The sequence below is a fragment of the Streptomyces sp. NPDC091271 genome (assembly GCF_044757505.1).
Classification (GTDB): domain Bacteria; phylum Actinomycetota; class Actinomycetes; order Streptomycetales; family Streptomycetaceae; genus Streptomyces.
In genome coordinates, this window is sequence record NZ_JBIVVD010000003.1 from 339,169 (window position 1) to 393,976 (window position 54,808).

Annotated in this window: 56 protein-coding genes and 1 tRNA gene (2 of these 57 running past the window's edge); 10 read left to right on the forward strand and 47 right to left on the reverse strand. The window is 70.5% G+C overall.

The features are described from left to right. The 14 genes from ACIQM3_RS13335 to ACIQM3_RS13400 form a co-directional block, all read right to left on the reverse strand. Positions 1 to 251: the 5' portion of a hypothetical protein gene (locus ACIQM3_RS13335; RefSeq protein WP_401623182.1), read on the reverse strand. 202 nt of this gene lie to the left of the window's left edge; only the first 251 of its 453 coding nucleotides appear in the window; the start codon lies at positions 249 to 251; its stop codon lies beyond the left edge, outside the window. Positions 252 to 299: 48 nt separating this feature from the next. Beyond that, on the reverse strand, positions 300 to 704 hold the full coding sequence (locus ACIQM3_RS13340) for a gas vesicle protein K (RefSeq protein WP_401624343.1): 405 nt from the start codon (positions 702 to 704) through the stop codon (positions 300 to 302). 32 nt (positions 705 to 736) lie between these two features. Further along, complete coding sequence (locus ACIQM3_RS13345) at positions 737 to 997, reverse strand: gas vesicle protein (RefSeq protein ID WP_401623185.1); 261 nt, start codon at positions 995 to 997, stop codon at positions 737 to 739. Beyond that, positions 994 to 1,815: a GvpL/GvpF family gas vesicle protein gene (locus tag ACIQM3_RS13350; RefSeq protein WP_401623188.1), complete on the reverse strand. Its 822-nt coding sequence runs from the start codon at positions 1,813 to 1,815 to the stop codon at positions 994 to 996. Before ACIQM3_RS13350 ends, ACIQM3_RS13345 begins: the two co-directional genes overlap by 4 nt. Then, entirely contained in the window at positions 1,812 to 2,273 is a 462-nt protein-coding gene (locus ACIQM3_RS13355) for a gas vesicle protein (protein ID WP_401623191.1), read from the reverse strand. The genes ACIQM3_RS13350 and ACIQM3_RS13355 overlap by 4 nt, the downstream gene beginning before the upstream one ends. 37 nt (positions 2,274 to 2,310) lie before the next feature. After that, complete coding sequence (locus ACIQM3_RS13360) at positions 2,311 to 3,468, reverse strand: SRPBCC family protein (protein ID WP_401623194.1); 1,158 nt, start codon at positions 3,466 to 3,468, stop codon at positions 2,311 to 2,313. After that, positions 3,461 to 4,045, reverse strand: coding sequence for a hypothetical protein (locus tag ACIQM3_RS13365; protein ID WP_401623197.1), 585 nt, complete (start codon positions 4,043 to 4,045; stop codon positions 3,461 to 3,463). Before ACIQM3_RS13365 ends, ACIQM3_RS13360 begins: the two co-directional genes overlap by 8 nt. Positions 4,046 to 4,071: 26 nt before the next feature. After that, positions 4,072 to 4,329 carry a gas vesicle protein GvpG gene (locus tag ACIQM3_RS13370; protein ID WP_104786030.1) on the reverse strand — a complete coding sequence of 86 codons (258 nt, stop codon included), beginning with the start codon at positions 4,327 to 4,329 and terminating at the stop codon, positions 4,072 to 4,074. Between the two features lie 33 nt (positions 4,330 to 4,362). Beyond that, on the reverse strand, positions 4,363 to 5,076 hold the full coding sequence (locus tag ACIQM3_RS13375; protein WP_401623200.1) for a GvpL/GvpF family gas vesicle protein: 714 nt from the start codon (positions 5,074 to 5,076) through the stop codon (positions 4,363 to 4,365). Positions 5,077 to 5,079: 3 nt separating this feature from the next. Next, positions 5,080 to 5,526, reverse strand: a complete 447-nt coding sequence (locus ACIQM3_RS13380) for a gas vesicle structural protein GvpA (protein ID WP_401623203.1) — start codon at positions 5,524 to 5,526, stop codon at positions 5,080 to 5,082. Between the two features lie 60 nt (positions 5,527 to 5,586). Continuing rightward, positions 5,587 to 5,895 (reverse strand): gas vesicle protein, encoded by a 309-nt coding sequence (locus tag ACIQM3_RS13385; protein ID WP_401623206.1) that lies wholly within the window; start codon positions 5,893 to 5,895, stop codon positions 5,587 to 5,589. Positions 5,896 to 6,378: 483 nt separating this feature from the next. Further along, positions 6,379 to 6,451: transfer RNA gene (locus tag ACIQM3_RS13390), tRNA-His, on the reverse strand. Between the two features lie 126 nt (positions 6,452 to 6,577). Beyond that, a complete protein-coding gene (gene orn / locus ACIQM3_RS13395; RefSeq protein ID WP_104786026.1) occupies positions 6,578 to 7,183 on the reverse strand; it encodes an oligoribonuclease in 606 nt (201 codons plus the stop codon). A 10-nt stretch (positions 7,184 to 7,193) separates the two neighbouring features. Beyond that, positions 7,194 to 8,426 carry a helix-turn-helix domain-containing protein gene (locus ACIQM3_RS13400; RefSeq protein ID WP_401623209.1) on the reverse strand — a complete coding sequence of 411 codons (1,233 nt, stop codon included), beginning with the start codon at positions 8,424 to 8,426 and terminating at the stop codon, positions 7,194 to 7,196. A gap of 824 nt (positions 8,427 to 9,250) precedes the next feature. Here ACIQM3_RS13400 and ACIQM3_RS13405 point away from each other — a divergent pair. Beyond that, on the forward strand, positions 9,251 to 9,772 hold the full coding sequence (locus ACIQM3_RS13405; RefSeq protein ID WP_401623212.1) for a universal stress protein: 522 nt from the start codon (positions 9,251 to 9,253) through the stop codon (positions 9,770 to 9,772). Between the two features lie 93 nt (positions 9,773 to 9,865). Here ACIQM3_RS13405 and glmS read toward each other — a convergent pair whose 3' ends face one another. The 14 genes from glmS to ACIQM3_RS13475 form a co-directional block, all read right to left on the reverse strand. Then, complete coding sequence (gene glmS / locus ACIQM3_RS13410) at positions 9,866 to 11,695, reverse strand: glutamine--fructose-6-phosphate transaminase (isomerizing) (protein ID WP_401623215.1); 1,830 nt, start codon at positions 11,693 to 11,695, stop codon at positions 9,866 to 9,868. A 53-nt stretch (positions 11,696 to 11,748) separates the two neighbouring features. Then, positions 11,749 to 12,024 carry a hypothetical protein gene (locus tag ACIQM3_RS13415; protein WP_401623217.1) on the reverse strand — a complete coding sequence of 92 codons (276 nt, stop codon included), beginning with the start codon at positions 12,022 to 12,024 and terminating at the stop codon, positions 11,749 to 11,751. Between the two features lie 118 nt (positions 12,025 to 12,142). Next, positions 12,143 to 13,927: an IucA/IucC family protein gene (locus ACIQM3_RS13420; protein WP_401623220.1), complete on the reverse strand. Its 1,785-nt coding sequence runs from the start codon at positions 13,925 to 13,927 to the stop codon at positions 12,143 to 12,145. Next, the gene (locus ACIQM3_RS13425) at positions 13,924 to 14,499 is read right to left on the reverse strand and encodes a GNAT family N-acetyltransferase (protein WP_401623223.1); all 576 of its coding nucleotides are present in this window, start codon (positions 14,497 to 14,499) and stop codon (positions 13,924 to 13,926) included. Before ACIQM3_RS13425 ends, ACIQM3_RS13420 begins: the two co-directional genes overlap by 4 nt. After that, positions 14,496 to 15,782: a lysine N(6)-hydroxylase/L-ornithine N(5)-oxygenase family protein gene (locus ACIQM3_RS13430; protein ID WP_401623226.1), complete on the reverse strand. Its 1,287-nt coding sequence runs from the start codon at positions 15,780 to 15,782 to the stop codon at positions 14,496 to 14,498. The genes ACIQM3_RS13425 and ACIQM3_RS13430 overlap by 4 nt, the downstream gene beginning before the upstream one ends. Continuing rightward, on the reverse strand, positions 15,766 to 17,214 hold the full coding sequence (locus ACIQM3_RS13435; protein ID WP_401623229.1) for a pyridoxal phosphate-dependent decarboxylase family protein: 1,449 nt from the start codon (positions 17,212 to 17,214) through the stop codon (positions 15,766 to 15,768). The genes ACIQM3_RS13430 and ACIQM3_RS13435 overlap by 17 nt, the downstream gene beginning before the upstream one ends. 161 nt (positions 17,215 to 17,375) lie before the next feature. Continuing rightward, complete coding sequence (locus ACIQM3_RS13440; protein WP_401623232.1) at positions 17,376 to 18,227, reverse strand: siderophore-interacting protein; 852 nt, start codon at positions 18,225 to 18,227, stop codon at positions 17,376 to 17,378. Between the two features lie 70 nt (positions 18,228 to 18,297). Continuing rightward, positions 18,298 to 19,326, reverse strand: coding sequence for an ABC transporter substrate-binding protein (locus ACIQM3_RS13445; protein ID WP_401623235.1), 1,029 nt, complete (start codon positions 19,324 to 19,326; stop codon positions 18,298 to 18,300). A 174-nt stretch (positions 19,327 to 19,500) separates the two neighbouring features. Next, entirely contained in the window at positions 19,501 to 19,911 is a 411-nt protein-coding gene (locus ACIQM3_RS13450; RefSeq protein ID WP_401623238.1) for a PIN domain-containing protein, read from the reverse strand. Continuing rightward, positions 19,908 to 20,126, reverse strand: coding sequence for a type II toxin-antitoxin system VapB family antitoxin (locus tag ACIQM3_RS13455; protein ID WP_401623241.1), 219 nt, complete (start codon positions 20,124 to 20,126; stop codon positions 19,908 to 19,910). The genes ACIQM3_RS13450 and ACIQM3_RS13455 overlap by 4 nt, the downstream gene beginning before the upstream one ends. 65 nt (positions 20,127 to 20,191) lie before the next feature. Next, positions 20,192 to 21,358 (reverse strand): acyl-CoA dehydrogenase family protein, encoded by a 1,167-nt coding sequence (locus ACIQM3_RS13460; protein WP_401623244.1) that lies wholly within the window; start codon positions 21,356 to 21,358, stop codon positions 20,192 to 20,194. 7 nt (positions 21,359 to 21,365) lie between these two features. Next, the gene (locus ACIQM3_RS13465) at positions 21,366 to 22,295 is read right to left on the reverse strand and encodes a hydroxymethylglutaryl-CoA lyase (protein WP_401624345.1); all 930 of its coding nucleotides are present in this window, start codon (positions 22,293 to 22,295) and stop codon (positions 21,366 to 21,368) included. A 17-nt stretch (positions 22,296 to 22,312) separates the two neighbouring features. Next, positions 22,313 to 24,361 carry an acetyl-CoA carboxylase biotin carboxylase subunit gene (locus tag ACIQM3_RS13470; protein WP_401623247.1) on the reverse strand — a complete coding sequence of 683 codons (2,049 nt, stop codon included), beginning with the start codon at positions 24,359 to 24,361 and terminating at the stop codon, positions 22,313 to 22,315. 13 nt (positions 24,362 to 24,374) lie between these two features. Beyond that, positions 24,375 to 25,991, reverse strand: coding sequence for a carboxyl transferase domain-containing protein (locus ACIQM3_RS13475; RefSeq protein WP_401623250.1), 1,617 nt, complete (start codon positions 25,989 to 25,991; stop codon positions 24,375 to 24,377). A 110-nt stretch (positions 25,992 to 26,101) separates the two neighbouring features. On the opposite strand from ACIQM3_RS13475, the gene ACIQM3_RS13480 reads away from it, so the two are divergent. Next, positions 26,102 to 26,716 carry a TetR/AcrR family transcriptional regulator gene (locus ACIQM3_RS13480; RefSeq protein ID WP_362926736.1) on the forward strand — a complete coding sequence of 205 codons (615 nt, stop codon included), beginning with the start codon at positions 26,102 to 26,104 and terminating at the stop codon, positions 26,714 to 26,716. A gap of 12 nt (positions 26,717 to 26,728) precedes the next feature. Here ACIQM3_RS13480 and ACIQM3_RS13485 read toward each other — a convergent pair whose 3' ends face one another. Beyond that, positions 26,729 to 27,226, reverse strand: a complete 498-nt coding sequence (locus ACIQM3_RS13485; RefSeq protein WP_401623254.1) for a MarR family winged helix-turn-helix transcriptional regulator — start codon at positions 27,224 to 27,226, stop codon at positions 26,729 to 26,731. A gap of 102 nt (positions 27,227 to 27,328) precedes the next feature. On the opposite strand from ACIQM3_RS13485, the gene ACIQM3_RS13490 reads away from it, so the two are divergent. Next, positions 27,329 to 27,721, forward strand: coding sequence for an HGxxPAAW family protein (locus ACIQM3_RS13490; RefSeq protein WP_401623257.1), 393 nt, complete (start codon positions 27,329 to 27,331; stop codon positions 27,719 to 27,721). 82 nt (positions 27,722 to 27,803) lie between these two features. Further along, entirely contained in the window at positions 27,804 to 28,601 is a 798-nt protein-coding gene (locus ACIQM3_RS13495; protein WP_401623260.1) for a phosphatase, read from the forward strand. A gap of 77 nt (positions 28,602 to 28,678) precedes the next feature. Here ACIQM3_RS13495 and ACIQM3_RS13500 read toward each other — a convergent pair whose 3' ends face one another. The 9 genes from ACIQM3_RS13500 to ACIQM3_RS13540 all read right to left on the reverse strand — a co-directional run bounded on the left by ACIQM3_RS13500 (position 28,679) and on the right by ACIQM3_RS13540 (position 37,524). Further along, positions 28,679 to 29,902, reverse strand: a complete 1,224-nt coding sequence (locus ACIQM3_RS13500) for a cytochrome P450 (RefSeq protein ID WP_401623263.1) — start codon at positions 29,900 to 29,902, stop codon at positions 28,679 to 28,681. Beyond that, the gene (locus ACIQM3_RS13505; RefSeq protein ID WP_401623266.1) at positions 29,794 to 31,113 is read right to left on the reverse strand and encodes a cytochrome P450; all 1,320 of its coding nucleotides are present in this window, start codon (positions 31,111 to 31,113) and stop codon (positions 29,794 to 29,796) included. Before ACIQM3_RS13505 ends, ACIQM3_RS13500 begins: the two co-directional genes overlap by 109 nt. Next, the gene (locus tag ACIQM3_RS13510) at positions 31,110 to 31,709 is read right to left on the reverse strand and encodes a GTP-binding protein (protein WP_401623269.1); all 600 of its coding nucleotides are present in this window, start codon (positions 31,707 to 31,709) and stop codon (positions 31,110 to 31,112) included. Before ACIQM3_RS13510 ends, ACIQM3_RS13505 begins: the two co-directional genes overlap by 4 nt. After that, entirely contained in the window at positions 31,687 to 32,037 is a 351-nt protein-coding gene (locus ACIQM3_RS13515) for a DUF742 domain-containing protein (protein ID WP_203186385.1), read from the reverse strand. Before ACIQM3_RS13515 ends, ACIQM3_RS13510 begins: the two co-directional genes overlap by 23 nt. Next, positions 32,034 to 32,456: a roadblock/LC7 domain-containing protein gene (locus ACIQM3_RS13520; protein ID WP_103514904.1), complete on the reverse strand. Its 423-nt coding sequence runs from the start codon at positions 32,454 to 32,456 to the stop codon at positions 32,034 to 32,036. Before ACIQM3_RS13520 ends, ACIQM3_RS13515 begins: the two co-directional genes overlap by 4 nt. Next, positions 32,453 to 33,937 carry an ATP-binding protein gene (locus ACIQM3_RS13525; RefSeq protein WP_401623273.1) on the reverse strand — a complete coding sequence of 495 codons (1,485 nt, stop codon included), beginning with the start codon at positions 33,935 to 33,937 and terminating at the stop codon, positions 32,453 to 32,455. Before ACIQM3_RS13525 ends, ACIQM3_RS13520 begins: the two co-directional genes overlap by 4 nt. Before the next feature lie 499 nt (positions 33,938 to 34,436). Continuing rightward, the gene (locus ACIQM3_RS13530; RefSeq protein WP_401623276.1) at positions 34,437 to 35,441 is read right to left on the reverse strand and encodes a cation diffusion facilitator family transporter; all 1,005 of its coding nucleotides are present in this window, start codon (positions 35,439 to 35,441) and stop codon (positions 34,437 to 34,439) included. A gap of 28 nt (positions 35,442 to 35,469) precedes the next feature. Next, a complete protein-coding gene (locus ACIQM3_RS13535) occupies positions 35,470 to 36,345 on the reverse strand; it encodes an acyl-CoA thioesterase (RefSeq protein WP_401623279.1) in 876 nt (291 codons plus the stop codon). A 21-nt stretch (positions 36,346 to 36,366) separates the two neighbouring features. Continuing rightward, a complete protein-coding gene (locus ACIQM3_RS13540; protein ID WP_401623282.1) occupies positions 36,367 to 37,524 on the reverse strand; it encodes an acyl-CoA dehydrogenase family protein in 1,158 nt (385 codons plus the stop codon). Between the two features lie 266 nt (positions 37,525 to 37,790). Between ACIQM3_RS13540 and ACIQM3_RS13545 the strand changes: the two genes are divergently transcribed. Further along, positions 37,791 to 38,252: an Asp23/Gls24 family envelope stress response protein gene (locus tag ACIQM3_RS13545; protein ID WP_401623285.1), complete on the forward strand. Its 462-nt coding sequence runs from the start codon at positions 37,791 to 37,793 to the stop codon at positions 38,250 to 38,252. A 347-nt stretch (positions 38,253 to 38,599) separates the two neighbouring features. On the opposite strand, the gene ACIQM3_RS13550 is transcribed toward ACIQM3_RS13545, so the two are convergent. Beyond that, the gene (locus ACIQM3_RS13550; RefSeq protein ID WP_401623288.1) at positions 38,600 to 39,337 is read right to left on the reverse strand and encodes an SDR family oxidoreductase; all 738 of its coding nucleotides are present in this window, start codon (positions 39,335 to 39,337) and stop codon (positions 38,600 to 38,602) included. Between the two features lie 125 nt (positions 39,338 to 39,462). On the opposite strand from ACIQM3_RS13550, the gene ACIQM3_RS13555 reads away from it, so the two are divergent. After that, the gene (locus tag ACIQM3_RS13555; RefSeq protein WP_401623291.1) at positions 39,463 to 40,026 is read left to right on the forward strand and encodes a TetR/AcrR family transcriptional regulator; all 564 of its coding nucleotides are present in this window, start codon (positions 39,463 to 39,465) and stop codon (positions 40,024 to 40,026) included. 23 nt (positions 40,027 to 40,049) lie between these two features. Here ACIQM3_RS13555 and ACIQM3_RS13560 read toward each other — a convergent pair whose 3' ends face one another. Beyond that, the gene (locus tag ACIQM3_RS13560) at positions 40,050 to 40,844 is read right to left on the reverse strand and encodes an IclR family transcriptional regulator (RefSeq protein ID WP_401623294.1); all 795 of its coding nucleotides are present in this window, start codon (positions 40,842 to 40,844) and stop codon (positions 40,050 to 40,052) included. Positions 40,845 to 40,933: 89 nt separating this feature from the next. Between ACIQM3_RS13560 and ACIQM3_RS13565 the strand changes: the two genes are divergently transcribed. From ACIQM3_RS13565 to ACIQM3_RS13575, 3 genes are all read left to right on the forward strand, one after another. Continuing rightward, on the forward strand, positions 40,934 to 41,914 hold the full coding sequence (locus ACIQM3_RS13565; protein ID WP_401623297.1) for a 5-dehydro-4-deoxyglucarate dehydratase: 981 nt from the start codon (positions 40,934 to 40,936) through the stop codon (positions 41,912 to 41,914). Then, a complete protein-coding gene (locus ACIQM3_RS13570; protein ID WP_401623299.1) occupies positions 41,911 to 43,218 on the forward strand; it encodes a glucarate dehydratase family protein in 1,308 nt (435 codons plus the stop codon). The genes ACIQM3_RS13565 and ACIQM3_RS13570 overlap by 4 nt, the downstream gene beginning before the upstream one ends. Positions 43,219 to 43,389: 171 nt before the next feature. Next, a complete protein-coding gene (locus ACIQM3_RS13575; RefSeq protein WP_401624346.1) occupies positions 43,390 to 44,751 on the forward strand; it encodes an MFS transporter in 1,362 nt (453 codons plus the stop codon). On the opposite strand, the gene ACIQM3_RS13580 is transcribed toward ACIQM3_RS13575, so the two are convergent. From ACIQM3_RS13580 to ACIQM3_RS13605, 6 genes are read right to left on the reverse strand one after another with little or no spacing between them, the layout of a single operon-like run. Beyond that, positions 44,735 to 47,038, reverse strand: coding sequence for a glycoside hydrolase family 3 N-terminal domain-containing protein (locus ACIQM3_RS13580; protein WP_401623302.1), 2,304 nt, complete (start codon positions 47,036 to 47,038; stop codon positions 44,735 to 44,737). The genes ACIQM3_RS13575 and ACIQM3_RS13580 overlap by 17 nt on opposite strands. Positions 47,039 to 47,076: 38 nt before the next feature. Continuing rightward, a complete protein-coding gene (locus tag ACIQM3_RS13585; RefSeq protein ID WP_401623305.1) occupies positions 47,077 to 49,011 on the reverse strand; it encodes a cellulase family glycosylhydrolase in 1,935 nt (644 codons plus the stop codon). A gap of 53 nt (positions 49,012 to 49,064) precedes the next feature. Then, complete coding sequence (locus ACIQM3_RS13590; RefSeq protein ID WP_401623308.1) at positions 49,065 to 50,117, reverse strand: LacI family DNA-binding transcriptional regulator; 1,053 nt, start codon at positions 50,115 to 50,117, stop codon at positions 49,065 to 49,067. Then, complete coding sequence (locus ACIQM3_RS13595; RefSeq protein ID WP_401623311.1) at positions 50,114 to 50,941, reverse strand: carbohydrate ABC transporter permease; 828 nt, start codon at positions 50,939 to 50,941, stop codon at positions 50,114 to 50,116. Before ACIQM3_RS13595 ends, ACIQM3_RS13590 begins: the two co-directional genes overlap by 4 nt. A 14-nt stretch (positions 50,942 to 50,955) precedes the next feature. Next, on the reverse strand, positions 50,956 to 51,897 hold the full coding sequence (locus ACIQM3_RS13600; RefSeq protein ID WP_401623314.1) for a carbohydrate ABC transporter permease: 942 nt from the start codon (positions 51,895 to 51,897) through the stop codon (positions 50,956 to 50,958). A gap of 31 nt (positions 51,898 to 51,928) precedes the next feature. Continuing rightward, the gene (locus tag ACIQM3_RS13605; RefSeq protein ID WP_401623317.1) at positions 51,929 to 53,221 is read right to left on the reverse strand and encodes an ABC transporter substrate-binding protein; all 1,293 of its coding nucleotides are present in this window, start codon (positions 53,219 to 53,221) and stop codon (positions 51,929 to 51,931) included. 196 nt (positions 53,222 to 53,417) lie between these two features. Between ACIQM3_RS13605 and ACIQM3_RS13610 the strand changes: the two genes are divergently transcribed. After that, a complete protein-coding gene (locus ACIQM3_RS13610) occupies positions 53,418 to 54,272 on the forward strand; it encodes an alpha/beta fold hydrolase (protein WP_401623320.1) in 855 nt (284 codons plus the stop codon). Positions 54,273 to 54,312: 40 nt separating this feature from the next. On the opposite strand, the gene ACIQM3_RS13615 is transcribed toward ACIQM3_RS13610, so the two are convergent. Then, positions 54,313 to 54,808: the 3' portion of a hypothetical protein gene (locus tag ACIQM3_RS13615; RefSeq protein ID WP_401623323.1), read on the reverse strand. 143 nt of this gene lie beyond the right edge of the window; only the last 496 of its 639 coding nucleotides appear in the window; its start codon lies off the right edge, out of view; the stop codon is at positions 54,313 to 54,315.

The window sequence follows — 54,808 nt, forward strand, 5'->3', positions numbered from 1 at the left end:
CTCGTGTCCCAGCCGGCGACCGCCGCGCGCTTCGTCGCCAGGCCGGCCGACCGTACACCGGTCTCCGTCGACTCGGCGGCGTCCTGCGCCGATGACTTGGCCTTCGAGGCTGCGACCGCCGAGCCGGACTTGGCGTGGTTGCCGGCTGCCGCAGTGGTCTGTCGCCCCTTGGCGGCGGCCGTCCTGGCACCCGTACCGGCCTTCGCCGCAGAACCGTTTACCTTCTTGGATTCTTCGCTCTCTGCAGTCATGGTGTTCGTGTTACCCCTCGCCGTGGCTCGAAACGGTTCGGTGAAAATTCAGTCGGAATCCCGTGGAAGCAGCGAACCCAGCGGCCCCAGATCGAGGTTGAGGTCCTCCATGGTGAGGTCGTAGCGCTCGCAGAGCTCCGACATCCGGTCCTGGAGGATCATCAGCGTCATGCCGATGCGTTCCTCCTGGTCCTCACGGAGATCGCCCACGTCGACCCGGTGCAGAGCGGTGCGCTCCATGAGCTGGCGCAGTAGTTCGACGATCGTCAGCACCAGTTTGATGAGGTCGCGTTCCACCGTCTCCGGGTCGGTCTCCAGACGCTGGGCCAGTCCGCTGCGCGTGCTCGCCTCGTCGGGCCCCGCGGGCACCAGATCGAAAGCACGGGCCGCCGCCTGTGCGACCTCCTGGAGGGACTGCGTACGCGGCTGCGTTTCCCCGGTCTCCTCGACCATGGACTGCTCCTCGTTCATTCGCCGTACGGTCCTCACCACGGCGCCGGTTCGTCCGACGTGATGGACCGGATCACGGCTCTCAGATTGATGTGCACCAGGTCGACGTCGGCGATGGAGAGGACCAGATCGCCCGTGAGCACCGCTCCTCCGTTCAGCAAGCGGTCCAGCAGGTCGATCAGCGCCACCTGGCGCCCGGCCAGGGACTCGATGGACTCGTCGGGCGGCCCGGAATGCCCGGTGCGGGGTTCGGCGAACCCCGCACCGGGCATGGCGGCGCTCAGTTCGTCATTCATCGCGGGTCACCGCTGTCCGCCGCGGGCGGCGTCGCGAAGGAGTACGGGGCCCAGGGTCCGGTGATCTCCACGCGCACGCCCGGTACGTCGTCGGCGAGCCCTTCGAGGGCCGCTCGGAACGCGTCGGCGTCGGCGCCCTGGACCAGGTAGGCGTCGTTGACGATGTTCTCGCCCGCGGCCTGAGCGAGGTCCCCCTGCTGCGGACGGTGCGTGACGTGCGCCCGGGCGATGCCGGCCACCCGGGCGGGCACCTCGGCGGCCACCGAGCCCGCCGCCCGATAGGTCGCGCGGTGGTTCTGCTGCTGCGCACGCCGCCGCTGAAGGTAGGCCCGCCCCGGTGAGCCCGGCGCCTCCGCCTCCGCTCCGCCGCCCACCGCGACCGCCTCGCGCGGGTCGGCGTAGATCTTGACGCCCAGCTCGACATGGCCTTCGAGACGGGCGAGCAGAGCGGAGAACTCGGCCTCGCGGGCGCCGAGCATGTCCTGGACACGCCCGTCGTCGAGGTACACCGTCACCAGCCGCATCGGCAGTACGGCCGCGTGCTCGTAGGCCGCCTCGACGACCGCGTGGTGGGTGCGGGCCAGCACCTCCAGCCGGCCGAGGTCCTCCATCTGCGCCTTCACACCCTCGGTCCCGTACGACGCGGAGGGGACCGACGAGACCAGGGCGACGAGGTCCCCGGCGCGGACCGTACGCAGAGGAGACCCCTCCAGACCCGGCCGCCCCGCGAGAGCCGCCTCGAGAGGGGCTCCGGCGCGGCTGACGGCGTAGACGTAGGACATCTCCGGGCCCGTCGTCGGGTCCACTTCCGCAGTCACTTCGATTCCTCACCTTCCGCGTTCTCCACGTCGGCACGCCCGGGAAGCGCGTCCTGGCCGGCCCCGGCCGCCGACGAGGCCGGCAGCCCCACGGCGGCCCTCAGCTCGGCTATCTCGGCCCGCAGCCGTGCGTTCTCCGCCTCCACCGCCGTCCCGTCCCGCGATGCGTCCACTGCCTGGGGCCTCTGCGGAGGGCGGGCCCGGGAGGAGAGCGAGGGATCGTGCTCCCACCAGTCGATGCCCATCTCCTTGGCCTTGTCCACGGAAGCGACCAGCAAGCGCAGCTTGATCGTCAGGAGTTCGATGTCGAGCAGGTTGATCTGGATGTCACCCGCGATGACGACGCCCTTGTCCAGGACGCGTTCGAGGATGTCGGCCAGATTCGCGGAGGACTGCTGCTGGCCGTACGGGGACGCTCCCGAAGAGGCCCCCATGCGGCCGGCCAGTGAGTCGGACACGTCGGATCAGTCCCATCCGTGAAGTAGGCGGAGCATGTCAGCTCCGTGCGGAGGCGGTACGGCGCCGGGTGCGCGGAGCCGGCTCCTCTTCTTCCTCGTCCTCGAGAGGCTCCTCCTCCTCTTCCTCGGCGTCCGCGTCCTCGTGCTCGGCCTCGTCCTCGTCCTCGTAGGAGTCGTCCGCACGGGGCTCGTCGGCGGGAGCCTCCTCGTCCTCGTCGGCGAGGTCCTCGTCGTCCTCGTAGGCCTCGTCCTCCGGGGGGAGTTCGCCGTCCTCGTCGTCCGCGAGCTCGTCCTCCTCGCCGTTCTCGGACTCGGGCTCCTCCGCCTCGGAGCCGTTCTCCTCCTCGGCGCGGGCCTCTTCCTCCTCGACGGCCTCGTCGTGCTCCGTGACGACCTCGCCGTCGCGGATCTCACCGCGCCAGCCGTCGGTCGCCTCGCCGCGCATCATGATGAACTTGCGGTAGAGCTTCAGATCGAGGCGGGCCCTGCGGCCCTGAGCGCGCCAGATGTTGCCGGTCTTCTCGAACAGCCCCTTGGGGAAGTACTCGAGAACGAGCAGGACCCGCGTCAGGTTGTCGGTGATGGCGTGGAACGTCACCACCCCCTTGACGGTTCCCTTCGCACCCTCGGTGGTCCAGGTGATCCGCTCGTCCGGAACCTGCTCGGTGACGTTCGCCTTCCAGCTGCGCGTGGACTTGGCGACCTTCACCTTCCAGTTGCTGCTCGTGTCGTCGGACTTCTCGACGCTCACGACACCCTTGGCGAAGGTGCTGAACTCCTGGAACTGCGTCCACTGGTCGTAGGCCTCACGCACCGGCACACCGACGTCGATGTCCTCGGAGATCGTGACGCTCTTCGACTTGCCTCCGCCGCCCTTGCGCCCCTTGCCGAACAGCCCCTTGACCTTGTCCTTGATGGCGTCCTTCACATGGGAAGCGCCGGCGCTGACGGCGGCCTGTGCGGGGGACTTGCGCTCGCTGAGCGCCTTGCCGCCCTTGGCGAGGGTCTTCGCCGCGCCCCCGGGGGCGTCGCCGTCCGCGAGTCTGCTGACCCCCTCGCCCAGCTTGTGGCCGAGACTGGTGACCGCGTGCTGCGCCCGGGCGGTGACGTAGTTCTGCAGTTCTTCCTTGAGGCGGTCGGTGGCGGGATTCTTCGCCACGTCGTCCTTGAGCTTGCTGAAAGCCGAGTCAGCCATTGCTGCCACCCCGCTTCGCGCGGGCCCCGGAGGCGGCCTTGCGGGCGGCCGGAACGGCCTTCTTCCGCGCGCCGCCCGATGCGGTCCGCCGGGCGCCGCCCGCGGACTTGGCCGCAGGCTTGGCCGCCTTCTTGGCCGCTGTCCCGCGGCGCGGGGCCGGCTTCTCCTCCGTGCCCTCGCTGTCCTTGGTCTCGTCGTCCTGCTCGTCACGCGCGTCGAGGTCGTCGTCCTCGGACTCCTCGTCGGCCTCGTCCTCCTCGTCCCGCGCCTTGGCGCCGGACGGGTCCTCGAGTTCGAGCGTGCGCTTGTGCAGGGAGTCGGCGAGGCCCGTGGCCCGCTGTGTGAGGGCATTGGTGGCGGCCGTCTTCGTGGCGCCCACCAGCTCCTTGCGAACCTGGTCGTTCAGGCCGCCCACGAGCGGCGAGTCGGCCAGCATCCTGCCGAGCTGCCTCGGGTCGAGGCTCAGCTTCTTGCCTGCCAGGAACATACCGAAGCCGATCGCCAGCTTGGCCTTCTTGGTACGTCCCAGCAGATAGCCGCCCACCAGGGCCGCACCTATCTTTGCATTGCCGGTCATCTGTCGAACACCTCAATCTCCCATCATCAGGAGTTGCCGTCCGGACGATTCCGGTAGGCCTCGCACTCGGCGAGCCAGTCCAGCAGTTCGTCCTCGCGTCGGTCGAATTCTTCCTCGTCGATCTCGCCGCTCAGCAGTTCTCGTTCCAGCTCGGCCAATTGCGTGCGTACGGCTGCCGGGTCGTAGTGCTCGCGTTCCGCGGCTTGCACCACTTGATCGAGAACCCATGCCGTGCCGCGTACCGGAGCCAGCGGAAGGGTGAGCAGTTGCGTAATGAGGCCCATGAACAGGTGCCTCCCCTCTGCGAGGGGTGTACGTCAGACGAAGCTGTAGGGCGGAAGAGGGCCGTTCAGGGCGAACGTGTAATCGTCACCCCTGCGCTCGGCCTCCTCGTGGACCGCCTGCGAGAAGGCGGCCGCCTCGTCGCGCTTCACGAGGAAGGACACGTTCAGGAAGTGGGTCTTCGTGGGTTCTCCTTCGGAGACCCGTTCCGCGGCGGTCGCCAGCGCGCTCGCCAGTTCCCGTCCCATCGCTTCCTGCCTGGCCTGGACCTCGTGCGACACGAGTTCGCCGAGAGCCATCTTCTGGTCCTGCGCCCCCGGGTTCTGCCGGGTGTGTTCGCTGAGCCGCCGGGCCTCGGGCGATTCCGTGAGAATCTCCCGCAGCAGGCTCTCCTCGTCGCGCGAGACCTTCACGTTGTACTCGAGGCGGCCGTCCAGCTCGGAAAGGCGGTCCGTGTAGCTGTCCTTGCCCTGCTCGAGCGCGGCGCGTACCTGTTCGTCGTCCGGCCCTACGAGACCGAAGCGCATCGGCAGCGCGGCGCCGTCGGCCATCAGCCTCTCCAGCACGCTCTGGTGGGCCACGAGATCACGACGCTTGGCCCGCAGGTCGGCCGGTGTGTCGCTGACCACCGCCCCGAGCGACCCGGTCTTGACGGTGCGCAGCTCCGACGCCGGTTCCCCGACGCCGGACAGGCCGTCCAGCCGCAGCGGGTGGTCGGCCGCGGTGATGGCGTAGATGTAGGTGGGCATGCGTTACTCCTCCCCTCGCTGGGACGTCCGGCGGCTGCTCGACGTGGTCTTGCGCGCCGGCCGCTTCTCCTTCTCCTTCTCGTCGGAGTCGTCACGGCCACTCTGGAAGGAGTCCGTGAAGGCTTCGACCGCGCCGGTCAGTGCCCCTTTCGACTTGCCCTTGGCACCGCTCTCCATCGTGTCCCCGACTATGTCGGTGAGCTGAGCGGGAGCCTTTCGGCCCGACTCCAGGTCCAGCCGGTTGCACGCCTCGGCGAAGCGCAGATACGTATCCACGCTGGCGACGACGACACGTACGTCGATCTTGAGGATCTCGATACCGACGAGCGAGACACGAATGAAGGCATCGATGACGAGCCCCCTGTCGAGAATGAGCTCAAGAACGTCGTAGAGATTTCCGGAACCGCCCCCGCTGCCGCTGGAGGCGTTGCTCTGCTGTACGAGACTCATGGTCGATCTTCCTTCCAATGAGTTGTGTTGCGCGCTACGGCTGCTCGTCGGGTGGTCGGCTCAGCGGTCGACCTGTCCTCGCGAGTACCGTCGAATTCGTTCGTAGCCCATGAGCTGACCCTGGCCGTCGAGCCTGACGCGATAAGAGGCCATCACACTCATGGTGTCCGGGATCTTCTCGATCTCGACGACCTCCACATCCGCCGCCCAACCGTCGTCCGTCGCATTCAGCGAGGACACCGAATCGGGCTGGCGCTGGAGGAGTTCGGCAAGCTGTTCGGCCGCTTTCCGCATCGCTGTGGAAACGCCGATCCGGCCGTTGCCACCACTGCTGCCTTGATCGCTCTTGGAGTTCTCGGTCGTGGCCATGTGTTCACCTGCCGCGCGTCATTGTGGCTTCCTGTCGGCTTCGTTCGGTCAGCCATTCGTTCGGGATGCAGTGCGCGTGCCCATGAGACCCGAACGTATGCATGAACCCTCATCACGCCTTCCACACAGCTGCGGATTTTTGGCACGCAACGGTCCCAGGGCGGTGCCGTCCGGGCGCCGTGACCCTCGCGCGGGCGCGAGAAGGCCCTGCCGCGTCGGGGGACAGCGCGGCAGGGCCCGTGAAGCCGGATGCCCGGTCCGGGGCTCGCCATGCGGTGCGGAGCCGGGTGTGGCGGGTGTCACCCGGCCGGGCCGGCGCCTGAGGGAGCGGGAAGGCCGCCCAGCCGTCGGCGCCGCGCGTCAGGTCGCACCTGGCGGAGGGCCGCGTACGGAGCCGCGGAAGAGATGGGCGCCACATGTTCGGCGTCGGGGAAAAGACTCAGCCCCTGACCTGTTTTCCCAGGTCAGGGGCTGATCGTTCAGGGTGAGTAACGGGACTTGAACCCGCGACATCCTGGACCACAACCAGGTGCTCTGCCAGCTGAGCTATACCCACCATGTCGCCCGGTCGCTTTCCTGACCGGCCGAGAAAAAGTGTACAGGGTCCGAGCGGGTGCTCGCGCCCCGGTTCTCCGGGGCGGGTGCACGGGCCCCGGAGGGCCCGTGACCAGCGGGTGTGTCCCTACTGCCCGGCGGCCGGCGTGTGCCGCGCCGCGATCTCCTTGGCGCGGGCCGAGTCCGGCCCGGGCTGCGGCACGAAGACCGCGTCCCGGTAGTAACGCAGCTCCGTGATGGAGTCGCGGATGTCGGCGAGCGCCCGGTGGTTGCCGTTCTTCTCCGGACTGTTGAAGTACGCCCTCGGGTACCAGCGGCGCGCCAGCTCCTTGACCGAGGACACATCGACGATCCGGTAGTGGAGGTAGCCCTCCAGCGACGGCATGTCACGCGCCAGGAAGCCCCGGTCGGTGCCGACCGAGTTCCCGCACAGCGGGGCCTTGCCCGGCTCCTTCACGTGCTCGCGGATGTAGGCCATGACCCGCTCCTCCGCGTCGGCCAGGGTCGTGCCCCCGGCCAGCTCGTCGAGGAGGCCCGAGGCGGTGTGCATCTGCCGCACCACCTCGGGCATGGTCTCCAGGGCCGCGTCCGGCGGGCGGATCACGATGTCCACCCCTTCGCCGAGCACGTTCAGTTCCGAGTCGGTGACCAGCGCGGCCACCTCGACGAGTGCGTCGTCCGTCAGCGAGAGCCCGGTCATCTCGCAGTCGATCCACACCATACGGTCGTTCATGGGCCCTACCCTACGGGGCGCTGCGCTGCCCCGGCAGGGCCGGGCGGCCCGTAGCGTACGCCTCGGGACCCTGGCCGAGGCGGTCCACGGCGGCGCCGGGAGCGGCCGTCGCGGTGACCGGCGACGGGCCGGGTGAGGACGCCGCGGCGGCCCGCCGGCTCGCTCCCGTGCCCTGGGTGGGTACGGACGTCTCGAGCACCGTGGTGACGCTCTCGAGCGCCCCGCCCTGCGGACGGCGGGCCCGGTAGGCGGCCCGGTACGCGGCGGGGGAGGAGCCCAGCTGGCGGCGGAAGTGCCCGCGCAGCGCGACCGGCGAGCGGAAGCCGCAGCGGCCGGCGACCTCGTCGACGGAGTAGTCGGAGGTCTCGAGCAGCCGCTGCGCCTGCAGCACGCGCTGGGTGATGAGCCACTGGAGCGGTGCGCTGCCCGTGAGTGAACGGAACCTGCGGTCGAAGGTCCGCCTGCTCATGTAGGCACGCGCGGCCAGCGTCTCCACGTCGAACTGCTCGTGGAGATGCTCCAGCGCCCAGGCCACGACCTCGGCGAGCGGGTCGGAGCCGATTTCTTCAGGTAAAGACCTGTCGAGGTAGCGCTCCTGACCGCCACTGCGCCGCGGCGGTACGACGAGCCTGCGGGCCAGGGCCCCTGCCGCCTCGGTGCCGTGGTCGGTACGGACTATGTGGAGGCACAGATCGATTCCGGCCGCCGTCCCGGCCGAGGTGAGCACGTCGCCGTCGTCGACGAACAGCTCACGCGGGTCGACGTGCACCGACGGATAGCGCTTGGCCAGCGTCGGTGCGTACATCCAGTGCGTGGTGGCCGGGCGGCCGTCCAGCAGGCCGGCAGCGGCGAGGACGAAGGCCCCCGTGCAGAGTCCGACGATGCGGGCACCCTCCTCATGGGCGCGGCGCAGCGCGTCCAGGGCCTCTGCGGGCGGCGGGGAGGTGATGGACCGCCAGGCGGGCACCACGACGGTGCCTGCCCTGCTGATCGCCTCCAGGCCGTACGGTGCGCTGAGTTCGAGCCCGCCGGTGGTGCGCAGCGGTCCTTCCTCACCCCCGCAGACCAGCAGGCGGTAGCGGGGAACGCCCGCGTCCTGCCGGTCGATTCCGAAAACTGAGAGCGGAATGGAGCTCTCGAAGATAGGGCCGCCACTGAACAGCAGTACGGCTACGACTTCCCGGCGTCGCCGCCCGGTCAGTTTCCGTGACGCCTCCGTTGCGGTGGCGGAGTCCTGGCTCATGACGCTAAGCCCCCCTCGGTGTTCGCGTCTTCCTGGTCCTTACGGGCCTGTCGCTCCTGCACGTTTCCCCTCGGTCTCGCACGCGTCCCAGTCCTCGACACTCAAGATCGAATCTACTGCGTCCCGTGGTCCCGACGTGACACGTTCCCCCACCGGCACTATGTCGACAAGGCAACTTGGCGCGAAGCGTTCGATCACGAAGCGTTTCACCCGGGAGCCCCACAGGGAAGTGCGCATGACGATCATGGCCCGTCCCCATAGGGTCAAAGCGTACCGCGCGGTCTATTCCTGCCTGGTGGCACGTGGGTTGAGCGGCTGTGACCCCAAGGGAACGGGGTAGAGGTGAAGTTGGCTGAAAACCGATGGTTGCGCGTGCGTAATCCAGTCATGCGACCGGCGTACGCCCCCTGTTCACAGGAGCCTCCATGCGCCTCTGGGGCCTCTGGAGGCCATCCGGGCCCTCCGGGTGAACGATGTGCAATTGCATGATGGCGGGGCGTGACGACCCCGGCCGGAGGGGCGGGTGGCACATTCGGCCGCCTCGACCGGATCGCGGCGAGCGCCGGCCGGACACCGTGACCGGAACCCGTCGAAGCGTCCACGAGCTGGATGTACGACGCAACCGGCATTGCCATACCGGGGCAGTCTCCGGCATGCTCCCTCCATCGCCGCCCGCGATGTGTGAGCGCTGGGCAGTGGAGGAGTGGCGCCGTACCCTTGGGGGTAAGGGGTTGGGAAGATGTTTCCCGGACACAGCTCCACCGCTCGCAGGTACACCTCCAAACCGCTCCCTCCTCACGAGGACTCTCTTCGCCGAGACACCGATGGCCGGTCACGAAATCCCTGAACCCGCAGACCGCAAGCAGGTAGCCGACCCCGGGTCGGAACCGCTGGCGGTCGGAGAGCCGCGCCCTTCCTGCGATCCCGCCTTCCGGCATGGCGTCGTGGTCGGTTTCGACGGCTCGATGTCGAGCGAACGAGCCCTCGCGTACGCCATCGGAATGGCGAACCGGCACAGCTCCGGACTGATCATCGTCCATGTGGCCAACCGGCTGCCGACCACCGTCTGGGCCGGGTGCGAGCCGCCCGTCTTCGTCGACGTCCCCGATCACCGCACCGAGGTCCTCGGCCTGGAGCTGGCCTGCGCGGACTATCTCGCCGAGGTCCCCTGGGTCCTCGTGGAGCGCGGCGGGGACATCTGCCACGAGCTGGAGGAGGTCGGCCGCGAGTATTCGGCCGACGCCATCGTCGTCGGCTCGACGCACGGCATCGTGGGCCGCATCTTCGGGTCCGTGGCCGGCCGTCTCGCGCGCCGCGCCCAGCGCCCGGTCATCGTCATTCCCTGAGCATCCCTGAGATCCCTGAGCATCCCTGAGCGCGCCGAAAGGCCCCTGACGCGACGTCAGGGGCCTTTCGGGCAGTCGGCGGGACGGTGTCCGCTACTCGACGGTGACCGACTTCGCCAGGTTGCGCGGCTTGTCGATGTCACGGCCCATGGCCAGCGCCGTGTGGTAGGCGAGCAGCTGCAGCGGGATGCCCATCAGGATCGGGTCCAGCTCGTTCTCGTTCTTCGGGACGACGATCGTGTGGTCGGCCTTCTCCTGCTCGCGGTGGGCGACGGCGAGGATGCGTCCGCTGCGGGCCTTGATCTCCTCCAGCGCGGCGCGGTTCTTCTCCAGCAGGTCGTCGTCCGGGACGATCGCGACCGTGGGGAGCGCCGGCTCGATGAGCGCGAGAGGGCCGTGCTTGAGCTCCGAGGCGGGATAGGCCTCGGCGTGGATGTACGAGATCTCCTTGAGCTTCAGGGAGGCCTCCAGCGCGACCGGGTAGCCCCGGACACGGCCGATGAACATCATCGACTGCGCACCGGCGTACTCCTCGGCCAGCTTCTTGATCTCGTCCTCCGACTCGAGGATCTGACCGATCTGCTCCGGCAGCTTGCGCAGCCCCTCGATGATCCGCTTGCCGTCGGCCACCGACAGGTCGCGGATGCGGCCCAGGTGCAGCGCGAGCAGCGCGAAGGCCACCACGGTGTTGGTGAAGCACTTGGTGGAGACGACGCAGACCTCGGGGCCCGCGTGGACGTACATGCCGCCGTCCGCCTCGCGGGCGATCGCCGAACCGACGACGTTCACGACGCCCAGGACGCGCGCGCCCTTGCGCTTGAGCTCCTGCACTGCGGCCAGCACGTCGTAGGTCTCGCCGGACTGCGAGACGGCTACGTACAGGGTGTCGGGGTCCACGACCGGGTTGCGGTAGCGGAACTCGGACGCGGGCTCCGCGTCCGCGGGGATGCGGGCCAGCTCCTCGATGAGGCCGGCGCCGATCATGCCCGCGTGGTACGAGGTGCCGCAGCCCAGGATCTTGATCCGGCGGACCCCGCGCGCCTCGCGGGCGTCCAGGTTCAGGCCGCCCAGGTGCACGGTGGAGAAGCGGTCGTCGATGCGGCCGCGCAGCACGCGGTCCACGGCGTCGGCCTGCTCGGAGATCTCCTTGTGCATGTACGTGTCGTGGCCGCCCATGTCGTACGACTCGGCCTCCCACTCCACGGTGGTCGGCGTGGCCGTCGTGGTCGAGCCCTCCGTGGTGTACGTACGGAAGTCGTCGGCCTTGAGGGTGGCCATCTCGCCGTCGTCCAGGGTGACGATCTGGCGGGTGTGCGCGACCAGGGCCGCCACGTCGGAGGCGACGAACATCTCCTTCTCGCCGATGCCGAGCACGACCGGGGAGCCGTTGCGGGCGACGACGATGCGGTCGTTGAAGTCGGCGTGCAGGACGGCGACGCCGTACGTGCCCTCGACGGACTTCAGCGCCTCGCGGACCTTCTCCTCCAGCGTGAGCGCCTGGGAGCGGGAGATCAGGTGGACCAGCACCTCGGTGTCGGTCTCCGAGAGGAAGACGACACCGTCGGCGACGAGCTTCGCGCGGAGCTCGGAGGCGTTGTCGATGATGCCGTTGTGGACGACGGCGACCTTGTTCTCCGCGTCCAGGTGCGGGTGCGCGTTCTCGTCGCTCGGGGCGCCGTGCGTGGCCCAGCGGGTGTGGGCGATGCCGGTGGTGCCGGCGAACCGCTTGGGCACGCGGGACTCCAGCTCGCGGACCCGGCCCTTGGCCTTGACCATCTTCAGGGCACCCGGCTTGCCCGCGGGCGCCTTGCCCGTGATGACGATGCCCGCGGAGTCGTAACCCCGGTACTCCAGCCGCTGCAGGCCTTCCAGCAGCAGCGGAGCCACGTCACGCTTCCCGATGTAACCGACGATCCCGCACATAGGTCCCTGCCCTTCCATCGACGTACAGAACTCCGGTGCCCGGCCCGTCCCGCTCAGCCGTAGACGATGCGGCGCAGCTGGCGGAGCGAGAGCTCCTGCGGTGCCACCGCGCGGTGCGGCAGCTCGGCCGCGATCCGCTCGAAGATCTCCGTGTTCACCAGGCCGCCGGACTGCATTTCGCGGTGGCGGCGCCGGACGAAGGCCTCGGTCGTCTCGTCGAAGTACGCCAGCACGTCGAGGATCACCCTGGCGGCCTCGCCGCGCTGGAGCGCGGTGGAGCGTACGAGGTGGTCGATGAGGTCGTCATGCGCGGGGCGGTGTTCGAGCACTCGTCGATATTGCGTGGATCGAGGGCGCTACGCAAGAAATCTGCCCGATATCGGGCAGAAATCTCATTCTGCGGGGTTGATGTGGCGGGAATGTCCGCTACGTTCTCATCATTCGGCCTCAGTACCCCGCGATCGGGTTCCGCAGCCTGCCGGTCAGCTGGAGCGCGCCCGCCGGGTCCTCCAGGTCGACCATCTGCTGGTTGTCACGCAGCTGCAGCCGGTTCAGGCAGGACAGCGCGAACTCCTCCGTGAACATGTCGTACTGCTTGAACTTGTCCGCGAGGTACGGCACGGAGTCCTGGTAACCCCTGACGCACGCCGCGACCGTCCGCCAGAAGGTCTCCTCGTCGAGGGCCCCCTCCGTGGCCAGGTCCGCCCCCAGGAAGCGGAAGAAGCAGTCGAAGACGTCGGTGAGGACCGACAGCAGCTTCATGTCCTCGGGGACGTCCGCGCGGATCCGCTCGACCTGGGGCGGCAGGACCGCGTCCGGGTCCATGACCGCGATCTCCTCGGCGATGTCCTTGAAGACCGTCCTGCGCACCACGCCGTCCTCGATCACCAGGATCACGTTCTCGCCGTGCGGCATGAACACCAGGTCGTACGCGTAGAAGCTGTGCAGCACCGGCACGAGGTACGCGTCCAGGTACCGCCGCAGCCAGTCGGCCGGGTCGAGCCCCGACTCGGCGATCAGCGCGCCCGCCACCGAGCGGCCCTCGGCGTCGGTGTGCAGCAGCGAGGCCATCGTCGCGAGCCGCTCACCCCCGGCCAGGGCCGGGACGGGGCTCTCCCGCCAGAGCGCGGCGAGCATCTTCCGGTACGGGGACCCCTTGGCCGTCGCCGCCTCGTAGGTCCGGTGGTGGTAGCCGATGGCGGCCCGCTCCCGGATGATCGAGAAACCGGCCCCGCGCAGCAGCTCGTCGCGCTCGATCAGACCGGCCAGCCAGTCGTTGATCGCGGGGGTCGCCTCCATGTACGAGGCGGAGAGCCCCCGCATGAAGCCCATGTTCAGCACGGACAGCGCCGTCTTCACATAGTGCTTCCCGGGGTGGTCGGTGTTGAAGAAGGTCCGGATCGACTGCTGGGCCAGGTAGGCGTCCTCGCCCTCGCCCAGGCAGACCAGGTGCTGCTGCGCCACCTCGCCGGCGAAGGTGATCGCGAGCTTGTTCCACCACTGCCAGGGGTGGACCGGGATCAGCAGGTAGTCGTCGAGGTCGAGTCCGAGGTCCGTCATCCGCGCGGCGAACCCGCCGAGGGTCTCCTCTCCGAGCTCACCCGCGACGAGGGCCGGGTAGTCCAGCCCGGCGCCCGCCGTGAAGGTGGCGCGATCGCGACGGGCGGCCAGCCAGACCAGGCGGATTCCGGTCGCCGCCTCCGGGGCGTACGCCCGATAGGCGTCGACCCCGAAGCCGAGCCGCCCGTTGTTGGCGACAAAACAGGGGTGCCCCTCGGTCATGCCGGTCTCCACCGCCTGGAAACCGGCCACGGCGAGCTGTGCGGCGGTGGTCGGTTCCTTGGTCAGTTTGTACGCGGTTCCGGCCAGCGTGGAGGAGATCTCCTCCAGGTACACGGGAAGGATCTCCGCCGACAGGCCCAGCGTGGAGCGCAGCTCGACGAAGAACTCCAGCGCGTCCAGCGGGAGGTCCGCGCCGTGCCGGTGACGCGTGATCGACCCGGCGTCGACCTGCCAGTGGTCCAGCGCGAAGCGGCGGGCGGCGAAGCGGTACTCGACCGTCCCGTCGTCACCTCGCACGCTGTAGCCGCCGTCGTCGAGCGGGACCGGGGTCAGCAGCCGTTCGTGGGAGAACTCGGCCAGCGCCTTGCGGATCAGCAGCCGGTTGGCGACGGCCCAGCGCTCGGGGGTCAGGTGGTCGACGGCTGCGGTGGTGGTGGTGCGGTCGGTCATCGGTCGGCTCCAGTGGTCGCGGCCTCGAACTGCTCGCGGGTGCAGGTGCTGAGCAGGGCCTGTTTCTCCGGCTTGGTGATCTCGCGGACCGTCTCGAAGCCGACCGCCTCGTTCAGCGCGTGCACCGCGGTGTTGGTGACGTCGGGTTCGACGACGACCCTGCGGACCCGCGGGTCGGCGAACAGGGTCTCCATGACGGTGGTGATCACGGCCCGGGTGAAGCCGTGCACCGGCTTCTCGGGCGGGGCGACCAGGAAGTGCATCCCGACGTCGCCGGGCTCCGCCTCGTACAGCCCTTTGAGCTCGACCTCGGTGGGGTCGTAGCGCTCCATCAGGAAGGCGGGCCGGCCGTCGTGCAGCCCGATGAAGGCGTCGTGGTGCGGGTGGGCGGCTATCGCCATGTACTCCCGCTCGACGTCCTCCAGCCGGGCGTCGCCCATCATCCAGAACGCCGCCCTGGGGTGGGTGACCCACTCGTGCACCAGCTCGGCGTCGGACCTCCGGCCCGGCCGGCCGGGGGAGGGGTCCATGGGGCGGACGGTGAACGTCCCCTGGGGTTTCGTGCTGGTCATGCTGCGAACTCCTGGAAAGCGACGGACTTCTCGACCGGGTAGTACTCACGGCCGAGCAGTTCGCCGATGATGTACGCGTTGCGGTAGGCACCCATGCCCAGGTCGGGCGAGGTGATCGAGTGGGTGTGCACCCCGGCGTTCTGCAGGAAGATCCCGCGCCCGGTGGTGTCGATGCTGTAGTTGCGGGCCACGTCGAAACGGCCCCGGGAGTCGTGCCGGATCCGGTCGGAGACGGGCTCCAGGAAGGCCGGCGGGACATAGCGGTAGCCGGTGGCGAGGATCAGCCCCTCGCTGTCGAGCTCGTACTCCCTGCCCTGCTCCTCCTGGCGGAGGCCCAGCGTGTACGTGCCCGTGGACTCCTCGTAACGCGCGCTGTACAGCGAGGAGTTGGTGAGCAGGCGGGTGGGCACGGGGCCCGGCAGGTTCTTCTGGTAGAGCAGGTCGAAGATCGAGTCGATGAGCTCGCCGTCGATGCCCTTGAAGAGGCCCTTCTGGCCGGACTCCAGCCGGTAGCGCGTCTCCTCGGGCAGGGCGTGGAAGTAGTCCACGTACTCCGGTGAGGTCATCTCCAGCGTGAGCTTGGTGTACTCCAGCGGGAAGAAGCGGGGGGAACGCGTCACCCAGTTCAGCCGGTAGCCGTGCACGTCGATCTCGGAGAGCAGGTCGTAGTAGATCTCCGCCGCGCTCTGCCCGCTGCCCACCAGCGTGATGGACTTCTTGGCCTGCAGGGCCGCCTTCTCCCGCAGATAGCGGGAGTTGTGCAGGAAATCACCGCCCAGACCCCGGCAGGCCTCCGGAATGTGCGGCGGGGTGCCGGTGCCCAGGACGAGGTGACGGGCGCGGAAGGCACTGTCGGCGGTGCGGACCGTGTACAGGCCGTCACCCTCGTCGTACGTAACCGACTGCACGGTCTGCTTGAAACGGACACTGCTCAGCTTGGCCGCGGCCCACCGGCAGTAGTCGTTGTACTCGGTGCGCAGCGGGTAGAAGTTCTCCCGGATGTAGAACGAGTAGAGCCTGCCCCGCTCCTTGAGGTAGTTCAGGAAGGAGTACGGGCTGGTCGGGTCGGCCATCGTCACCAGGTCCGACATGAACGGCGTCTGGAGATGGGCCCCTTCGAGGAACATCCCGGAGTGCCACTCGAAGTCCGGCTTGGACTCCAGGAACAGCCCGTTCAGCTCCTCGACGGGCTCGGTCAGGCAGGCGAGTCCGAGGTTGAACGGGCCGAGCCCGATCCCGATGAAGTCGTACGGGGCGGCAAGGGGCTCAGGAAGCGCGGTCAAGGGAATCTCCCAGGTACTGCTCGGCGTGGCCGGCGATCAGGTCGAGGACGGCGGAGATGTCGGCCGCGGTCGTCTCGGGGTTGAGCAGGGTGAATTTCAGGTACTGGCTGTCGCCGACCTTCGTGCCCGCGACCACGGCCTCACCCGAGGCGAAAAGGGCCTTGCGGGCGTGGAGGTTGGCCCGGTCGATGTCGGCGGGTGTCCTGACGTGGGCCGGGACGTAGCGGAACACCAGGGTGGACAGCCGGGGCTCCACCACGACGTCGAAGCGCGGGTCGGCGGCCAGCATCCGCCAGCCCTCGGCGGCCCGCTCGCACACCTCGTCGAACAGCTCTCCGACACCGTCCGCGCCCATGGTGCGCAGCGTCATCCAGAGCTTGAGCGCGTCGAACCTGCGCGTGGTCTGGAGGGACTTGTCCACCTGGTTGGGGATGCGCTCCTCCACGGTGCGCTCCGGATTGAGGTACTCCGCGTGATACGTCGCATGGCGCAGGGTGGCCCGGTCGCGGACCAGCACGGCGGAGGAACTCACCGGCTGGAAGAAGGACTTGTGGTAGTCCACGGTGACCGAGTCGGCGCGCTCGATGCCGTCGACGAGGGCGCGCCGGGTGGTCGAGGCGAGCAGTCCGCAGCCGTAGGCGGCGTCGACGTGCATCCAGGCCGCGTACCGCTCGCAGAGCGCGGCGATCTCGGGCAGCGGGTCGATCGAGCCGAAGTCCGTGGTGCCCGCGGTGGCGACGACCGCCATCGGCACGGTGCCCTCGGCCTCGCAGCGTTCGAGTGCCGCGGCCAGCGCCACGGTCTGCATGCGCTTCTCGCGGTCGACGGGGACGGACACGACGGAGTCGGGGCCCAGGCCGAGGAGTTTGGCCGACTTCTGGACGCTGAAGTGGCTGCACTCGGAGGTGAGGATCCGCAGCCGGGTGAACTCCTCGGGGCGGAGCTTGGCCTCCTCGCGGGCCAGCAGCAGCGCCTGCAGGTTGGACTGCGTGCCACCGCTGGTGAAGACGCCGTCCGCCGCGGGGCCGAGGCCGATGCGGGCGGCCGTCCAGTCGATCAGGCGGCGCTCGATCAACGTGCCGCCCGCGCTCTGGTCCCAGGTGTCCAGGGAGGAGTTGACCGCGGAGAGCACGGCCTCGCCGACCACGGCGGGGATGACCACCGGGCAGTTGAGGTGGGCGAGGTAGCGGGGGTGGTGGAAGTACACGGCGTCGCGGAGGTAGACCTCGCCGAGCTCGTCCAGGGCGGCAGCCGTGTCGCCGAGCGGCCGGTCGAGGTCGATCGCGTCGACGACGGGGGCGAGCGCCTCGACGCCGATCCCGCTGAACGGCTGCTCGGTGGCGGCGAGTCTGGCGGCGACCTGTTCGACTCCCGCGGTGACGGAGCGACGGTAGTCCTCCGCCGTCGTGTGGTTGAGCAGGTGGGAACGCATGTGGGGGGCCTCCCGGGTAGGGACGTCGTCGCGGCCCTCCGGGCAGAGAAAGGGGGGCGAGGGGCGCGACGGTTAAGTTAGGCAAGCCTAACCTAACAACTTTCGCGGTCCTCACCCCCCGGGGGGTCCGTCACAGGAACCCCACAAGAAACGCAGGCGCGTTACGCGGCCACCCGCGCCGCTTCCTCCCGCAGCTGCTCCTCGCTCAGCCCGCGCCGCCAGTAGCCGACGAAGGTGACGCGCCTGCGGTCGAACTCCCGCTCCCGCACGAAGTGCCGGCGCAGCGCCCTCACCCCGGATGACTCACCGGCGATCCAGACGTACGGGGTGCCCTCGGGCAGTACGGCGGCGCGTACGGCGTCCACGGCGGAGGGGGCGCCCTCGTCCCGTACGAGCCAGGTGATGTGCGCGTCGGCCTCGGTGCGGATGTCCAGCCGGTCCTGGGTGTGCGGGACCTCCAGCCAGACCCTGGCCTTCGTGCCGGCCGGCAGCCACTCCAGGGCGGCCGAGGCGGCGGGCAGTGCCGTCTCGTCGGCGCAGATCAGCACGCAGCCGGTGTCCTGCGGCGGCTGGAAGCGGATCCCGTTGTTGTCCTCGCCGGTGGGGCCCAGCACGGTGAGCCGCTGCCCCGGCACGGCGGCCTCGGCCCAGCGGCAGGCCGGCCCGCCTTCCGCGTGCAGGGCGAAGTCGATGTCGATCTCGGTCGAGCCGTCCGGGGCGTACCGCTGGGCGCGCACGGTGTACGACCTCATCACGGCCCGGACGTCGGGGGGCAGGGCCCGCCAGGCCGCGAACCACTCACCGTTCCTGTCGACGGGGACGACCGCCTCGGTCTGGCCCGGGTGCGGCAGGAAGATCGAGAGGCTCTGGTCCCGGCCGCCGGCGACGAAGCCGTCGCTCCCCGGCCCGCCGAAGGTGATTCTCCGCATGGAGGGGCTCAGCCTGCTGGTCCTGAGGACCGTCAGGCCGAAGAACCGGAAGGGGGCGACGGCGGGTGCGGTGGCGGTCGTCATGCGAGAGGTCCTCCCAGGAACCGGAACGGCGAGGGCCCTGCCGGGAGTCACTCCCGGCAGGGCCGCAGGGTCAGCTGACCTTCTTGGCCTTCTCGATGGCCTCGGCGAGGGCGTCGAGGATCGGCGCGCACTTGTCGTAGGAGTAGATGGGCTCCGTCGTACGCGGGATGACCTGGCCGGCCTTGACGGCGGGCAGCTGGGCCCAGGTCGGCTTGGAGGCCAGGGCGTCGGGCTGCAGGGCCGAGGAGCGGTTGTCCATCATGATGATGTCGGCACCGTACTTGTCGACGTTCTCCCAGCTCAGCTCCTCGAAGAAGCCGGCCGAGTTGACCTTCGGCTCGACGAACTGCACGCCGAGCTCCTGGAAGTACAGGGTGTCGGCGGACGTCTTGGCGAGGGAGACGTAGAACAGGTCCTGGCTGGCCGAGCCGATCATGACCTTGATGTTCGGCTGGGACTTGGCGGCGGCGCGCAGCCGGGCCGCCGCCTTCTCGAACGCGGCCTTGGCGTCGGTGACCTTCTTGGCCTTGACGTCGGCGCCGAGGGAGGCGGCGAGGTCCTCGTGGCGCTGGATCGCCTTCGGCACCGTGGTCTGCGCGGCCCACAGGGCGACGCTCGGGGCCAGCTTGAGGATCTTGTCCTTGGACTGGTCCGGCACGTACCAGAGGGCGTCCTTCTCCCACATGGCCGTGACGAGGAGCTCCGGCGCGAGACCGGCGTACTTCTCGACGTTGAACTCGCCCCAGACGTTGCCGAGTACCTCGACCTTGCTGATGTCCAGGTCGCCGGCCTGCACGTCGGCCTTGCCGTCGGAGGTCTTCGTCGGACCGAAGACACCCTTGACCTCGACGCCGTAGTCGTGGAGCGCGGCGGCGACACCGATGAACGCGACGATGTTCTTCGGCACGGCCTCGGCCTCGGCCGTCTGCCCGCGGTCGTCCTTGAAGGACCAGGGGCCGGATTTCTCCGCACCCGAACCCGAGGCGGAGCTCTTCTCGTCGCCGTCGCCACAGGCTGCGAGGACGGCACCGAGGCCGACGGCGCCACCGGCGGCCAGCAGGCCGCGGCGGGAGAGGGAGCTGGTCCGGAGGTTGGGCATGAGTGTGTCTGCTTTCGTACGCGCCCCAGGGCGCCCGCTGCGATTCAAAGGAAGGCTAGCCTAACCTCACATACCGCAGGTGGGGAGGGCAAGGGGGGCTGCCGTTCCGTTACCGGCCCACGGGAAAGCCGCCTCCCCGTGACCAGGGAAGGCGGCTGTCGTGGACGTCCGCGCTCAGCCGGTGACCGGCTGAAGGCGCAGCATGTCGATGTCGGGGCACACCTTGGCGATCGCGCCGAAGTCGTCGTCCACGTGCAGCAGTGTGAGGCCGTGCTGCCGAGCGGTCAGTGCGATGAGGATGTCCAAGGTCGAGGGGTCCCGGTGATGGCCGATCCTGACGAGCTCCCGCTGTACTCCGATGATGCCGGGCCAAGGATCCTCAAGGGTGGGAACCCATCCGAAAGTCTGGCCGAGCATGGTGAAGAACGGTTCGTGGTCCCTGTCCGCCTGGAGGGCCGGCATGAGCTCGGACTCCACGGGCGGACAGAGCGACACGAGGCCCCTGGCGACGCGCTGCGGCCAGGGTTCTCCCACCTGCCGACGGAGCAGGCGCCAGACCGCGGAGGTGTCGGCGAGATAGTTCACAGCCCCGATCGCTCCCGCTCCTCGAGGGCATCGAAGTCCAGGAACTGGTCCGCGTTGTCCTGCAACCACCGCAAGGCACGCGCCCGGTCGTCCGCACTGACCGCCGCAGCTATCGTCAGCGCCCGGTTGATCGTCTCCCGCTTGGTCGACGTCCCGAGCTGCTGCTGGGCGAAAGCCAGCATCGCGTCGTCCACGTCCACGAGGGTTTTGGTCATGGCGAACTCCTGGGGCTGACTGATATACACCTTGAGGTGAGTATATCAATCAGTGAGCCCGCCCGTCAGGCGTCCATGCCCAGCTCCCGGGCGATCAGCATCCGCTGGACCTCGCTCGTGCCCTCGCCGATCTCCAGGATCTTGGAGTCGCGCCACATCCGGGCCACCGGGTACTCGTTCATGAAGCCGTAGCCGCCGTGGATCTGCGTCGCCTCGCGGGCGTTGTCCACCGCCACCGTCGAGGAGTACAGCTTCGCGATCGCCGCCTCCTTCTTGAACGGCTCGCCGGCCACCAGCCGCGAGGCCGCGTCCCGCCAGCCGACCCGGGCCATGTGTGCCCGCGTCTCCATGTCCGCGATCTTGAACTGGATGGCCTGGTTGGCGCCGATCGGCTTCCCGAAGGCGTGCCGCTCCTTCGCGTACTTCAGTGACTCGTCCACACAGCCCTGCGCCAGGCCCGTCGAGAGCGCCGAGATCGCGATCCGGCCCTCGTCCAGGATCCGCAGGAACTGCGCGTAACCGCGGCCCTCCTCGCCCAGCAGGTTCGCCGCCGGGACCCGGACGTCGGAGAAGGCCAGCTCACGGGTGTCCGAGGCGTTCCAGCCGACCTTGGAGTACGGGGCGGCCACCGTGAAGCCGGGGGTGCCCGACGGGACGATGATCGCGGAGATGCGGGGGGCGCCGTTCTCCTTGCGGCCGGTGACCGCCGTCACCGTGACCAGCTCCGTGATGTCCGTACCGGAGTTGGTGATGAAGCACTTGGAGCCGTTGATCACCCACTCGCCGGCGGCCTCGTCCAGCACGGCAGTCGTCCGCGTCCCGCCCGCGTCCGAGCCGCCGTCCGGCTCCGTCAGACCGAACGCGCCGAGCGCCTCGCCCGCGCACAGCTTCGGCAGCCACCGCTGCTTCTGCTCCTCGGTCCCGAACCGGTAGACCGGCATGGCGCCGAGCGAGACACCCGCCTCCAGCGTGATCGCCACGGAGGAGTCGACCCGGGCCAACTCCTCCAGGGCGATCCCGAGGGCGAGGTAGTCGCCGCCCATGCCGCCGTACTCCTCGGGGAAGGGCAGGCCGAACAGGCCCATGCGACCCATCTCCCGCACGATCTCGTACGGGAACTCGTGGCGCTCGTAGAAGTCGCCGATCTTCGGGGCGATCACATCGTGTGCGAACTCCTCGACGGTACGGCGCAGTTCCTCGTGCTCGGCGGTCAGCCGGTGGTCAAGGGACATGGGTCGTTCACTCCTTGTGGGACAGCGCGCGGACGGTACGGGAAGGGCTCGGGCGGCCCAGCTGTTCGGCCATCCACACGCTTGTGGCGGTGAGTGCGCCGAGATCGACCCCGGTTTCGACACCGAGGCCGTCGAGCATCCACACGAGATCCTCGGTGGCGAGATTTCCGGTCGCGCTCTTCGCGTACGGGCAGCCGCCGAGGCCGCCGGCCGAGGCGTCCACCGTCGTCACACCGTGCTGGAGCGCGGCCAGGGTGTTGGAGAGCGCCTGGCCGTACGTGTCGTGGAAGTGCACCCCGACCGTGCCGGTGGGGACCCCCGCCGCGTTCAGCGCGGTCAGCAGCGCCGTCACGTGGCCCGGGGTGGCCACGCCGATCGTGTCGCCGAGGGAGAGCTCGTCGCAGCCGAGGTCCATCAGCGCCTTCGCGACCCGCACGACCTGCGCGACGGGCACGGCCCCTTCCCACGGGTCCCCGAAGCACATCGACAGATAGCCGCGCACATGCACCCCGGCCGCCTTCGCCCGGGCCACCACCGGCTCGAACATGACGAGCGACTCGTCCACCGTGCGGTTGAGGTTGCGGGCGGCGAACGTCTCCGTCGCCGAGCCGAACACGGCGATCCTGCGGGCACCGAGCGCGAGCGCCCGGTCCAGACCGCGCTCGTTCGGCACGAGGACGGGCAGGGCCACGTCCCCGACGTCCGCCACGTCCCCGAGCATCGGGAAGAGCTGCTCCGCGTCGGCCAGTTGGGGCACCCACTTCGGGTGGACGAAGCTGGTCGCCTCGATCGTGGAGAGCCCGGCCTCCGCGAGACGGCGGACGAACTCCGCCTTCACCTCGGTCGGTACGACGGACTTCTCGTTCTGCAGGCCGTCACGGGCGCCGACCTCATGGATACGGACCCGGGCCGGCAGCCCCGGCGCGGGCACCGTCATGGGCAGTCCGGTGTCGGTCACGATTCCTCCCTGGGGGCCACCACGGCCAGGATCTGGTCCATGGCGACCGTGGCACCGGCGGTGACGTCGAGCTCGGTGACGGTCCCGGCGTGCGGGGCGGAGATGACGTGCTCCATCTTCATCGCCTCGACGACCAGCAGGCTCTGCCCGGCCACGACCTCGTCCCCGACCGCCACCTTCACCACCGTGACGGTCCCGGGCATGGGCGCGGCGAGCGTGTCGGCACCCGAACGGGCGGCGCCGCTGAGGGACGCCTCCACCGGGTCGTGGTCCTGGACGTGCCAGGCGTCCCCGTCCCGGCCGAGCCAGACCCCCTCCGGGGACGGCGCCAGGCTGAACGTGTGGGTCAGCCCGTCGAGTTCGACGACGACACGCCGCCCGGACGCCTCGACCAGCCGGGACCTCTCCGCACGCGGCAGCGACGGCACCGGACCGCACGCGTCCGCGGGCTCCCGCCGGTCCCCGGCGTGGCCGAACGTCAGCGCCGCCGTGGACCCCGCACCCGTACGCAGACCCACGCGCACCGGGTCATGGCCGGGGACACGGAAGTGGTGGAAGGTTTCCGCGGGGGTGCCGCCCAGCCGCCAGCCGCTGGGCACCGAGAAGGGATCGACCCAGCCGCCGACGGGAGTGCGGGAGGGCTGCCGCAGCAGCGCCGCCGCCGCGTACACCTCCTCCGGCACCCCGTCCGGCACCAGGCCGTCCGCCTCCCGCTCCACGAGGCCGGTGTCCAGATCGCCCGCTGCCACCGCCGGATGGGCCAGCAGCCGCCGCAGGAACCCGGCGTTCGTCGGGACGCCCAGCACCACCGTGTCCGCGAGCGCCGCCCGCAGCCGGCGCAGGGCGGTCGCCCGGTCGGGGCCGTACGCGATGACCTTCGACAGCATCGGGTCGTACGTGCTGCCGACCGGCACGCCCTCGCTGAGCCCCGAGTCCGTCCGCACCCCGCCGCCCCCCGGCTCGTGCAGCGCGAGCACCGTGCCGCCGGACGGCAGGAAGCCCCGGGCCGGGTCCTCCGCGCAGACCCGGGCCTCGACGGCGTGCCCCGTCAGCGTGATGTCCGCCTGCGCGTACGGCAGCCGCTCGCCGAAGGCGACCCGGAGCTGCCACTCCACCAGGTCGAGCCCGGTGATCAGCTCGGTGACCGGGTGCTCGACCTGGAGACGGGTGTTCATCTCCATGAAGTAGTACGAGGAGGGGTCGCTGCCCGGGACGATGAACTCGACCGTGCCCGCGCCGACGTATCCGCAGGAGCGGGCCGCCTGCACGGCCGCCTCGCCCATGGCGGCCCGGGTGGCCTCGTCGAGCAGGACCGAGGGCGCCTCCTCGATGATCTTCTGGTGGCGGCGCTGGAGGGAGCACTCGCGCTCGCCGAGGTGCACCACGTTGCCGTGGCCGTCGGCCAGGACCTGGATCTCGATGTGGCGCGGCCGGTCGATCCACCGCTCCACGAGGAGCGTGTCGTCACCGAACGAGGCGCGCGCCTCGCGCCGGGCCGCCGCGATCTCGTCGGCGAGCAGTGCCTCCTCGCGCACCAGCCGCATGCCCTTGCCGCCGCCGCCCGCCGACGGCTTCAGCAGGACAGGCATCCCGATCTCCCGCGCGGCCGTGCCCAGTCGGTCGTCGGTGAGCCCGCTCCCGGAGGAGCCGGGTACCACCGGCACCCCGGCCGTGGCGACGGTCTCCTTGGCACGGATCTTGTCGCCCATCAGGGAGATCGCGGAGGCGGGCGGGCCGATGAAGACCAGCCCCGCCTCCGCGCACGCCTGGGCGAAGCCCGCGTTCTCCGCGAGGAAGCCGTAACCCGGGTGGACCGCCTCGGCGCCCGTACGGCGGGCGGCGTCCAGCAGCCGCTCCACCGACAGATAGCTCTCCGCGGCGGGCGCCGGCCCGATCCGTACCGCCGTATCCGCTTCCCGGACGTGCCGGGCGTCCGCGTCCGCGTCGCTGAAGACGGCGACCGACCGCACGCCGAGCTCACGCAGGGTCCGGATGACCCGGACCGCGATCTCGCCACGGTTGGCGACCAGAACAGTGCTGAACATGGAAGTCCTCACATCACATCCGGAAGACGCCGAAACTGGGCTCGCCCAGCGGGGCGTTGGCACACGCGGTCAGGGCGAGCCCCAGCACCTGCCGGGTCTCCACAGGGTCGATCACGCCGTCGTCCCACAGCCGGGCGGTGGCGTAATAGGCGTTGCCCTGCTGCTCGTACTGCGCGCGGACCGGGTCCTTGAAGGCCTCCTCGTCCTCGGCGGGCCACTCCTCGCCGCGCCCCTCGATCTGGTCGCGCTTGACGGTGGCCAGCACGGAGGCGGCCTGCTCGCCGCCCATGACCGAGATCTTGGCGTTCGGCCACATCCACAGGAAGCGCGGCCCGTAGGCCCGGCCGCACATGGAGTAGTTCCCCGCGCCGTACGACCCGCCGACCACGACCGTCAGCTTCGGCACCCGCGTGCAGGCCACGGCCGTGACCATCTTGGCGCCGTGCTTGGCGATGCCCCCGGCCTCGTAGTCCCGGCCGACCATGAAGCCCGAGATGTTCTGGAGGAAGACCAGCGGCACGCCCCGCTGGTCGCACAGCTCGATGAAGTGGGCGCCCTTCTGGGCGGACTCCGAGAACAGGATCCCGTTGTTGGCGACGATGCCGACGGGATGGCCGTGGATCCGCGCGAAGCCGGTGATCAGCGTCTGGCCGTACTCCGCCTTGAACTCCTGGAAGCGGGAGCCGTCCACCACCCGGGCGATGACCTCCCGCACGTCGTAGGGCGTACGCGAATCGACCGGCACCGCCCCGTACAGGCCGGCGGGGTCCGCCTTCGGCTCCTCGGCGGGCTCCACGGACCAGGGGAGCGGCCCGCGGTCCGGGAGGGTCGCGACGATGTTCCGCACGATCCGCAGCGCGTGCGCGTCGTCCTCGGCGAGGTGGTCGGTGACCCCGGACGTACGGGAGTGGACCTCGCCGCCGCCCAGCTCCTCCGCCGTGACGACCTCACCCGTGGCCGCCTTCACGAGCGGGGGGCCGCCCAGGAAGATCGTGCCCTGGTTCCGGACGATGACGGCCTCGTCGCTCATGGCCGGGACGTACGCCCCGCCCGCCGTGCACGAGCCGAGCACCGCCGCGATCTGCGGGATGCCGGCGCCCGACATCCGGGCCTGGTTGTAGAAGATCCGTCCGAAGTGGTCCCGGTCGGGGAACACCTCGTCCTGCATCGGGAGGAACGCGCCCCCCGAGTCCACCAGGTACAGGCAGGGCAGCCGGTTCTCCAGAGCCACCTCCTGGGCGCGGAGGTGCTTCTTCACCGTCATCGGGTAGTACGTGCCGCCCTTGACGGTGGCGTCGTTGGCGACGATCACGCACTCCCGGCCGCTGACCCGCCCGATCCCGGCGATCACCCCGGCGGCCGGCGCCGCGCCCCCGTACAGCCCCTCGGCCGCGAGCGGTGCCAGCTCCAGGAAGGGCGAGCCCGGGTCGAGCAGCGTGTCCACCCGCTCCCGGGGCAGCAGCTTGCCGCGCGCCACATGCCGGGCGCGGGCCTTCTCACCCCCGCCGAGCCGTGCCGTGGCGAGCCGCGTGCGCAGCTCCTCGGCGAGCGCGTGATGCGCCGCCTCGTTGGCCTGCCAGGCCTCCGAGGCGGGATCGGCCGCGCTCACCAGGACCGGTGCCTGCTGCATCCTGTCGAGCCCCCTTGCCCGTACCGCAGTAGTCGGACGATAGTTAATGAGCGTTAACGCGTGGTGCTCAGGTTAACGAGCGCTAACCCGCCTGTCTAGAATGAATCCTCATGAGCACCCATGCCGCCGCCCGTGTCGCGGCTCCCACCCGCCGCGAGCAGATCCTCCGGGAGGCCGCCCGCCTCTTCGCCGAGCGCGGTTTCCACGGTGTCGGGGTCGACGAGATAGGGGCGGCGGTCGGCATCAGCGGCCCCGGCCTCTACCGTCACTTCCCCGGCAAGGACGCGATGCTCGCCGAACTGCTCGTCGGCATCAGCGAGCGCCTGCTGGCCGGCGGGAAGCTGCGCGTCACCGAGGGTGGCGCCTCCCGCGACGGCTCCCCGGACGCGCTCCTGGACGCGCTCATCGAGGGCCACATCGACTTCGCGCTGGACGACCGCCCCCTGATCACCCTCCACGACCGCGAGCTGGACCGCCTGCGTGACACCGACCGCAAGCGCGTGCGCCAGCTCCAGCGGCAGTACGTCGAGGTCTGGGTCGAGGCCGTGCGCGCCCTCTACCCGGACCTCGCGGAGAACGAGGCCCGGGTCACCGTCCACGCGGTGTTCGGCCTGCTGAACTCCACGCCCCACCTGACCCGCCCCGAAGCGCTCCCGGGCAGGGCCGCCACGGCCGCCCTGCTGCACCGGCTGGCGCGTGGGGCCTTCGAGGCCGCGGCCTCGTGACCGGGGGAGCGGTCAGTCGCCGCTCCCGTCCGTCCCGCCCCTCATCTCGTCGAGCGACTCCTGCATGGCCGACCGCGCGCGGGTGAACCAGTCCGTCAGTACGGCGATCTCGTCCGGCCCGTAGTCGGCGAACAGGCTGCCCAGGCGGGCGTAGAACGGCCCGTACACCTCGAGGACGCGCGCCTGCGCCGATTCCTCCATCACCACCTGCACCCGGCGTCTGTCGCCGGCGACGGCCTGGCGCCGGGCGTAGCCCGCCTTCTCCAGACGGTTGAGCACGCCCGTCACCGCCCCGGTCGTCAGGCGCGCCCGCTCGGCGAGGTCACCGGCGCTGAGCGGCGTGCCGGCCAGGGCGGCCTCCATCACGAAGCCGAGGCAGGTCAGGTCGGTGGTGTTCAGGCCGAGCCGCCCGGCGATGTCGTGCTGCCCGAACTGTGCGAGCGCGATCATCCGGTCCATCGCCTGCAGCGCCTGGTCGGCCGTCGCCTCCGGGCGCTTCTTGCCGTCCACGCAAAATCCCCTTAGTCTCTAAGTTACTTAGCTCGTAAGCTATTGGTGCGGGCCGGATCGTCGGGATCCGGTCGCTGAACTATCACACCCTGAGGAGCCGACGTGAGTGCACACGGTGACCACGATCTGGGCCACACCGTGGCCGGCTGGACCGGTACGGCCATCGGTGTCCTGGGCGGTGCGGTGCTGGGCGTGGCCGTCATCGCCACGTCCGCCGCGCTGCTGTGGCTCGGGCTCGGGGTCCTCGTGCTGGCGGGCGCGGCCTGCTGGGCCCTGCATCTGGCCGGCTGGGGCAAGCCCACCGGGCCGCGCCCGAGGAGCGCCCAGGACTGGCGGTCCCGCGACACCGCCGCCCGTCACGGGCACCCCGGCTGCCTCGGGTGCCGGATGGCGGGAAGGGGCGGGCACCCCGCCGCCGGGTCCGCCCAGGACCCCGTCCCGCCGCACAGCGGCAGGTCCCTGCCCGGGGCGCGGATGCGGGCGGGATCCGCGTAGGAGCGCGGCCCACCGTACCGCTGAGGATTCCGCCGTACGAGACACCAGGCACACAGTGCGCCGCCGACGGCACAATGGGTGCATGCCGATACCCAGCCGCGCCGAACTCGTCGAGCACCTCGTCCGCACACGTATCGCGGGCGACGTCGCCACTCCCCGCGACAACAACCTCTCCCACTACCGCCAGCTCGCCAACGGCAACCGCCATTTCTGGCTGGGGCTGGAGCTCGGTGACCGGTGGACCGACGAGCAGGACGTCCTCGCCGTGATGGCCGAGAGATGCGGGGTCAACGACGACCCGGAGCACCGCCAGGGCCAGGACACCATCGACCCCGAGCTGACGGTCGACGCCCTCGACCGGATGGCCGCACGGCTGCGGAAGGCGGCGGCCGACGGGGAACGGGTGCTCCTCGCCACCGGTCACCCGGGCGGGCTGCTCGACGTGCACCGGCAGACCGCGGACGCACTGCGGGCCGCCGGATGCGAGATCGTACGGATCCCCGGCGGCCTGATGGCGGACGAGGGCATGGTCTTCCAGTTCGCCGACGTCGCCGTCCTGGAGCGCGGCGCGACCCTCTGGCACACGCACTCACCGGTCCCGATGGCCGCCATCCTGGACGGGCTGGAGCGCGAGGGCCGCCCCCGGCCCGACCTGGTCGTCGCCGACCACGGGTGGGCCGGGTGCGCGGGGCAGCGCGGGATCGACTCGATCGGCTACGCGGACTGCAACGACCCCGCGCTCTTCCTGGGCGAGGCGGAGGGCACCCTCCAGGTCACCGTGCCCCTGGACGACCACGTCACCGACCCGCGCTACTACGACCCGATGACGGACTACCTGCTGGACGCGGCCGGGCTGCTCCCTGCCGAGGACCGGGAGTAACGACAGCGGGGGTGGAGAGGCGAGCCGGCCGGCGGACAACCGGACCGGCCGACTCGGGCTCCTCGACCCTCCGGCTCTCAGGCCGAGGCGGGACGGCCCAGCGCGACGTCGATGCGCTGATCACCGTTGACGATGAACGACTCGACGGGGGGCAGGTCCGCGGCGGGGGACGCCAGGGAGAGGTCCGGGTACCGGGCGAACAGGGTGGTCAGTGCCACATCGGCCTCCAGGCGCGCGAGCGGGGCCCCGAGGCAGAAGTGGACGCCGTAGCCGAACGCCAGGTGTTCCCGGCCGAACCGGTCGATGTCGAACCGGTCGGCGTCCGGGCCGTGCTGGGCCGGCTCCCGGCCCGCCGCGGCGTAGGACGCGAGGATCGCCTCACCCTGGGCGATGCGCTGACCGTCCGGGAGGTCGATGTCCTCGACGGCGTAACGCAGGGGCAGATGGGCCACGCTCGGCTCCCAGCGCAGGGTCTCCTCGACGACGTCGTTCCAGCGCTTCGCACCGCCCGCGGTGACCTGCTGGAGCTGCTCGGGGTGTTCCAGCAGGGCGCGGACGGCGTTGCCGATGAGGTTGACGGTGGTCTCGAAGCCGGCGCTGATGATGAGCAACAGTGTGTCGGTCAGCTCGGCTTCGCTCAGACGTGTGCCGTCGTCGTCGCGGGTGGCGATCAGGACGCTGGTCAGGTCGTCCCCGGGCTCCTGCCGCTTGCTCGCGATGAGGCCGGTCAGCATCTGCTGGAGCTCGGCGAAATTCGACGCGGCGTCCTCGATGGTCGTGTCGAAGACCTTCTCGACCAACTGGGCCATGCGCGGCCGGAGCTCCTCCGGAAGCCCGAACAGATGGCAGATGACCTGCATGGGCAACGGGTGGGCGTACGCGCTGCGCAGGTCCACCGTGCCGTCGGAGGAGCGTGCCATGTCGTCCAGCAGCTGATCGGCGATCCCCTGGATGACGGGCTTCAGTGCTTCGATGCGGCGGGCGGTGAAGGCAGGGGTGACGAGTTTGCGCAGGCGCCGGTGGTCCTGCCCCGCGGCGGTGAACATGTTGGAGACCGCCACCCAGGTGTAGACCCACATGTCCGGGGTGATCTCGCCGCGCTGCCAGGCGCTCCAGCGCCGGGGGTCCTTGGTCACGCGGTCGTCGGTCAGGAGCTCCTTGAGGAGCGAGTGGCTGGTGACGGCCCAGGCGTCTATGTCGCCGGGGAGTACGACCCGGGTCGCCGGTCCGCGTTCGCGGAGGAGAGCGGACTCTCCGTGGATGTCCCGGCCGGCGGGGTCGAGGACGAGGGGCTGCTCCATGGGGTGACTCCAGTTTTCTGCGGCGTGATGGGACCGAAGCGGGCCGGGAGGTGCGCCAGTGCGCGGTGGAAGGGGCCGGGGCGCCATTGCAGGCTCTCGCGGGGGACCGCGAGTTCGAGGTCCCCGAGGTGGCTGGTGAGCCTCTCGATCGCGGTGATCGCGATGAGCAGGGCGGGCTGCTTGACGGGGCAGGCGTGCGGACCGGAGGACCAGGCGAGGTGCGCGCCGCCGTCGGTACGCTCGCCGACGTCGTGGCCGTCCGGGGTGGTGTTCGCCGCGTGGTACGAGATGAGTACGAGGCTGTCGGCGGGGATCCAGGTGCTGCCGATCTGCATGTTGCGCCGCGGGTAGTGCGCGCTGTAGTTCGCCATCGGCGGCTCGTGGCGCAGCACGTCGTTGATGGCGTCGCGGGCGGTGCGGGCGCCGTTGGAGAGGCTGCTGTAGTAGTCCGGATTGGACAGCATGCGCGAGAGCGCGTTCGAGATCAGGTTCGTGGTCGGCTCCTGCCCGGCGGCCATCGTGAGGATGACCTGGTGGGCGAGTTCCTCCGGCGCCAGACCGGCGGGGTGGTCCATGAACCAGCTCGTCAGGTCCTCGCCGCGCTGTTGCACCTTGAGCGCGATGAGTTCGTCCATGTACCGGCCGAAGTCCTCGTTCGCCTTGATCGCGTGCTCGGGTTCGGACTCGAACAGGCCGCCCATGGCGGCCACCAGGCGGGGCCCGTCCTCGGGCGGCATGCCGAACATCGCGTTGAACAGCACCAGAGGCAACGGGCGGGCGTACTGGCCGACCAGGTCGACCTCGCCCGCGCCGGCGAAGTCCTGGATCAGACCGTCCGCGATCTCCGCGACCTGCCGGCGCAGGTCGTGCGGCTCGATCCGGCTGAAGCTGTCGGTGATGACCGACCGGTAGCGGCGGTGCTCGGCGCCGTCGTTGAACAGGGCGTTGGGCCGCCACCCCATCATCGGCTTCACCGGCGAGTCGGCCGGGAGCCCGCTCTCCCAGACCCGCGGGTCCTTCGACCAGACGTCGGGGTCGTTGAGGATGGCGAGAGCGGCGTCGCGGTCGGTGACGAGATAGCCGCTGACGCCCGGGGACACCTCGACGGGGGCGACCGGCCCGAACGCGCGCAGGCGGGCGTAGACGCGCCCGGGGTCCGCGGCGAAGTCCGGACTGTGCAGGGGGACGGCCAGGGGCAGGTAGGTGCTCATGAGGCTTCCAGGACGGGGTGGGCGGCGAGCAGGTGGGTCACCAGCGCGATCAGTACGTCCACGGCCGACGTCGTCTCGCGGGCGTCGCAGACGACCAGCGGGGTGTGCGGCTCCAGGTCCAGGTGGTCGCGGAGCACCTCGGGCGGGTAGTCGGGCGAGTCGGGGAAGTTGTTGACGGCCACGGCGTAGGACAGTCCCTGCTGCTCGATCATGTCGATGACGTCGAACGAGTCGTCGAGACGGCGGGTGTCGACCAGGACCACCGCACCCAGGGCGCCGCGCGCGATGTCCTCCCAGAGCGGCTTGAACCTCTTCTGGCCGGGAGTGCCGAACAGGTAGAGCACCAGGTCGCCGGGGAGCGTCCTGCGGCCGAAGTCGATGGCGACCGTGGTGGTGGCCTTGTCCCGGACGCCGGCGAGATCGTCGGCCGCCGCACCGGCCTGGGTCATGACCTCCTCCGTGTGCAGCGGGGCGGTCTCGGAGAGCGTGTTGATCAGCGTCGTCTTCCCGACGCCGAACGGTCCGGTCACCACGATCTTCACCAGCGTCTGCTCGTCGCTGTCGAGGAAGGTGTTATCGGATACTGCGGAGTCCATCGAGCACCTTCTCTAGCAGCTGGGGATCGTGTGCCTTCGCTTCGGGGATGGGGGCGCGGGCGTGCAGGTGCGAACTGTCGACGAGATCCGCGACGAGGACGCGCACCAGGCTCACCGGCAGCACGAGGCGTGCGGCGACCTCGACCAGCGCCAGCGGGCCGCCCTGGAGGAGCTCGACCAGCCGGCGCTGCGCGTGCGTCAGGTCGTCCACGGCGGTGACGCCGGTGGACGACAGCAGGGTCAGGCGGTCCAGCGTGTTGCGCGTCGGCTGGACGCTGTCGGTGGCCAGGAACGACGGCACGAGCCGCCGGCGGGGCGCCGGCGTCATCCCCGGGCCCGAGCAGGCGAGTTCATCACCTTGTCGCCGAGCTTCGAGACCTGCACCTGCATGGCGTGGGCGATGACGCCCATGTCCACGGTCGGCTGTGCGAAGACCGCCATGACCGTGTTGTCGCCCGCGGGGATCAGGAAGGCGAACCCGTAGTTCGTGCTGACCACCACCTGGTGCAGCACGGGGCTCTCCTCCTGCCCCGCCAGTTTCCTGACCAGCTCCTTGCAGGCGCCCTGGACAGCGGACGCCATGGCGGAGGCGCCCTCCCCGGCCTCCCGGGTGAGAGCCTGCGTGGCGCCCTGGATCATCCCGTCCCCGGAGAGGACCAGAGCGTGCACGACCCCCGGCACCTCCAGAAGCGGGGTGAGCACCCAGGACATGTCCCGGAGAAGGGGGCGCTTGGGTACGACGGTCATGGCTGCATGCCTTCTTCCTGGTCGGTGCGCGCGTCCTCGAATCCGCGCATGGTGCCGGTCTGCCAGGCGCCCCACGTCTGGGCCGCTTGGTCCGGGCTGATCGCAGGCGCCGGGTCCGGGCCCTGCTGGGCGGGCCGGTCCGTGTCCTGGGCGGCCCGCTGGCGTCGCCGCCGCGGCAGTTCGATCGCACCGGCGGACCCGGTGGGACCGGCGGGCCCGGTGGCCGCGGACGGCGCGGGGCTCTCCTGCCTGGGCGGCTCCGGCTTGCGCAGGGCGGGGGACATGGCCGACATGGGCTGGGCCACCTCATCCATCAGCATCAGCAGGTGATCGGGAATGAACGCCACGGCTCGCACGCCGCCGTACGACGAGGGCTTGTCCACCGTGACGGTGAAACCGAACTGCTGCACAAGCCGGCCGATCGTGGCGAACCCCGCACGCGGCGGATCTCCCAGATGGGTCAGCAGGACACCCTGCTGACTTGACAGCATGCGCGCGGCGAACTCACGCTCCTCGTCCGTCATGCCCACGCCGGGGTCGTCGATCACGACGCACGCCCCTGCCTGCACCTGATGCAGGCTGACGTCGACGGGCCGTGTGCCCTGAGGAGTGTGGTGCACCGCGTTGGAGAGCAGCTCGGCGACGATCACGGCGAGCGGCTCCACCGCCCGGGCCACCACCCCGACGGGGTCGGAGAGCTGGCTGGTGATCTGGACGCGCTGGTAGCCCGCGATGCGGGACTGAGCTCCGGCAACGATGTCACCCAGGTGGGAGTCGTCCCGGGTCAGCCCCGGCCACGCCCCGCAGAGCACTCCGGTCGCCTGGATCTGCCGGAGATTCTCCTCGTTCGTGCGGTCCATCGACACCAGCCGCTTCGCGATCTCCGGATCGTCGAACGTGAACTGCGCCTCCTCGATCATCTCCTGGAGGCGGTAGGACTTGGCCTGGATCTCGGCGGTGGTGGCCCGCAGCACAGCCTGGGCGCCGGCGTCGACCCGCTGCTCGGTGTCGACGATGACCTGGGCGACCTGGTTCAGGGCCCGTTCCAGGAGGGTCCCGACCTCGGTGTGGGCGAGCGCCGGGTCCTGCGTTCCGGGGACCGGCACATGACGGTGTCTCAGGTGCGTGACGAGGGCCGGCAGCCGGGTGTCGACGAAGTACGCCAGCTCCCCGCCGATCCGGCCGCTCTGCTGCTCGGCGTCGAGTCTGGCGCGCTCGGCTTCCTGCGCCTCGGCGAGGAGGGCCGCTTCCATCGACCGGTAGCGGGCCTCCGAGGCCTGCGCCGCCGCCTGTGCGCCGGACCGCGCATCGGCCTCCAGCGCCTGGTACCTGCCGGCCGCGGCCCGCGCTTCGGTGCGAGCCTCAGCACGCAGTGCCGCGTTCGAACGGCGCGTGCGGAGGTGGAGGAGCGCCAGGGCGAGGGCGACGGCCGTCATGGCCAGCGCCAGTACCCAGGGACCGGCCTCCGATATGTGCGTCATCACAAAGGTCCTCAGTGGATGGGGGGATGCGCCTGCCCGCGCGCGGACAGGGCTAGTTGAGGCAACCCTGAGAAGGACATCGGTTCCTGGCCGCAGATGCAATAAATCCGCTGATCATGGCTGGAATTCGAGCCCTCGGATAATTTCAATCAGCACCGAGATATTTCAAAAATTGACATGAAAGGTAAAAAGGTAAATGGGTGGAATGTGGGTGTGCCGGTTGCTCGCACTCAACTGAAACATCACCATTTGACGGTGTGTGCCCCACGGGGAAGGCTGCGGCGCGTGGCCACAACTGCGGCAGGGCGGGGCACAGGCCGCACGTCGGACGCTCTCCGCCGTGGCAGTGAGTAAGGTTTCACCGGTGTGGGGCGGCGGATGGGCCGAAATGTTGTCGTGTCCTGGTCGATCTCGCCGCCGAATGCTCTGCCGGACGCGCCTCTGGCTGGATCTGGCCCGTAGCAGACAGTGGGCCGGGAAGCGTCTCCCCGCATCCCTTTCAGCCGCCGGCGCGCGCCGCCAGGCGCTGTGCGCGCCCCGGTGTCGGGTCCAGGTACACCCGCTGGATCGACGGGTAGCGCTCCCGCAGTTGCTGCTCCGCCTCCTCGCACGCCCACTCGATCTGCGCGGCCGTCGACGCGTCCCGGAAGTCGATCTTCGCCGCGATCAGCATCTCCGACGGCCCCTGGATCAGTGTCGTCAGCTCCACCACCTCGACGATGTGCGGCACGGACAGCAGCTCCTCGCGCACCCCGTCCCGCATCCCGGCCGGGAGCGGCCGGCCGATCAGCAGCTGGGCGTTGGACCGGCACAGCACCCACGCCACGTACACCAGCAGTACGCCGATGAGGACGGAGGCGATGCCGTCCCAGACCCCGGAGCCCGAGAGCTGCCCGCCGAGCAGGCCGCCGCCCGCCAGCAGCAGCCCGGCCAGCGCCGCCGAGTCCTCCATCACCACGGCCTTGACCGCCGTGTCCGGGGTCCGGCGCAGATAGCGCGGCGCGGGCATCCGGAGCCGTGCGGCCTCGCCGCGCACCTGCCGGAGGCCCGTACGCAGCGAGAAGCCCTCCAGCAGGAAGGCGACCGCGAGCACGAGGTACGAGACGAGAGGGTCGCCGAGCTCCTCGCCCCGCAACAGGGTGTGGATCCCGTCGTACAGGGAGAACACGGCGCCGCCGATGAAGGTCGCGACGGCTGCGAGCATCGCCCAGATGTACCGCTCGGGACCGTAGCCCAGCGGATGGTCCTCGTCCGCGGGCTTCTCGCTGCGCTTCAGCGCGGTGAGAAGCATGACCTCGGTGACGGTGTCGGCGACCGAGTGCGCGGCCTCGGACAGCATCGCGCTCGAACCGCTGATCAGCCCCGCCACCAGCTTCGCCACGGCGATACCGAGGTTGGCGGCCGCCGCGACGACCACAGTGAACGTGGACTCGCCACCGGCCTGCCCGTCGGTGCCGGAGCCGCGATCGGAGTCACTTCCGGCGTCACTCGTGGCGTCACTCATGAGGGGCAGTATGTCCGAATGTGCGACGTCAGTCCCTCGGGACGCGGACCAGGCCCTCCTGGATGACCGTGATGGCCAGCTTCCCGTCGGCCGTGTAGATCCTGGCCTGGCCGAGACCGCGCCCACCGGACGCGGAGGGCGACTCCTGGTCGTACAGCAGCCATTCGTCCGCCCGGAAGGGGCGGTGGAACCACATCGCATGGTCCAGGCTGGCACCCACCACGTCACCGACCGACCAGCCGCCGCGTCCGTGGGCGAGCAGCACCGAGTCGAGCAGCGTCATGTCGGAGACGTACGTCGCCATGCAGACGTGCAGCAGCGGGTCGTCCGCCAGCTTGCCGTGCGTCCGGAACCAGACCTGGGAGCGCGGCTCGCGCGGTTCACCGGCGGTGGCGAACGGCGGGGCGTCCACATACCGCAGGTCGACCGCGGCCCGGGCCTCCAGCAGCCGGTCCACCATGCGCGGGTCGGTGAAGCGGTGCGCGTACCGGGGCAGCATCTCCGCAGCGGTCGGCAGGGTCTCCGGGTCCGGGGCAGGGGGCATGACCGCCTGGTGGTCCATGCCCTCCTCGTGCACCTGGAAGGATGCCGAGAGGTGGAAGATCGGCTTGCCGTGCTGGACGGCGACGACCCGTCGGGTGGTGAAGGACCGTCCGTCGCGGATCCGGTCCACGCTGTAGACGATCGGGGCGCCGGGGTCCCCGGGGCGCAGGAAGTACGCGTGGAGGGAGTGGGCTCCCCGGTCCTCGGGGACCGTACGCCCGGCGGCGACCAGCGCCTGGGCCGCGACCTGGCCGCCGAAGACACGGGGCACGACCGCGGAACGGCTCATGCCCCGGAAGATGTCCTGCTCGATCTGCTCCAGGTCGAGCAGATCGAGCAGGGATTCAAGTGCTGCGCTCATGAAGGAGAAACGTAGCCGTTCTCAGAGGCCCATGGACTTGGCGATGATCGACTTCATGACCTCGCTGGTGCCGCCGTAGATGCGGTTGACCCGGTTGTCCGTGTAGAGGCGGGCGATCGGGTACTCGTTCATGAAGCCGTAGCCGCCGTGCAGCTGGAGGCAGCGGTCGATCACGCGGTGCGCGACCTCGGTGCAGAACAGCTTCGCCGAGGCGGCCTCGGCGGGGGTGAGCTCACCGGCGTCCAGGGCCTCGATCGCGCGGTCGCAGACGGCCTCGGCCGCGTCGACCTCGGCCTTGCAGGCGGCCAGCTCGAACTTGGTGTTCTGGAAGGACGCGACGGTCTTGCCGAAGACGGTGCGGTCCTGCGTGTACTGCTGGGCGAACCGCACGGCGGCCTTCGCCTGCGCGTACGCGCCGACGGCGATGCCCAGGCGCTCCTGAGGGAGGTTCTGGCCGAGGTAGGAGAAGCCCTTGTTCTCCTCGCCCAGCAGGTCCTCGACGGGCACCTTGACGTCCACGAAGGCCAGTTCGGCGGTGTCGGAGACCTTCAGGCCCAGCTTGTCGAGCTTGCGGCCCACCGAGTAGCCCTCGGACTTGGTGTCGACCACCAGGAGGGAGATGCCGTGGCGGCGGTCGTCGGCCTTGGGGGCGTCCGTGCGGGCGCAGACGATCACCTTGTCGGCGTGCACACCACCGGTGATGAAGGTCTTGGCGCCGTTGAGGACGTAGTGCGTGCCGTCCTCGGAGAGCTTGGCGGTCGTCTTCATGCCGGCCAGGTCCGAACCGGTGCCCGGCTCCGTCATGGCTATCGCGTACATGGACTTGCCGGAGACGAAGTCCGGCAGCCAGCGCTTCTTCTGCTCCTCGGTGGCGTACGCCTTGAGGTACGGCAGGCAGAGCAGGACGTGCACGCCGGAGCCGCCGAAGGAGATGCCCGCGCGGGCGGTCTCCTCGTACAGGATCGCCTCGAACTTGAAGGACTCCACGCCCGCGCCGCCGAACTCCTCGGGCACCTCGATGCCGAAGATGCCCAGCTCGGCGAGCTTGTAGTAGAAGTCGCGGGGCGCCTGGCCCGCCGCGAACCACTCGTCGTAGACGGGGACGACCTCGGACTCGATGAAGGCGCGGATGGTCTCCCGGAACGCCTCGTGGTCCTCGTTGTAAACCGTACGGCGCACGGGATGCCTCCTGGTGTCAGCTTCAGCGTCGGTCGCAGTGGCTAAGCGCTTGCTCAGTCCTGGTCAAAAGTTACCCGGCGGTCACGGTGGCTGTCCAGGGTGATGCTGAGCACGCCCGGCTCCCCCGGGCACCCGGTCGCGGAGCGTGGTCGCCGCGAGCGCTGCGTACGCCTCGATGGCGGGCGGCGGCGGGCAGGCGCACAGTGAAATGAGGAGCCGACGGGGACGCGAGCAGCCTCGTCGCATCAACTCTCTGTGAGGCAGTCATGGCTGATGTCGGGACCCAGGGCGGGAGTTCAATCGCGGACAGGAGCACGGGGGCCGGGCGTGGCACGACGACCATCGCCGACGGCGTCGTCGCCACCATCGCCGGAATCGCCATCCGTGAGACCGACGGCGTGCATTCGGTCGGCCGCGGGGCTTCGAAGGCCATAGGCGCGGTCGCCGGACGGAGGTCGGGGTCCTCCGGGGCGGGGCGTGCCGTCAAGGTGGAAGTGGGCGAGACGCAGGCCGCGATCGACGTCGACGTGGAGGTGGAGTACGGCGTCCAGATACACAAGCTGGCCGACCGGATCAGGACCCAGGTGACGGACGCGGTGGAATCGATGACCGGTCTGGAGGTCGTCGAGATCAACATCTACGTCTTCGACGTCCACGTGCCGGACGAGGACGAGGACGAGGAGGACGAGGGCGACCGCTCGGGCCGGGCCTCCGCGCGCGTGCAGTGAGAGCACCGCGAGGACGGCGCCCGGCTCTGGTGGCGCGTGCTCCGGCCATGCGGCACTTTCCGCAGTGCCGTGGCGACCTCCGACGCCCAGCCGCAGCCTCCCGGGCCTCCGCCGCAATGTGCGCGCGGAGGCCTTTCGCCGTTCCGGGAGCGGCGGCCGGTTCCGGTCGGCCTTGACTCGGTGACAAGGGCCTCCTCCAGAGCGAGGAGGTGGTCACGATGACGATCACGGGACAGGAAACGGAGGGGAGCCCACGAGGGCGTAGTTGTCGCACGACGAGGACCGTGGAGTCCCGCTGACCGCGACGTACCTCCTCCGGCTTCGCGGCGCGCGGTGAGGCGGCCGGCTCAGGCCTGGGCGGTCGGCCGGACGACGATCTCGTTGACGTCGACGTCGTCGGGCTGCTCGATCGCGAACCGGATGGCACGCGCGACCGCCGCCGGCGGGATCGCCGTCTCCTCCTTCGACTCGTTCAACCGCGCACGCAGATCCGCGTCCGGCACGGAGTCGACGAAGTCGGTGGCCACGAATCCCGGTGAGACCGCGGAGACCCGGATCGACGGCCCGGCCTCCTGCCGCAGGCCCTCGGTGAGGGTGCGCGCGGCGGCCTTGGACGCCGAGTAGACGGCCATGGTGGGCACCGTCCGGTAGGCGGCGGTCGACAGGGTGTGCACGAACTGGCCGTGCCCCTGGCTCCGGAAGACGGGGAGGGCGGCCGCGATGCCGTACAGCAGTCCCTTGACGTTCACGTCGATCATCGCGTCCCAGTCGTCCACCCGCAGGTCGTCGAGTGGCGACACCGGGCCGATCCCCGCGTTGCCGACGAGGACGTCCAGCCGGCCGAAGCGTTCACGGGCCAGCTCCACCAAGCGCGCCGGGTCCTCGCGGCGGGTGACGTCGACCGGGGTGAACGCCACCTCGCACCCCTTCTCCCGCAGCTCGTCGGCCAGCTCCGCGAGCCGTTCCTCACGGCGGGCACCGAGTACGAGCTTCGCCCCGCCCTCTGCCAGCAGGCGCGCGGTGGCGGCGCCGATCCCGCTGCTCGCTCCTGTGATCGCCACGACCTTGCCCTCGGTTCCAGGCATGCCGAATCTCCGTTCACGACGCTCTAGACTGTTAAGCGGACACGTGTCCAGTACGGCGCCAACGGTAGCGGACATGTGTCCGGATAAGCAATCGATGCCTGTACGCCCGGAACGAGGGAGAGCCGATGACGGAGCCACGCCGCCGCGCCACGCGGTCGGACGCGCAGGACAACAGGGCGCGCATCATCGACACCGCGCGCACCGCGTTCACCGAGACCCCCGGTGCGACCCTCCAGTCGATCGCCAAGGCGGTCGGCATCGGTCAGGGCACCATGTACCGGCACTTCCCCAACCGTGAGGCGCTGCTCGTCGCCGTCTACCGGGAGGACGTCGAGGCCCTCGTCGACGCCGCCCCGGCCCTGCTCGCGGAGCGCGAGCCGCTGGACGCGCTCCGCCTCTGGTTCAGCCGCCTCGCCGCCTACGGCCGGATCAAGCACGGCGCGTCCCTGGCCGTCGAGGCCGCCACCCGTGCCGACCTGGGCAACGAGTACTACGCGCCGGTCATCGGCGCACTGGACCGGCTGCTGACCGCCTGCAAGGAGGCGGGGGAGCTGCGCCCCGACGCGGACGCCGACGAGGTCCTGCTGCTCGTGTCGTTCCTGTGGAAGGCCGACGGGCCAGACTGGCAGGAGCGCGGCGAACGCATGCTCGCCATCGTCATCGACGGGCTGCGAGCCGGGCGGCCGTAGTGCGGGGCGTCACCGGGCCGGCGTCAGCGCCAGTGCGCCGCTCCGCTCCCGGTGGGAACCGCCGCTTCCATCTTCGCCCGGATCTCCCGCATCACCGCCACGATCCGCTCCTCGTGCGCCGGTGTCAGCCGGGCCACGGGTACCGAGCAACTGACGGCGTCCTGCGGCGGGTTGTCGTAACGCAGGGCGAACCCGAAGCCGACGATCCCGGATACGCCCTCCTCCCGGTCCACCGCGTGACCGCGCGTCCGGATCTCCGCGAGGTCGGCCAGGAGGGTGCCCCGGCCGGTGTGGGTGTTCGGCGTCAGCGCCTCGTAGGGCCCCTCGGGCAGTTCCTCGTCCGGCCGCTCGGCCAGCAGGGCCTTGCCCAGCGCACCCACGTGCGCCGGCAGCCGCCGTCCGACGCGGCTGATCGTCCGCAGGTACTCGTGCGACTCCCGGGTCGCGAGATACGCCACGTCCCGCCCGTCCAGCCGGCCCATGTGGATCGTCTCGCCCAGCGCCTCGGAGGCCTCGTCGAGATACGGCCGCACCACCCTCAGCCGGGGGTCGGAGTCCAGGTAGCTGGTACCGGTGAGCAGGGCGTGGATGCCGATGCCGTACAGGGAGCCGGTCAGGTCCGTGCGGACCCAGCCGCGTGAGATCAGCGTCTGGAGGAGCGCGTACATCGAGCTGCGCGGCACTCCCAGCTCGTCCGCCAGTTCCTGGAGCCGCGCCGGACGGTCGCCGCGCGCCGCCAGGACCTCCAGCAACTCGACCGTGCGTGCCGCGGACTTCACCTCGCGGACGCCGCCCGCCTCTCCCCGTGTGTCTGGCATGCGCCGATCGTAATCGGGCTCGGAGAAGGGTGGTGCATACCCATTGACGCCCTGAGGTTCACCTCCCTAATCTCCATCCTCATACATGGATGACGTCTACATGGGGAGATGACGTGAGTCTCGACACCGGCGCGGAGGCCGCGCAGCACGTGGCACAACGGCTGCGGAACGGGATGGCGGGCGGCGTGCTCTCCTTCCCGCTGACCAGCTTCCACCAGGACGGCTCCTTCGACGCGGACGGCTACCGCGACTACGTGGCGGAGCAGCTCGCCACCGCCCCCGGGGCCGTCTTCCCCGCCTGCGGCACCGGCGAGTTCTTCTCGCTGGACGAGAACGAGTACCGGCAGGCCGTCACGATCACCGTCGAGGAGGCGGCCGGCCGCCTCCCGGTCGTGGCCGGCACCGGCTACGGCTGGGCGCAGGCCGCCCGGTTCGCCCGCATCGCGGAGGATGCCGGAGCCGACGCGCTCCTCGTCCTGCCGCACTACCTCACCGCCGCCCCGCAGGACGGGCTGGTCGCCCAGCTCCAGCACATCGCCGCCCGCACCCGGCTCCCGCTCGTCGCCTACCAGCGCGGCCAGGTCACCTACACCGCCGAATCGCTCCGCCGCATCGCCCGTATCCCGGGCGTCATCGGCGTCAAGGACGGCCACAGCGACCTCGACCGCCTCCAGCGCCTGACCCTCGCCGCCCCCGACGGCTTCCTGTTCTTCAACGGCGCCGCCACCGCCGAGATCCAGGCCCGCGCCTACGCCACCGTCGGCGTCCCCGCCTACTCCTCCGCCGTCCACGCCTTCGCCCCCGAGATCGCGAACGCCTTCTTCGCCGCCCTGCGCGACGGTGACGCCGGCACCGTCGACAAGCTGCTGCGCGACTTCTACGTCCCGCTCGTCGAGCTCCGTGACCGTGTTCCCGGATACGCGGTGTCGCTGGTGAAGGCCGCCGCCCGGCTGCGCGGCCGCGCGGTCGGACCCGTGCGCGCCCCGCTCACCGACCCCTCGGCCGCCGACCTGGCCGAGCTCAAGACCCTGCTCTCCACCGGACTCGACCTCGTAGGAGCCACCCTGTGACCCGCGACCTCACCATCACGGACGTGACGCTGACCCCGATCCTGGTCGCCGACCCGCCGCTGCTGAACACCGCGGGTGTCCACCAGCCGTACACCCCGCGCCTGATCGTGGAGGTGACCACGGCCGACGGGACCACGGGCCTCGGCGAGACCTACGGCGACACCAAATACCTGGAGCTGGCCCGGCCCCTCGCCGAGCAGCTGATCGGCCACCAGGTCAGCGACCTCAACGGCCTGTTCGGCGCGGCCGACGAGGTCGCCGTCGACGCCTCCCGGGTCGCCGGCCAGGTCGACGTCGGAGGGCTGCGCGGTGTCCAGACCGCCGACAAACTGCGCCTCTCCGTGGTCTCCGCCTTCGAGGTCGCCTGCCTCGACGCCCTCGGCAAGGCGCTCGGCCTTCCCGTGCACGCGCTGCTCGGCGGCAAGGTGCGGGACGCCGTCGGGTACAGCGCGTACCTCTTCTACAAGTACGCCGCTCACCCGGCAGGCCCGTCCGGCGAGCAGTCCGGCGAGCAGGACGGGTGGGGCGCCGCCGTCGATCCCGCCGGGATCGTCGATCAGGCCCGCATCTTCACCGAGCGGTACGGCTTCACCTCCTTCAAGCTCAAGGGCGGCGTCTTCCCCCCGGACCAGGAGATCGCCGCGGTCAAGGCACTCGCCGCCGCCTTCCCCGGCCACCCGCTGCGGCTGGACCCCAACGGGGCATGGTCCGTGGAGACCTCCCTCAAGGTGGCCGCGGAGCTCCGGGACGTCCTGGAGTACCTGGAGGATCCGGCGACCGGCGTCCCCGCCATGGCCGAGGTCGCCGCGAAGTCCGGCGTACCGCTCGCCACCAACATGTGCGTGACGACGTTCGACGAGATCAAGGAGGCGTTCACCCAGGGCGCCGTCCAAGTCGTCCTCTCCGACCACCACTACTGGGGCGGCCTGCGCAACACCCAGCAACTGGCCGCCATCTGCCGCGCGTTCGGCGTCGGAGTCTCCATGCACTCCAACACCCACCTCGGCATCAGCCTCGCCGCCATGACCCATGTGGCCGCCACCGTCCCCGACCTCCACCACGCCTGCGACTCCCACTACCCCTGGCAGTCCGAGGACGTCCTCACGAAGCGGCTCACCTTCGAGGGCGGGAAGGTCGCCGTCTCCGACGCACCCGGCCTCGGAGTCGAACTCGACCGCGACAAGCTCGCGTTCCTCCACCAGCGGTGGCTCGACGACGACGGCACGTTCAAGGACCGCGACGACGCGGCGGCGATGCGCGTCACCGACCCGCAGTGGGCCACCCCGGCCGTTCCGCGCTGGTAGCCGTCCCCCGCCTCCTCGCCCCCACCGCACCGACGGCGAGCAGCCACCGCCGCGGGAGCGGCGGTGGCCCGGCCGCACGAAGGAGTGCCGCTCGTGTCCGCAGTTCCCCCCACCCCCGAAGTCCAGCACCCGGCCGTCGTCCGGTCCGCGATCCGCAAGATCTTCCGTCGCGTGGTCCCCCTCTTCTTCGTGATGTTCGTCGCGAACTACATGGACCGCGTCAACCTCGGCTTCGCCCAGGACCAGCTCCGCGCCGACGTGGGTCTCTCCGCCGCAGCGTTCGGACTCGGCGCAGGGATCTTCTTCATCGCGTACGCGATCTTCGAGGTCCCCTCGAACATGATGATGGAGCGGTTCGGGGCCAAGGTGTGGCTCACCCGCATCATGATCAGCTGGGGCATCGTGGCCACCGCGATGGCCTTCGTCAACAGCCCGGGCACGTTCTACGCCCTGCGGTTCCTGCTCGGCGTCGCCGAGGCCGGGTTCTTCCCGGCCGTCATCTACTACTTCAGCCGCTGGCTGCCCGATTCCCACCGCGGCCGTGCCACCTCCGTGTTCCTGATGGGCTCCGGCACGGCGACCGTCATCGTCGGCCCGATCTCCGGGGCGCTGCTGGAGATGCACGGACTCTGGGGCCACTCCGGGTGGCAGTGGATGTTCTTCGTCGAGGGCGTCTTCTCCGTGCTCCTCGGCTTCGTCGTCTACCGCTACCTCGACTCCAGCATCGAGAAGGCGACCTGGCTGACGGACGAGGAGAAGGCCGGCCTCGTCGCCACCATCGACGCCGAACAGGACGCGCGGGACGCCCAGCGCGGCTCCAGGGCCCGGGTCTCCCGCTGGAAGCTGCTCGCCGACCCCCAGATGCTGCTCTTCCTGTGGATCTACTTCGCGATCAACGTCGCCCTGTACGCCGTGACGTTCTGGCTGCCGTCCATCGTCGATGACATCGGCGGCCTGAACGACCTCCAGGTCGGACTGCTGACGTCCGTGCCCTGGATCTGCGCGATCCTCGCCGTGTACGTCAGCGGGCGGATCTCGGACCGTATCGGCAAACGGCGGCCGGTCCTGGTGGTCCTTCTCCTCGTCGGCGGCTGCGGCACACTGCTCGCGGTCTTCGTCTCACCCTGGGTGGGCCTGGGTGCGCTCTGCCTGGCGGCAGTGGGCTTCAAGCCCGCCTCGCCGATCTTCTGGACGATCCCGCAGAGCTACCTCGACGCCCGGGCCGCCGCCCCCGGCATCGCCCTGATCAACTCCATCGGCAACCTCGGGGGGTTCGTCGCCCCCACCGCCTTCGGGATCATCGAGGACACGACCGGTTCGACGAAGGGCGGCCTGGTGGGCCTCACCGTCGTCGGCTTCCTGGCCGCGGTGAGCGTACTGCTGGTGCGGGGCGGCGGGCGCAACGACCGCGCTCGTGTCCGTACGGCGAAGGGAGCCGCCGCCCCCGCGCCGGAGGCGGCGCCGGGCGTGGCCCGGGCCGTGCCGGAGCCGCCTGACAGGCGGGGCCACGAGCGGCCTACGCCGTCACCGTGAGCCGGGCGCCCTGGGTGAGCTGTGAGGAGGGCCCCGTCTCGATCGCGAACTCACCGGGCTCCACGGCCCATTCCCCCGCGTACGTGAACGAGGCGAGGACGGCCGCGTTCACGGGGAAGGCGACCTCGGTGCTCCCGCCCGGCGCCAGCTCCACCCGGACGAAGCCCCGCAGTTCGCGGACCCGAGGCCACGACGTCCCGCCGAGCACCCGGCGCACGTAGAGCTGCACGGTCTCCCGCACCGGCCGGGCGCCCGTGTTGGCGACGCGGACCGTGCAGGTCAGCGGTGCCGGACCGGCGAACCGCTCCGCCGCCAGGGACGGCACGGACAGCCGGGGCGTGCCGTATTCGACCGTCGTGTAGGACAGCCCGTGGCCGAACGCCTGACGAGCGGTGGCGGGCTGGTCGACGTAACCCCGGTAGCCGTGGTCCTTCACGTTGTAGAACACGGGGAGTTGGGCCGCCGAGCGGGGCACCGAGACCGGCAGCCGTCCCTGGGGGTCCGACCGGCCGAACAGCACGTCCGCGACCGCCCTCCCGCCCCACGGGCCCGGATACCAGGCGCTCAGCACCGCCGCCGCCCTGCCGGCGAGGTCGGGCAGTGCGTGCGGCCGGCCCTGGACCAGCACCACGACCACCGGGGTGCCCGTCGCGGAGACCGCGTCCAGAAGCGCCGACTGCCCGTCCGGCAAGGCGAGTTCGGCCAGGTCGACGCCCTCGCCGCACGTCATCCCCACCGGGTTCCCGGAGGCGACGACGGCCGCTCCGTTCGCGTCGAAACGCGTCCCGGACTCGCGCGCGCTCGAACCGCCGAGGACCAGCACCGCCACATCGGCGGCGGTGGCGAGCGTCACCGCCTCGGGCAGCTCCGACCGGTCGCCACCGATGAGGCCGCAGCCCCGGGCGTACGTGACGTCGGTGCCGGCGGGAGCGGCCGCCCGGAGCCCGGCGAGCACACTGCTGCCCGTGCCGGGCCGCTGCGGCGCGGTGTAGTCGCCGATCTGCTGCGGCACGGAGTCGGCGTTCGGCCCGATCACCGCGAGGGTCCCGGCGGGGCGGCCGGCCAGCGGCAGCGTCACCCCGTCGTGTTCGAGGAGGGTCACGGACTCGCGGGCGACGCGCTCACTCAGCTCCTCCACGCGCGCCGGGTCCGTCACCCGGGCGCCGGTGTACGGGTCCTCGAAGAGGCCGAGGCGGAACTTCAGCGCCAGGACGCGCCCGACCGCCGTGTCGAGCGTGGCCTCGTCGGCCAGCCCGCGCCGGACCGCCTCCACCAGCCGCGGGTAGCAGTCGTCCCACAGGCTCAGGTCCGTCCCGGCCCGCAGCGCCATCGCACCGGCCGCCGCCGGATCACCCGCCATCCGCACCAGGCGGTCGATCGCGAGCCCGTCGGCCATCACCAGGCCGTCGAAGCCCCACTGCTCCCGGAGGATCCCGGTCAGCAGGTGGCGGTTCGCCGCACACGGGACGCCGTCGAACTCGTTGTACGCCGCCATGAGGCCCGCGGCTCCGGCCCGTACGCCCGCGAGAGCAGCCACGAGATGGATCTCGTGCAGTTCCCGGGCGCCCAGCTCGGTGGCCGCGCTGTTGCGGCCGCCGACCGTGGCCCCCTGCCCGGCGAAGTGCTTGAGCACGACGGCCGCCCGGTCCGGCCCGATGCGGTCACCGGCCGGCCCCTGAACCCCGCGCACCAGCGCCTCGGTGAAGCGCGCCGCCAGATACGGGTCCTCCCCGAAGCACTCCTCCGCACGGCCCCAGCGCGGATCCCGCACCAGGTCGAGCGCGGAGACCAGCGCCACATGGCCGCCCCGGGCGCGGAGCTGGGCGGCGGCGAGGGCCGCCGCCTCCTCGTACAGCTCCGGATTCCAGGTGGCGCCGACCGCCAGGTTCACCGGCAGCACCGTCCCGTCCAGCGCCTGGACGCCGTGCGGCATCTCCTCGACCAGCAGCACCGGGATGCCGAGCCTGGTGTTCTCGACGACGTGCCGCTGCACGGCGTCCGAGACCCGCGCCCCGTCCGCGGCGCCGATCCCCGTCTCCGCCGTCACACCCGACCAGGGGTCGGCGCGCTGGAGTCCGTACAGCGCGCCCATCCCGTCGTAGGCCGCCACCTCCGCGCGGAAGGCGTCCGTCAGCCGGTGGCCGGACGGGGTGCGCTCGTACGCGTCCCAGCCGTACATCCGCTGGTTGACCTGCCCCACCTTCTCGGTGAGCGTCATCCGTGACAGGAGATCGCGCACCCGGGCGGCGACGGATGCCTCCGGGTCGCGGAACAGTGGCTCGGACATGGGGTGACTCACCTCGGGAGCAGGGACGGGGCGCGGGATCAGCGCAGTTCGAGCACGCGCACCCCGTACGGGGCGAGGGTCACGTCCCGCACAGGGCCCCCGCCGGTCAGCTCACGCAGCTCCCCGTCCGCCGAGGGGCGCACGGTCAGCTCCTCGCCGGACTGGCTCACCAGCCACAGGAACCGCGCACCGTCCTCGCGGACCAGCGTGTCGGCACTGACGTACGGGGTGTCGACCTTCACCGGGCGCGCGGCACCGGCCAGTTCGGCGAGCGCCGCGTACAGCCGGTGGGTCTGCTCGGGGTTGGCACGGGCCGTACGGGCGGCCATGTGCTCCAGCGGATACGTGGCCAGGACGGTGCGGCCGGCGCCCGCCTCGTAGCGCAGCAGCGCGGGGCGGCCGTGCGCGTCGGTGGCGACCACCCGCGCCCCGTCCGGGACGACCGGCAGATAGGCGCGGCTGTCCTCGTTGCCCGCGACCGGGAAGGTCAGCACCTCGCCGGCGGCTATCGAGCCGAAGTCCTCGGTGAACGTCATCTCCAGGACGTCGTCCTCGATCGGCTCGGCGACACCGTAGGACAGCTGGAGCTCCACGCCGAACAGCCCGTCGAGGTCGTGGAACCACGGGCCACGGGTCGTCGGGTACTCGCCCGAGCAGAACGACAGATAGACCGTGGCCCCCTCCCTCGCCCGGCGCTCCAGCGCGCGGCGGGTGCGGGTGGTCAGCTGGCGGGTCGACGGCAGCAGATACAGCGAGGCGTCGTCCGGCAGCCCGTCCGCCTCCCGGGCGAACGCCACCGGCAGGTCCGCACCGCGCGCCGCCACGTAGCCCTGGTGCAGCGAGGTGAAGATCAGCGGGCGGTCGGCGGGCCGGCTGTAGGGGTAGCCCCGCTCCAGGAAGGCGGGCACGACGAGAGCCGCGTCCGCGTCCGTGCGACGGCAGCGCGGGAAGTCGACCTGCTCCAGGACCTTCGCGAAAGCGGCCAGTTCACGCAGCGGCTCCTTCGGACGCCCGGCGCTGTCGGTGATCCCGAAGTGCATCTCGAAGGGGTGGTGGTCGTACGGCGACTGCTCCCACAGCTCGTCGTAGTCCGTGTTGTTCCAGGCCATCCAGCCGGTGGCCCCGCCCAGCAGCGAGTTGTGCAGCGTCTGCCGGTAGAAGATCCCGGCGTTCGCGGCCGAGACGGTGTCCGTGGAGAGCCCGAACTCCTCCAGGACGACCGGCTGACCCGTGACAGCGGCCAGCTCGCACTCGAACGCGGCCCGGTAGTGCTGGCGCGGCCGGTCCGTGTCGGAGCGGTAAACGTGCGGCCCCACGAAGTCGACGTACTCGGCGGTCTCCCGCAGCGAGAAGCCGTTGTCGCGGCCGGTCACCTCGATGCCCCAGGCGCCGTCGCCGAGCGACACCGGCTGGGTGCCGCCCGCCGCGCGCACCGCGTCGCACATGAACTGCGCCCAGGCGGTGACGACATCGTTCGACGGCGGGTCGACCTGGTAGATCCGCCCGTAGCCCGGCATCTCGTTGGTGATCAGCCAGCCCGTGACCGCCGGGTGGTCCTTGAAGCGGCGGGTCATCTGCGAGACGAACCACGCCTGCCGGCCGACGAGCCACACGTCCTCGTACAGATCCCGGTCACCACGCCACGCCGGGTCCCAGTTCTCGCCCGACATGTGGCCGACGATGAACGTGGGGACCGTGCCCATGCCCAGCTCGTGGTGGGCGTCCAGGAAGTCCCGGAAGCGGTCGCAGAGTTCCTCGTCGATCCGTCCGGGCTCCGGGTGGAAGTCGGGCCAGTAGAAGAACGACCGGGTCATGTTCAGACCGTGCTCCGCGAGCACGGCCAGCTCCTCGCGGACCGTCCTCGGCTCGTAGTTCCGCCACATCAGCGGACCGCCGGTGCGGGACCAGAAGTTGGCGCCGAGCCACGGGAGGACGGCGGGGTCGTGGGTGAGCTGGGCGCTGTGGCGTCGCATGGTGTTTCTGGGTCCTCTTCGATGTGCGGGCGGTGCCGGGGTGGTGCGGCGGTTCAGGTCGGGGGTGCCAGCGGGCCGGTCGATTCCCGTACGACCAGCCGGGGGCGGCCGTCGAGCTCCGGTGGGGGCACGTCCTCCCCGCACCCGGCGAGCAGGGTGCGGGCGGCGGCCGCACCGACGCGCTGCACCTGCTGGTCGACGGTGGTGAGCCGGGGGTGGACCCAGCGGCCGAGCGAGAGGTTGTCGTAGCCGACCACCGACAGGTCGTCCGGCACCCGGAGACCGGCGCGCTGCGCCGTGCCGATGCCGCAGACGGCCATGGAGTCGTTCGGGAACACGAGGGCCGTCGGCCGGTCGGGCAGGGAGAGCAGTTCCTCGGTGACGGCTACGGCGGCCTGCTCGGTGAAGTCGCTGTGCCGTACGGCGACGGGTGCCAGCCCCGCCTCGGCGAGGGCCTCCTCGAAGGCGTGCAACCGCAGCCGGGTGTGCAGCAGTTCGGCCGGCCCCGCGACATAGGCGATGAGTCGGTGGCCGAGCTCCAGCAGATGGGCCACGGCCTCCTTCACGCCCGCGCCCTGCTGTCCGAGCCCTACCCGGGGCACGGGCGAGGCGGCATCGGGGGCGCCCAGCAGGACGGCGGGCAGCCCGAGGCCGCGCAGCAGGTCCGGGCGCGGGTCGTCGGCGCGGGCGTCGGTCAGCACGGCACCGTCTATGCGGCCCTCCGCGACGAGCCGTTCGTACAGCGCGTTCTCCTGGTCCATGTCGGCGACCAGGTGGAGCAGCAGACCGTAGCCGCGCGGCGCGAGTTCGCCCTCCAGACCGGTGATCAGCTCACTGAAGTGCGGGTCGGAGCCCAGCACATCGGTGGGCCGCCGGACGACGAGCGCGATCGTGCGCGTACGGGCCCGGCGCAGTGCCGTCGCGGAGGCGCTGGGGGACCAGCCCAGTTCGGTGGCCGCGTCCAGGACCCGGCGACGGGTGGCCTCCGAGATCCGGCCGGTGCCGTTGACGGCCTGGGAGACCGCGGCGGTCGACACCCCTGCGGCTGCGGCCACGGCCTTGATCGTGGGACGTACAGCCGTACGACCCTCCAGACGCTTGTTCACATCTTCACCGCCCCGCTCACGAGAGCCTGCTGCATCCGCTTCTGGAGCACGGTGTAGACCACCCAGACCGGGACCAGGGTCAGTACCGTGCCCGCCGTAAGAATGCCGTAGTCCGTACCCGTCAGGGACTTGAGCGTGGGCAGGGCGACCTGCACGGTCCGCAGGTCCGGGTCGGGGCCGATGATGACGAGCGAGTAGAGGTACTCGTTCCAGAAGGTCAGGAAGTTCAGCAGCAGGATGGTCGCGATCCCGGGCATGCACATCGGTGTGTAGACGTGCCGCAGGACGGCGAAGGTGGACGCGCCGTCCATGCGCGCCGCCTCCTCCATCTCGCGCGGGATGGTCCGCATGAACTGCACGAGGATGACGACGGAGAGCGGCATCGCCGTGGCCGGCAGGAACAGCACCATGAACGCGCGGGTGTGGAACAACCCGGTGGCGGCGGCCAGCAGGAAAGTCGGGAAGAGCGCGGCGAACGTGGGGATCAGGAAGCCCAGCGAGAACACCCGCTCGACCAGGGCCCCGAGGCGCCCCTCCGCACGGGCGATGGCGAAGGCGGCCGGTATCGCGAGCGCCAGGGTGAGCAGCAGCGCCAGCACGGTCACGAGCATCGAGTTGATGATCGCCGGCCCGAGGTGCGCCGAGGAGAACGACTCGGTGAAGTTCGCGGTGGAGAGGGAGGTGGGGAGGGAGAACGGGCTCCCGAAGATCTGGTCGTTCGTCTTGAACGCCGAGACCAGCAGGTAGTAGAGGGGGACGACCAGCAGCACCATGTACAGCCACGCGAAGATGTGCGCCGGCAGCCAGGACCTTCCGAACTTCATGGGACCAGCTCCGATCAGTAGTTCTGGCGGAAGACGCGGCGGATGGTCAGCAGCCCGGCCAGACCGACCAGGAAGAGGACCACACCGACGGTCTGGCTGTAGCCGAGGTCGGCCGCGATGAACGCCTTCTGGTAGACGAGGAAGGACAAAGTCGTCGACGAGCTCCCCGGCCCGCCCTGGGTGAGCAGCAGCACGTTCTGCGCGGAGCCGAACAGCGTCCAGAGGAACTGGAGCATCGTCACGACGCCCACGAAGTCGCGTATGACGGGGAAGTGGATGCGCCACATGGCCCGCCAGTGCCCGGCGCCGTCGAGCTGCGCGGCCTCACCGATCTCGTCCGGGACGCTGCCGAGCCGGGCCGCGAACAGCACGGCGGTGAACCCGATGCCGCTCCACACGTCGAGGAGGATGAGCGAGCCGAGCGCGGTGGACGGCGAGGCGAGCCAGGCGTCGGTCAGCGAGCCGAGACCGGCTTTGTCCAGGGCGCCGTTGAGCAGGCCGTCCGGGGAGAGCACCGCGTAGAACACCATCGCCTTGGCGGGGGTGGAGATCAGCCCGGGGATGAAGAGCAGATAGCGCAGGACGCGGTGGCCCGGCGGCTTCTGCGCGACGTAGTAACCGAGCATGTACGCCCCGACGATCATCAGGGGCACGGCCACGGCGAGCTGCACGGCGGTGTTCTGCACCGCGTCCCAGAAGACCGGGTCGTCGAGGACCGCGCTGATGTTGCCGGTGCCGGCGAAGGAGACCGGCTGGAGCATGCCGGGCCAGTGCAGGGCGGCGATGACGAAGATGGCGACCAGCGGGCCGACCATGAAGACGAGGTACCAGACCAGCGCGGGCACGGCGAGGATGACCCCGCCCTGCGTGCGGCGCTTCGTGGTGGGGGCGGACGGCGGGGGAGGGACCGGTCCGCGGACCGAGGCGCCGCCCGGGGCGGACGAGAGCATCGTCATGGGAGGACTCGCAAAGGCTCGGGCGCGCGGATCAGGCCGTGCGGTAGGCGGATTCCAGGGCGGAGCGCACGGAGGCCGCGCTCGTCCCCCGGGTGAAGGCGGTGCTGGTCGCGGTGATCAGCGGCTGGGTGGCGGTCGGGGGGACGTACAGGTCGGGAAGGAGCACCTGGCCGACCCGCCCGCCGAGCTGCTGGGCCTCGGCCACCAGCGGGAAGTCCTTGCTGACGGTGTCGGTCACGAGCGCCATGTCCCGGCCGCTCTCGGTGATGAAGCGCGACACCACGTCGGGGCGGTACATGAAGCGGAGGAACTTCTCGACGGAGGACAGCTTCCTGACCCCGTTGGGACTGATCCAGAAGCCGATGAGGGTGTACGAGCGCAGGATGGTCGGCTTCTCGTGGGCGGCGCCCGGCGCGAGCGGCCAGCCGCCGATCTCGGTGTGCCCGGCCGCCTTGGCGGGGACCTTCGCCAGCGCGGAGGACATCGCGGACTGGATGGCCGCCGCCTCCGTGTTGTACTGCGTGGTCATCGTGTCGGAGGTCAGCCCCTGCGCCTTGTCGGCGAAGACACCGGCGTCCCGCAGGGTCACGAAGTAGTCGATGCCCGCGCGGGCTCCCCGGCTGCCGCTGAAGTCACCGGTCGTGTAGACCTGCCTGGCCTCCTCGGGGGTGAGGAAGGTCTGGATGATCTGGGCGAGCAGCTTCTGCCCCGTCCAGTCGTTGCCGCCCACGGTGACGGGTGCGACGCCCTTGACGCGCAACTTCCGTGCGGCGCCGATGAGCTGGTCCCCGGTGGTGGGGACGGAGCCGACGCCGGCCCGGTCGAGCAGATGGGTGTTGAAGGCGACGGGCCAGTTGGTGGCGAAGTACGGGAAGGCGCGGAGCCTGCCCTTGTCGTCGGTCCACTCACTCAGGGCGGCGGGCAGGACGCGGTCGCGCAGCCCCCAGTCGTCGAGGTAGCCCTTCACGTCGACGGTGGCACCGACGTCGGTCCAGGCCAGCGTCTTGTCGTACAGGTTGACCATGACCACGTCCGGCTCCTTACGGGCCAGCCGTGAGGTCTCGTAGACCTGGGGGAGGTCGTCGCCGTTGACGAGGTTCTTGACCCGGATGCCCGGGTTCTCCTTCTCGAAGGCTTCGACGACGGCGGTGTACGTGGCGGAGCCCGGCGCGGTGGTCCCGAGCTGGGTGTGGACGAGTAGGGAGCCGGGGTCGGAATCGGCCGAGGCGAGCGTGGAGCAGCCGGACATTGCGGGGAGCGCGGTAGCGGCGGCGAAGCCGGAACCAGCGGCAAGGAAACCGCGCCGACTCAGGGGTGAGCGCACAGCGGGATGTCTCCAACCAGGACGTTAACCAGGGTGGTTAATCGATGTACCAGCGGGTTGCGAGAAACTTAGGGGTGCGGGAAGAGATGGTCAACCCCCGGTTGCACATGCTGGAAAGCCCGACATTCCGGGCGGGTGGGGGCGGTGATCCTGGTACGGGTATTGCTCCGAAGATCGTTCTGTTGGAGGCTGAGACATGCAGAATCTGCCGACCTTCGTCCTCGTCCACGGCGCCTTCGCGAATTCGTTCTCGTTCGCGCCGCTGCAAGCTGAACTCGCCCTGCTGGGCCACCGCTCGGCCGCGGTCGACCTTCCGGGCCACGGATTCGAGGCGACCTTCCCCGCGGCCTACCAGGCCCCTCAGGACCTGGACGCCCTCTCCGCGGAACCGGGGAACATCAAGGGGGTCACGCTCGCGGACAACGTCGCCCGCGTGATCGAAGCCCTCGAACGGGCCAAGCGGAACGGCCCCACGATCCTCGTCGCCCACAGCAGGGGCGGCGTCACCATCACCGCCGTCGCCAACGCCCGGCCGGAGCTGATCGACCGGATCGTCTACGTCTCCGCCTGGTGCCCCGTCGATCTGGACGTGGCCGACTACTACGCCCAGCCGGAGATGGCGGACGTCGATCCGGGAGCCTTGGCTGCCGCGCTCGTCGGGAGCCCGGCCGAACTGGGCCTTCTGCGGGTCAACTTCCGCACGGCCGACGCGGTGGCGCTCGCCGCGTTCAGGCAAGCGTTCGCCGCCGACCTCACCGACGACGAGTTCCGGAACTTCCTGAACACCTTCCAGCCCGACGAGAACCTCGACGCCGGTACGTCCGCAGACCGGGCACAGGCCACGACCTGGGGCCGGATCCCCAGGACCTATGTGCGCCTGGCCGCCGATACCAGCGTTCCGCCCGCCGTGCAGGACCGCATGATTCGGGAAGCCGACGCGCTCACACCGGACAACCCCTTCGACGTCCGGACTCTCGAGGGAAGCCACCTGCGCTGGCTCGTCCACCCGAGGCCCGCCGCCGAGCTGCTCGCGGAGCTCGCAGCGCGCTGACACTTGTCGCGGGGCCCCGCCGGTGGGGCGCGAGGTCCGGTCAGTCCCCGTCGGGTGAGCGCCCCACCGCGAGCTGCGCGTCGACCGTCGCGAGTACCAGGTCGGCCAGCTCCGCGACGGAATGTCCGGCGCCCGTGTCGATGTGGTCCAGGCCCAGCCCGTCGACGGCATCCAGCATGAGCTTCTGGTAGCGCTCGGTCCGGGCCAGGAACTGGTCCATCAGGTGCTGTTCCGCCGCGGTCGCCGCTTCGTAGTGGCCGGCCGTGCGCACCCGGGCGCGTACGACCGCGTCGTCCGCGGTGAGCCATACCGCGGCCGTACGCCGGACTCCCAGCTCCGCGACGGGCACGGGCCAGAGCGCCGAACCTTCGAGGACCAGGCCCGTCCCGGTGCCGCCCTCGGCCGCGCGGGCGGTGACCAGCTCTTCGATGCGGGGCCACAGCCGGTCGTAGTGGTCGAGGACGGACCGGATCAGCTCGTCGACCGTGAGACCGCCGTAGTGCTCGGCGACGTGCGGGGGCACTTCCCACTCCGCC

Coding starts and splice junctions, on each gene's coding strand:
- ACIQM3_RS13340 (WP_401624343.1), bottom strand. CDS start 704: ATGGTCGAGGAGACCGGGGAAACGCAGCCGCGTACGCAGTCCCTCCAG.
- ACIQM3_RS13345 (WP_401623185.1), bottom strand. CDS start 997: ATGAATGACGAACTGAGCGCCGCCATGCCCGGTGCGGGGTTCGCCGAA.
- ACIQM3_RS13360 (WP_401623194.1), bottom strand. CDS start 3,468: ATGGCTGACTCGGCTTTCAGCAAGCTCAAGGACGACGTGGCGAAGAAT.
- ACIQM3_RS13365 (WP_401623197.1), bottom strand. CDS start 4,045: ATGACCGGCAATGCAAAGATAGGTGCGGCCCTGGTGGGCGGCTATCTG.
- ACIQM3_RS13370 (WP_104786030.1), bottom strand. CDS start 4,329: ATGGGCCTCATTACGCAACTGCTCACCCTTCCGCTGGCTCCGGTACGC.
- ACIQM3_RS13375 (WP_401623200.1), bottom strand. CDS start 5,076: ATGCCCACCTACATCTACGCCATCACCGCGGCCGACCACCCGCTGCGG.
- ACIQM3_RS13380 (WP_401623203.1), bottom strand. CDS start 5,526: ATGAGTCTCGTACAGCAGAGCAACGCCTCCAGCGGCAGCGGGGGCGGT.
- ACIQM3_RS13385 (WP_401623206.1), bottom strand. CDS start 5,895: ATGGCCACGACCGAGAACTCCAAGAGCGATCAAGGCAGCAGTGGTGGC.
- orn (WP_104786026.1), bottom strand. CDS start 7,183: ATGAACGACCGTATGGTGTGGATCGACTGCGAGATGACCGGGCTCTCG.
- ACIQM3_RS13400 (WP_401623209.1), bottom strand. CDS start 8,426: ATGAGCCAGGACTCCGCCACCGCAACGGAGGCGTCACGGAAACTGACC.
- ACIQM3_RS13405 (WP_401623212.1), top strand. CDS start 9,251: ATGGCCGGTCACGAAATCCCTGAACCCGCAGACCGCAAGCAGGTAGCC.
- glmS (WP_401623215.1), bottom strand. CDS start 11,695: ATGTGCGGGATCGTCGGTTACATCGGGAAGCGTGACGTGGCTCCGCTG.
- ACIQM3_RS13420 (WP_401623220.1), bottom strand. CDS start 13,927: ATGACCGACCGCACCACCACCACCGCAGCCGTCGACCACCTGACCCCC.
- ACIQM3_RS13425 (WP_401623223.1), bottom strand. CDS start 14,499: ATGACCAGCACGAAACCCCAGGGGACGTTCACCGTCCGCCCCATGGAC.
- ACIQM3_RS13435 (WP_401623229.1), bottom strand. CDS start 17,214: ATGCGTTCCCACCTGCTCAACCACACGACGGCGGAGGACTACCGTCGC.
- ACIQM3_RS13440 (WP_401623232.1), bottom strand. CDS start 18,227: ATGACGACCGCCACCGCACCCGCCGTCGCCCCCTTCCGGTTCTTCGGC.
- ACIQM3_RS13445 (WP_401623235.1), bottom strand. CDS start 19,326: ATGCCCAACCTCCGGACCAGCTCCCTCTCCCGCCGCGGCCTGCTGGCC.
- ACIQM3_RS13455 (WP_401623241.1), bottom strand. CDS start 20,126: ATGACCAAAACCCTCGTGGACGTGGACGACGCGATGCTGGCTTTCGCC.
- ACIQM3_RS13460 (WP_401623244.1), bottom strand. CDS start 21,358: ATGTCCCTTGACCACCGGCTGACCGCCGAGCACGAGGAACTGCGCCGT.
- ACIQM3_RS13465 (WP_401624345.1), bottom strand. CDS start 22,295: ATGACGGTGCCCGCGCCGGGGCTGCCGGCCCGGGTCCGTATCCATGAG.
- ACIQM3_RS13470 (WP_401623247.1), bottom strand. CDS start 24,361: ATGTTCAGCACTGTTCTGGTCGCCAACCGTGGCGAGATCGCGGTCCGG.
- ACIQM3_RS13475 (WP_401623250.1), bottom strand. CDS start 25,991: ATGCAGCAGGCACCGGTCCTGGTGAGCGCGGCCGATCCCGCCTCGGAG.
- ACIQM3_RS13480 (WP_362926736.1), top strand. CDS start 26,102: ATGAGCACCCATGCCGCCGCCCGTGTCGCGGCTCCCACCCGCCGCGAG.
- ACIQM3_RS13495 (WP_401623260.1), top strand. CDS start 27,804: ATGCCGATACCCAGCCGCGCCGAACTCGTCGAGCACCTCGTCCGCACA.
- ACIQM3_RS13500 (WP_401623263.1), bottom strand. CDS start 29,902: ATGGAGCAGCCCCTCGTCCTCGACCCCGCCGGCCGGGACATCCACGGA.
- ACIQM3_RS13505 (WP_401623266.1), bottom strand. CDS start 31,113: ATGAGCACCTACCTGCCCCTGGCCGTCCCCCTGCACAGTCCGGACTTC.
- ACIQM3_RS13510 (WP_401623269.1), bottom strand. CDS start 31,709: ATGGACTCCGCAGTATCCGATAACACCTTCCTCGACAGCGACGAGCAG.
- ACIQM3_RS13515 (WP_203186385.1), bottom strand. CDS start 32,037: ATGACGCCGGCGCCCCGCCGGCGGCTCGTGCCGTCGTTCCTGGCCACC.
- ACIQM3_RS13520 (WP_103514904.1), bottom strand. CDS start 32,456: ATGACCGTCGTACCCAAGCGCCCCCTTCTCCGGGACATGTCCTGGGTG.
- ACIQM3_RS13525 (WP_401623273.1), bottom strand. CDS start 33,937: ATGACGCACATATCGGAGGCCGGTCCCTGGGTACTGGCGCTGGCCATG.
- ACIQM3_RS13530 (WP_401623276.1), bottom strand. CDS start 35,441: ATGAGTGACGCCACGAGTGACGCCGGAAGTGACTCCGATCGCGGCTCC.
- ACIQM3_RS13535 (WP_401623279.1), bottom strand. CDS start 36,345: ATGAGCGCAGCACTTGAATCCCTGCTCGATCTGCTCGACCTGGAGCAG.
- ACIQM3_RS13545 (WP_401623285.1), top strand. CDS start 37,791: ATGGCTGATGTCGGGACCCAGGGCGGGAGTTCAATCGCGGACAGGAGC.
- ACIQM3_RS13550 (WP_401623288.1), bottom strand. CDS start 39,337: ATGCCTGGAACCGAGGGCAAGGTCGTGGCGATCACAGGAGCGAGCAGC.
- ACIQM3_RS13555 (WP_401623291.1), top strand. CDS start 39,463: ATGACGGAGCCACGCCGCCGCGCCACGCGGTCGGACGCGCAGGACAAC.
- ACIQM3_RS13560 (WP_401623294.1), bottom strand. CDS start 40,844: ATGCCAGACACACGGGGAGAGGCGGGCGGCGTCCGCGAGGTGAAGTCC.
- ACIQM3_RS13565 (WP_401623297.1), top strand. CDS start 40,934: ATGACGTCTACATGGGGAGATGACGTGAGTCTCGACACCGGCGCGGAG.
- ACIQM3_RS13580 (WP_401623302.1), bottom strand. CDS start 47,038: ATGTCCGAGCCACTGTTCCGCGACCCGGAGGCATCCGTCGCCGCCCGG.
- ACIQM3_RS13585 (WP_401623305.1), bottom strand. CDS start 49,011: ATGCGACGCCACAGCGCCCAGCTCACCCACGACCCCGCCGTCCTCCCG.
- ACIQM3_RS13595 (WP_401623311.1), bottom strand. CDS start 50,941: ATGAAGTTCGGAAGGTCCTGGCTGCCGGCGCACATCTTCGCGTGGCTG.
- ACIQM3_RS13600 (WP_401623314.1), bottom strand. CDS start 51,897: ATGACGATGCTCTCGTCCGCCCCGGGCGGCGCCTCGGTCCGCGGACCG.
- ACIQM3_RS13610 (WP_401623320.1), top strand. CDS start 53,418: ATGCAGAATCTGCCGACCTTCGTCCTCGTCCACGGCGCCTTCGCGAAT.